The organism is Allobosea sp. GW821-FHT10B12 (assembly GCF_059415545.1).
Genome location: NZ_JBWKNL010000003.1, coordinates 630,751 through 684,804 on the forward strand (window position 1 = coordinate 630,751; position 54,054 = coordinate 684,804).

56 protein-coding genes and 1 tRNA gene (1 of these 57 only partly in view) are annotated in these 54,054 nt (G+C 65.4%); 26 read left to right on the forward strand and 31 right to left on the reverse strand.

What is annotated here, in order from left to right; all coding sequences use genetic code 11:
- The first annotated feature begins 33 nt into the window (after nt 1–33).
- Nucleotides 34–1,758, forward strand: a complete 1,725-nt coding sequence (locus AC07O0_RS13015) for a tape measure protein (RefSeq protein WP_494623587.1) — start codon at nt 34–36, stop codon at nt 1,756–1,758.
- Nucleotides 1,755–2,414: a hypothetical protein gene (locus tag AC07O0_RS13020; RefSeq protein ID WP_494623589.1), complete on the forward strand. Its 660-nt coding sequence runs from the start codon at nt 1,755–1,757 to the stop codon at nt 2,412–2,414. The genes AC07O0_RS13015 and AC07O0_RS13020 overlap by 4 nt, the downstream gene beginning before the upstream one ends.
- 6 nt (nt 2,415–2,420) lie before the next feature.
- Here AC07O0_RS13020 and AC07O0_RS13025 read toward each other — a convergent pair whose 3' ends face one another.
- Nucleotides 2,421–2,792 carry a hypothetical protein gene (locus AC07O0_RS13025; RefSeq protein WP_494623591.1) on the reverse strand — a complete coding sequence of 124 codons (372 nt, stop codon included), beginning with the start codon at nt 2,790–2,792 and terminating at the stop codon, nt 2,421–2,423.
- Between the two features lie 25 nt (nt 2,793–2,817).
- Nucleotides 2,818–3,084, reverse strand: a complete 267-nt coding sequence (locus tag AC07O0_RS13030; protein ID WP_494623593.1) for a DUF3892 domain-containing protein — start codon at nt 3,082–3,084, stop codon at nt 2,818–2,820.
- Nucleotides 3,085–3,395: 311 nt separating this feature from the next.
- Here AC07O0_RS13030 and AC07O0_RS13035 point away from each other — a divergent pair, with 311 nt between their 5' ends.
- Nucleotides 3,396–3,878 (forward strand): Panacea domain-containing protein, encoded by a 483-nt coding sequence (locus tag AC07O0_RS13035; RefSeq protein ID WP_494623595.1) that lies wholly within the window; start codon nt 3,396–3,398, stop codon nt 3,876–3,878.
- Nucleotides 3,879–4,561: 683 nt separating this feature from the next.
- On the opposite strand, the gene AC07O0_RS13040 is transcribed toward AC07O0_RS13035, so the two are convergent.
- The 5 genes from AC07O0_RS13040 to AC07O0_RS13060 form a co-directional block, all read right to left on the reverse strand.
- Nucleotides 4,562–5,185: a hypothetical protein gene (locus AC07O0_RS13040; protein ID WP_494623597.1), complete on the reverse strand. Its 624-nt coding sequence runs from the start codon at nt 5,183–5,185 to the stop codon at nt 4,562–4,564.
- Nucleotides 5,186–5,255: 70 nt separating this feature from the next.
- Entirely contained in the window at nt 5,256–5,642 is a 387-nt protein-coding gene (locus AC07O0_RS13045) for a hypothetical protein (RefSeq protein WP_494623599.1), read from the reverse strand.
- A complete protein-coding gene (locus AC07O0_RS13050; RefSeq protein WP_494623601.1) occupies nt 5,642–5,944 on the reverse strand; it encodes a helix-turn-helix domain-containing protein in 303 nt (100 codons plus the stop codon). The genes AC07O0_RS13045 and AC07O0_RS13050 overlap by 1 nt, the downstream gene beginning before the upstream one ends.
- A 253-nt stretch (nt 5,945–6,197) precedes the next feature.
- The gene (locus AC07O0_RS13055; protein ID WP_494623603.1) at nt 6,198–6,470 is read right to left on the reverse strand and encodes a helix-turn-helix transcriptional regulator; all 273 of its coding nucleotides are present in this window, start codon (nt 6,468–6,470) and stop codon (nt 6,198–6,200) included.
- Between the two features lie 143 nt (nt 6,471–6,613).
- On the reverse strand, nt 6,614–6,862 hold the full coding sequence (locus AC07O0_RS13060) for a helix-turn-helix domain-containing protein (RefSeq protein ID WP_494623605.1): 249 nt from the start codon (nt 6,860–6,862) through the stop codon (nt 6,614–6,616).
- 118 nt (nt 6,863–6,980) lie between these two features.
- Between AC07O0_RS13060 and AC07O0_RS13065 the strand changes: the two genes are divergently transcribed.
- Nucleotides 6,981–7,481, forward strand: coding sequence for a DUF669 domain-containing protein (locus AC07O0_RS13065; RefSeq protein ID WP_494623607.1), 501 nt, complete (start codon nt 6,981–6,983; stop codon nt 7,479–7,481).
- On the opposite strand, the gene AC07O0_RS13070 is transcribed toward AC07O0_RS13065, so the two are convergent.
- On the reverse strand, nt 7,471–7,869 hold the full coding sequence (locus AC07O0_RS13070) for a DUF1236 domain-containing protein (RefSeq protein WP_494623609.1): 399 nt from the start codon (nt 7,867–7,869) through the stop codon (nt 7,471–7,473). The genes AC07O0_RS13065 and AC07O0_RS13070 overlap by 11 nt on opposite strands.
- Nucleotides 7,870–8,082: 213 nt before the next feature.
- Complete coding sequence (locus AC07O0_RS13075) at nt 8,083–8,355, reverse strand: hypothetical protein (RefSeq protein WP_494623611.1); 273 nt, start codon at nt 8,353–8,355, stop codon at nt 8,083–8,085.
- Nucleotides 8,356–8,508: 153 nt separating this feature from the next.
- Here AC07O0_RS13075 and AC07O0_RS13080 point away from each other — a divergent pair, with 153 nt between their 5' ends.
- Nucleotides 8,509–8,760 carry an XRE family transcriptional regulator gene (locus AC07O0_RS13080; RefSeq protein ID WP_494623613.1) on the forward strand — a complete coding sequence of 84 codons (252 nt, stop codon included), beginning with the start codon at nt 8,509–8,511 and terminating at the stop codon, nt 8,758–8,760.
- On the opposite strand, the gene AC07O0_RS13085 is transcribed toward AC07O0_RS13080, so the two are convergent.
- The gene (locus AC07O0_RS13085; protein WP_494623615.1) at nt 8,757–9,260 is read right to left on the reverse strand and encodes a hypothetical protein; all 504 of its coding nucleotides are present in this window, start codon (nt 9,258–9,260) and stop codon (nt 8,757–8,759) included. The two genes, AC07O0_RS13080 and AC07O0_RS13085, sit on opposite strands and share 4 nt — an antisense overlap.
- A 72-nt stretch (nt 9,261–9,332) precedes the next feature.
- Here AC07O0_RS13085 and AC07O0_RS13090 point away from each other — a divergent pair, with 72 nt between their 5' ends.
- Complete coding sequence (locus AC07O0_RS13090; RefSeq protein WP_494624203.1) at nt 9,333–9,905, forward strand: tyrosine-type recombinase/integrase; 573 nt, start codon at nt 9,333–9,335, stop codon at nt 9,903–9,905.
- Here AC07O0_RS13090 and AC07O0_RS13095 read toward each other — a convergent pair.
- Both AC07O0_RS13095 and AC07O0_RS13100 read right to left on the reverse strand, forming a co-directional pair.
- Nucleotides 9,865–9,939 (reverse strand) — tRNA-Glu (locus AC07O0_RS13095). The genes AC07O0_RS13090 and AC07O0_RS13095 overlap by 41 nt on opposite strands.
- Nucleotides 9,940–10,057: 118 nt before the next feature.
- Nucleotides 10,058–11,182 (reverse strand): alkene reductase, encoded by a 1,125-nt coding sequence (locus tag AC07O0_RS13100; protein WP_494623617.1) that lies wholly within the window; start codon nt 11,180–11,182, stop codon nt 10,058–10,060.
- A 179-nt stretch (nt 11,183–11,361) separates the two neighbouring features.
- Between AC07O0_RS13100 and AC07O0_RS13105 the strand changes: the two genes are divergently transcribed.
- From AC07O0_RS13105 to AC07O0_RS13120, 4 genes are all read left to right on the forward strand, one after another.
- Nucleotides 11,362–12,162: a ComF family protein gene (locus tag AC07O0_RS13105; RefSeq protein WP_494623619.1), complete on the forward strand. Its 801-nt coding sequence runs from the start codon at nt 11,362–11,364 to the stop codon at nt 12,160–12,162.
- 45 nt (nt 12,163–12,207) lie between these two features.
- Nucleotides 12,208–12,468, forward strand: coding sequence for a glutaredoxin 3 (gene grxC, locus AC07O0_RS13110; protein WP_494623621.1), 261 nt, complete (start codon nt 12,208–12,210; stop codon nt 12,466–12,468).
- A gap of 12 nt (nt 12,469–12,480) precedes the next feature.
- Nucleotides 12,481–13,341 carry a carbon-nitrogen hydrolase family protein gene (locus tag AC07O0_RS13115; RefSeq protein ID WP_494623623.1) on the forward strand — a complete coding sequence of 287 codons (861 nt, stop codon included), beginning with the start codon at nt 12,481–12,483 and terminating at the stop codon, nt 13,339–13,341.
- A 68-nt stretch (nt 13,342–13,409) separates the two neighbouring features.
- The gene (locus tag AC07O0_RS13120; RefSeq protein ID WP_494623625.1) at nt 13,410–13,907 is read left to right on the forward strand and encodes a DUF1178 family protein; all 498 of its coding nucleotides are present in this window, start codon (nt 13,410–13,412) and stop codon (nt 13,905–13,907) included.
- Nucleotides 13,908–13,921: 14 nt separating this feature from the next.
- On the opposite strand, the gene AC07O0_RS13125 is transcribed toward AC07O0_RS13120, so the two are convergent.
- Together AC07O0_RS13125 and AC07O0_RS13130 are read right to left on the reverse strand one after the other, a co-directional pair.
- Nucleotides 13,922–14,410: a hypothetical protein gene (locus tag AC07O0_RS13125; RefSeq protein WP_494623628.1), complete on the reverse strand. Its 489-nt coding sequence runs from the start codon at nt 14,408–14,410 to the stop codon at nt 13,922–13,924.
- Nucleotides 14,411–14,501: 91 nt separating this feature from the next.
- The gene (locus tag AC07O0_RS13130; protein WP_494623630.1) at nt 14,502–15,080 is read right to left on the reverse strand and encodes a TetR/AcrR family transcriptional regulator; all 579 of its coding nucleotides are present in this window, start codon (nt 15,078–15,080) and stop codon (nt 14,502–14,504) included.
- A 131-nt stretch (nt 15,081–15,211) separates the two neighbouring features.
- Here AC07O0_RS13130 and AC07O0_RS13135 point away from each other — a divergent pair, with 131 nt between their 5' ends.
- From AC07O0_RS13135 to AC07O0_RS13145, 3 genes are all read left to right on the forward strand, one after another.
- The gene (locus tag AC07O0_RS13135; protein WP_494623632.1) at nt 15,212–15,610 is read left to right on the forward strand and encodes a MarR family winged helix-turn-helix transcriptional regulator; all 399 of its coding nucleotides are present in this window, start codon (nt 15,212–15,214) and stop codon (nt 15,608–15,610) included.
- Nucleotides 15,611–15,679: 69 nt separating this feature from the next.
- Complete coding sequence (locus AC07O0_RS13140) at nt 15,680–16,969, forward strand: MFS transporter (RefSeq protein ID WP_494624205.1); 1,290 nt, start codon at nt 15,680–15,682, stop codon at nt 16,967–16,969.
- Nucleotides 16,970–16,983: 14 nt separating this feature from the next.
- On the forward strand, nt 16,984–17,676 hold the full coding sequence (locus AC07O0_RS13145; RefSeq protein ID WP_494623635.1) for an SDR family NAD(P)-dependent oxidoreductase: 693 nt from the start codon (nt 16,984–16,986) through the stop codon (nt 17,674–17,676).
- Between the two features lie 6 nt (nt 17,677–17,682).
- Here AC07O0_RS13145 and AC07O0_RS13150 read toward each other — a convergent pair whose 3' ends face one another.
- From AC07O0_RS13150 to AC07O0_RS13160, 3 genes are read right to left on the reverse strand one after another with little or no spacing between them, the layout of a single operon-like run.
- Nucleotides 17,683–18,354 carry an RraA family protein gene (locus AC07O0_RS13150; RefSeq protein ID WP_494623638.1) on the reverse strand — a complete coding sequence of 224 codons (672 nt, stop codon included), beginning with the start codon at nt 18,352–18,354 and terminating at the stop codon, nt 17,683–17,685.
- 32 nt (nt 18,355–18,386) lie between these two features.
- Entirely contained in the window at nt 18,387–19,421 is a 1,035-nt protein-coding gene (locus AC07O0_RS13155; protein WP_494624208.1) for an aminotransferase-like domain-containing protein, read from the reverse strand.
- The gene (locus AC07O0_RS13160) at nt 19,313–19,630 is read right to left on the reverse strand and encodes a hypothetical protein (protein WP_494624230.1); all 318 of its coding nucleotides are present in this window, start codon (nt 19,628–19,630) and stop codon (nt 19,313–19,315) included. The genes AC07O0_RS13155 and AC07O0_RS13160 overlap by 109 nt, the downstream gene beginning before the upstream one ends.
- A gap of 152 nt (nt 19,631–19,782) precedes the next feature.
- Here AC07O0_RS13160 and AC07O0_RS13165 point away from each other — a divergent pair, with 152 nt between their 5' ends.
- Entirely contained in the window at nt 19,783–20,307 is a 525-nt protein-coding gene (locus AC07O0_RS13165) for an Lrp/AsnC family transcriptional regulator (protein WP_494623640.1), read from the forward strand.
- Between the two features lie 12 nt (nt 20,308–20,319).
- Here AC07O0_RS13165 and AC07O0_RS13170 read toward each other — a convergent pair whose 3' ends face one another.
- The gene (locus AC07O0_RS13170; protein WP_494623643.1) at nt 20,320–21,657 is read right to left on the reverse strand and encodes a metal-dependent hydrolase family protein; all 1,338 of its coding nucleotides are present in this window, start codon (nt 21,655–21,657) and stop codon (nt 20,320–20,322) included.
- A 333-nt stretch (nt 21,658–21,990) separates the two neighbouring features.
- On the opposite strand from AC07O0_RS13170, the gene AC07O0_RS13175 reads away from it, so the two are divergent.
- Nucleotides 21,991–23,976: a protein meaA gene (locus tag AC07O0_RS13175; RefSeq protein ID WP_494623645.1), complete on the forward strand. Its 1,986-nt coding sequence runs from the start codon at nt 21,991–21,993 to the stop codon at nt 23,974–23,976.
- A gap of 337 nt (nt 23,977–24,313) precedes the next feature.
- The gene (locus tag AC07O0_RS13180) at nt 24,314–25,318 is read left to right on the forward strand and encodes a trypsin-like serine peptidase (RefSeq protein ID WP_494623649.1); all 1,005 of its coding nucleotides are present in this window, start codon (nt 24,314–24,316) and stop codon (nt 25,316–25,318) included.
- Between the two features lie 183 nt (nt 25,319–25,501).
- On the opposite strand, the gene AC07O0_RS13185 is transcribed toward AC07O0_RS13180, so the two are convergent.
- The 3 genes from AC07O0_RS13185 to AC07O0_RS13195 form a co-directional block, all read right to left on the reverse strand.
- Entirely contained in the window at nt 25,502–26,371 is an 870-nt protein-coding gene (locus AC07O0_RS13185; protein ID WP_494623651.1) for an urea carboxylase-associated family protein, read from the reverse strand.
- 49 nt (nt 26,372–26,420) lie between these two features.
- Complete coding sequence (locus tag AC07O0_RS13190; protein ID WP_454024893.1) at nt 26,421–27,038, reverse strand: J domain-containing protein; 618 nt, start codon at nt 27,036–27,038, stop codon at nt 26,421–26,423.
- A gap of 176 nt (nt 27,039–27,214) precedes the next feature.
- Nucleotides 27,215–28,846 carry a M14 family metallopeptidase gene (locus AC07O0_RS13195; protein ID WP_494623654.1) on the reverse strand — a complete coding sequence of 544 codons (1,632 nt, stop codon included), beginning with the start codon at nt 28,844–28,846 and terminating at the stop codon, nt 27,215–27,217.
- Between the two features lie 106 nt (nt 28,847–28,952).
- Between AC07O0_RS13195 and AC07O0_RS13200 the strand changes: the two genes are divergently transcribed.
- Nucleotides 28,953–29,216 (forward strand): BolA family protein, encoded by a 264-nt coding sequence (locus AC07O0_RS13200; RefSeq protein WP_494624210.1) that lies wholly within the window; start codon nt 28,953–28,955, stop codon nt 29,214–29,216.
- 3 nt (nt 29,217–29,219) lie between these two features.
- Here AC07O0_RS13200 and AC07O0_RS13205 read toward each other — a convergent pair whose 3' ends face one another.
- The 3 genes from AC07O0_RS13205 to AC07O0_RS13215 form a co-directional block, all read right to left on the reverse strand.
- Complete coding sequence (locus AC07O0_RS13205; protein WP_494623656.1) at nt 29,220–30,413, reverse strand: MFS transporter; 1,194 nt, start codon at nt 30,411–30,413, stop codon at nt 29,220–29,222.
- 61 nt (nt 30,414–30,474) lie between these two features.
- Nucleotides 30,475–31,644, reverse strand: coding sequence for an acetyl-CoA acetyltransferase (locus tag AC07O0_RS13210; RefSeq protein ID WP_494623659.1), 1,170 nt, complete (start codon nt 31,642–31,644; stop codon nt 30,475–30,477).
- A 142-nt stretch (nt 31,645–31,786) separates the two neighbouring features.
- Nucleotides 31,787–32,692 carry an EamA family transporter gene (locus AC07O0_RS13215; RefSeq protein WP_494623661.1) on the reverse strand — a complete coding sequence of 302 codons (906 nt, stop codon included), beginning with the start codon at nt 32,690–32,692 and terminating at the stop codon, nt 31,787–31,789.
- A gap of 187 nt (nt 32,693–32,879) precedes the next feature.
- Between AC07O0_RS13215 and AC07O0_RS13220 the strand changes: the two genes are divergently transcribed.
- The 4 genes from AC07O0_RS13220 (at nt 32,880) to AC07O0_RS13235 (ending at nt 37,736) form a co-directional block, all read left to right on the forward strand.
- Nucleotides 32,880–34,436, forward strand: a complete 1,557-nt coding sequence (locus tag AC07O0_RS13220) for a D-alanyl-D-alanine carboxypeptidase family protein (protein WP_494623663.1) — start codon at nt 32,880–32,882, stop codon at nt 34,434–34,436.
- A gap of 28 nt (nt 34,437–34,464) precedes the next feature.
- Nucleotides 34,465–35,382 carry a DMT family transporter gene (locus tag AC07O0_RS13225; protein ID WP_494623666.1) on the forward strand — a complete coding sequence of 306 codons (918 nt, stop codon included), beginning with the start codon at nt 34,465–34,467 and terminating at the stop codon, nt 35,380–35,382.
- A gap of 6 nt (nt 35,383–35,388) precedes the next feature.
- Nucleotides 35,389–36,525 (forward strand): CobW family GTP-binding protein, encoded by a 1,137-nt coding sequence (locus tag AC07O0_RS13230; RefSeq protein WP_494623668.1) that lies wholly within the window; start codon nt 35,389–35,391, stop codon nt 36,523–36,525.
- A 119-nt stretch (nt 36,526–36,644) separates the two neighbouring features.
- Entirely contained in the window at nt 36,645–37,736 is a 1,092-nt protein-coding gene (locus AC07O0_RS13235) for a GNAT family N-acetyltransferase (protein WP_494623670.1), read from the forward strand.
- Here AC07O0_RS13235 and AC07O0_RS13240 read toward each other — a convergent pair.
- The 3 genes from AC07O0_RS13240 to AC07O0_RS13250 form a co-directional block, all read right to left on the reverse strand.
- A complete protein-coding gene (locus tag AC07O0_RS13240; RefSeq protein ID WP_494623672.1) occupies nt 37,708–39,324 on the reverse strand; it encodes an acyl-CoA synthetase in 1,617 nt (538 codons plus the stop codon). The genes AC07O0_RS13235 and AC07O0_RS13240 overlap by 29 nt on opposite strands.
- Nucleotides 39,325–39,445: 121 nt before the next feature.
- Nucleotides 39,446–40,504, reverse strand: coding sequence for an ABC transporter substrate-binding protein (locus AC07O0_RS13245; RefSeq protein WP_494623674.1), 1,059 nt, complete (start codon nt 40,502–40,504; stop codon nt 39,446–39,448).
- 182 nt (nt 40,505–40,686) lie between these two features.
- A complete protein-coding gene (locus tag AC07O0_RS13250; protein WP_494623676.1) occupies nt 40,687–41,160 on the reverse strand; it encodes an Lrp/AsnC ligand binding domain-containing protein in 474 nt (157 codons plus the stop codon).
- Between the two features lie 113 nt (nt 41,161–41,273).
- On the opposite strand from AC07O0_RS13250, the gene putA reads away from it, so the two are divergent.
- Nucleotides 41,274–44,390 carry a bifunctional proline dehydrogenase/L-glutamate gamma-semialdehyde dehydrogenase PutA gene (gene putA / locus AC07O0_RS13255; protein ID WP_494623678.1) on the forward strand — a complete coding sequence of 1,039 codons (3,117 nt, stop codon included), beginning with the start codon at nt 41,274–41,276 and terminating at the stop codon, nt 44,388–44,390.
- Between the two features lie 138 nt (nt 44,391–44,528).
- On the opposite strand, the gene AC07O0_RS13260 is transcribed toward putA, so the two are convergent.
- Together AC07O0_RS13260 and AC07O0_RS13265 are read right to left on the reverse strand one after the other, a co-directional pair.
- Complete coding sequence (locus AC07O0_RS13260) at nt 44,529–44,792, reverse strand: hypothetical protein (RefSeq protein ID WP_494623680.1); 264 nt, start codon at nt 44,790–44,792, stop codon at nt 44,529–44,531.
- A gap of 244 nt (nt 44,793–45,036) precedes the next feature.
- Nucleotides 45,037–45,384, reverse strand: a complete 348-nt coding sequence (locus tag AC07O0_RS13265; protein ID WP_494623682.1) for a hypothetical protein — start codon at nt 45,382–45,384, stop codon at nt 45,037–45,039.
- A 784-nt stretch (nt 45,385–46,168) separates the two neighbouring features.
- Between AC07O0_RS13265 and AC07O0_RS13270 the strand changes: the two genes are divergently transcribed.
- The 3 genes from AC07O0_RS13270 to serA all read left to right on the forward strand — a co-directional run bounded on the left by AC07O0_RS13270 (nt 46,169) and on the right by serA (nt 51,472).
- The gene (locus tag AC07O0_RS13270; protein WP_494623684.1) at nt 46,169–48,376 is read left to right on the forward strand and encodes a KAP family P-loop NTPase fold protein; all 2,208 of its coding nucleotides are present in this window, start codon (nt 46,169–46,171) and stop codon (nt 48,374–48,376) included.
- Nucleotides 48,377–48,537: 161 nt separating this feature from the next.
- Nucleotides 48,538–49,713: a phosphoserine transaminase gene (locus tag AC07O0_RS13275; protein WP_494623687.1), complete on the forward strand. Its 1,176-nt coding sequence runs from the start codon at nt 48,538–48,540 to the stop codon at nt 49,711–49,713.
- Between the two features lie 169 nt (nt 49,714–49,882).
- Entirely contained in the window at nt 49,883–51,472 is a 1,590-nt protein-coding gene (gene serA, locus AC07O0_RS13280) for a phosphoglycerate dehydrogenase (RefSeq protein WP_494623690.1), read from the forward strand.
- Between the two features lie 49 nt (nt 51,473–51,521).
- Here the strand turns inward: serA and AC07O0_RS13285 are convergent, their stop codons facing one another.
- Together AC07O0_RS13285 and AC07O0_RS13290 are read right to left on the reverse strand one after the other, a co-directional pair.
- Nucleotides 51,522–52,361: an N-acetylmuramoyl-L-alanine amidase gene (locus tag AC07O0_RS13285; RefSeq protein ID WP_494623692.1), complete on the reverse strand. Its 840-nt coding sequence runs from the start codon at nt 52,359–52,361 to the stop codon at nt 51,522–51,524.
- 63 nt (nt 52,362–52,424) lie between these two features.
- On the reverse strand, nt 52,425–52,826 hold the full coding sequence (locus AC07O0_RS13290; protein ID WP_494623694.1) for a hypothetical protein: 402 nt from the start codon (nt 52,824–52,826) through the stop codon (nt 52,425–52,427).
- Nucleotides 52,827–53,034: 208 nt separating this feature from the next.
- Between AC07O0_RS13290 and bla the strand changes: the two genes are divergently transcribed.
- On the forward strand, nt 53,035–54,054 hold the 5' portion of the coding sequence (bla, locus tag AC07O0_RS13295) for a class A beta-lactamase (RefSeq protein ID WP_494623696.1). It continues 3 nt past the right edge of the window; the window shows 1,020 of its 1,023 coding nt (coding positions 1–1,020); its start codon is at nt 53,035–53,037; its stop codon lies beyond the right edge, outside the window.

Below are 54,054 nucleotides of genomic sequence, written 5' to 3' on the forward strand. Positions count from 1 at the left end.
CGATGATTCTGCTCATCGCTGCAAGGTATTTTTATGGCAGTAGATATAGAAAAACTCAGCCTCTTGCTGGAAGTGCAGACCAACCGCTTCGAGCAGCAACTGAAGCGTCAGAATTCACAGGCGTACCGTCTGTTTAAACAGATGGAAGACCGCGCCAGTGCGATGGAAAAATCCATCGGCGCGTCTTTCTCCGCCCTCGGCAAGCGCGTGGCGGGTGCTTTCGCTGGCATTGCCGTCGGCTCCACCCTCAACGATATTCGCAAGACCGCCGACGAATACGCAAAGATCGTCAACACGTTGAAGGTCGCGGGCGTCCCTGATGCCCAGCGCGGCAATATTCTCGACGCACTGATGAAGTCGGCGCAAGACAACGCTGTACCGTTGGAAGCGCTGGCGTCGCTATACGGCCGCGTCAGCCAGGCTCAGACGACCCTCAACACCTCCAGCGGCGAGCTTCTAAAGTTCACCGACCTAGTCTCACAGGCCCTTCGAGTCGGCGGCACGTCGGCGACCGAAGCTCAGGGTGCCCTGCTGCAGCTTGGCCAGGCGCTCTCAGGCGGCAAGGTCCAGGCGGAAGAATACTCGAGTTTGCTCGATGGCGCGTATCCGCTGCTGCAGGCCGTTGCGGCGGGGCTCAGGGAAGCCGGAGGCGACGTCTCCAAGCTGACCGCCCTTGTCAAAGACGGAAAGGTCAGCTCGGAAGCTTTCTATCGGGCAGGCCTCGCTGGCGCGCAGGTGCTTCAGGATAAACTGGCCAGTGCCGTCACGACGACGGAACAGGCAACGCAGCGCCTGAAGAATGAATTCACCCTCGCTGTCGGCAAGTTCGACGAGGCGGTTGGACTGACACCCGCGCTTGTTTCGGGTTTGAACAATGTCGCCGGCAGCATGGCTGGAATTGGATCTGCGGCGACGTCGACCGTGCTGACGGTTGGAGCGCTCATCGACAAGCTTGGCGAGCTCGCGCGCGCGAATGCCGGCGTTCAGCGTCAGCAGGCCCTTTCCTATCAGGATGAGCGCGCCGCGCGCGTTGCAGCCGCCCGAGAGATGGGCACAGCGAACGCGGGCGGACGGGCGACAGTTGCCGCTGAGCAGGCTGCTGCGAACGAAGCCGCCGCCGCAGCAAACCGCAAGGCTCTGGCGGGCTTCCGCGCTAGTGAGGTCGAATTCGCGAACGCGCTGAAAACGACCACCCTGCCCGCGGCCCGCCCAAAGGGTCTTGGCAAGAAGGATGGCCCCACCGTCAGCCTGAACGACTTCAAAGTCCCTGGCGACAAGGACGGCAAAGGCGGCGGTGGGGGATCCAGCAAGGAGACGCTGGATGCATATGAGAAGGCCCTAGTCGCCAGCGAAAAGCGGCGCCAGGCGCTGCTGCTGGAGGCTGAGACCGAGGGCAAGGGCACTTTCGCGAAGGCCAAGGCTCGCGAAGCGCTAGAGCTAGAGACCGCCGCCAAACGCGCGAACATTCCGGTGACGGAAGCGATGCGCAAGAAGATCGACGAGGCCGCGACGGGTTATGCCAACGCCAAGGTCAAGGTCGAAGAGGTCCAGAAAGCCGTCGAAGGCTTCAACGACGCCAGCAAGTTCTTCGGCGAAGGCATCACCGACGCACTCGCCGACATGATTATCGACGGCGAGAAAGCTGCCGACACCATGAAAGCGCTGATCAAGCAGTTGGCAAAGGCGGCCCTTCAGGCGGCGATCGTCGGCTCGGGACCGGTCGGATCAATCTATGGAATCGAAAGGAGCGCCGCATGAGCGCCGTAAACATTATCAAGACTGACGAAGCAATTTATCTCTTCACCGACGGCGCGTCTTATTACGGCGACGGCACGCTCGGCGCTGTTGGGCAGAAGGTATCGTTACTTGCTCACCTGAATTGCGCCATCTCCTGCCGCGGCCCAAAGGGCTTTGCCGAGGAACTGGCGCAGGCGATCAACGACGCATATGGCTCATTCGACGAGCTCGTTGAGAGCTTCGCTCTTGCCGTTTCGAACTTCTACTTCGTCGGGCGCGATCGATATGCGCTGTGCGCCACCGGGCCAGAAATCGAGGTCTACCTGGCGGGCTGGTCGGAAGCGCGTGGGCCCGAGAGCTACGTCGTGACCTCGCACTCGCTGTACGGGCCGGCTTGGGAACTCCAGCCACTCGGGCCCCTGGCCATCGCGCCGTTCGATGCGGATCTTGAAGCGCGGTGCGCGGCGCTGGAGCCCGGCGAGGACGTCATCAGCACGGGCGTTACTCTCATGGAAGAGCAGCGGAATGTACGCGGCGCGCATGCTGGCGTCGGGGCTTCTGTGGCCGGCGTTGGCGGGTTCTGCCAGGTCACCATCATCCGGCCACAGTCGGTCCAGACCGCCGTCGTCAGGCGATGGGAGGATCAGCTGGGCGAGGTGCTGGGGGAAGCGGCTTAGTGATGGCTATCCATCCTTCACAGATGCGCGCGAATCGAACTCCGCAACTAGAGCCTCAATGCGATCGGCAGCGGTTCGAAGAGCTGGAGCAATTTGTCGAGCGGCTTCAGCTTCAACTGTTCGATATGGAGCGTCGTCTTTCCCGAGCACAATCTCGGTCCACGGAAGATAAAACGAGGTTTTAATCCCGGTTGTTGAGCGAGCTATGCTAATGTTGAATTCGACTTCGAAGTGGCTGGGAGCGCCCGGCTGAGCATGATTGTGTGTAGTTACGTTGCCTTCACGAACAGTTGACGCAGGCACCGGCTCAACCTCGCGCCTAAACGCGATCCTGCCATTACCGAGTGCTGCAGCGAATTCATCCTTATCGTCACTCATTCCCTCTGCACCCCTTCTAATTGGCTTACGGGCATTCAGGCAACGACAGCAGATTGTCGTTCCATTTTCCGTCAGCATAGGTCCGCAGATACTTCCCATTCGGCCCGTCTACGACGCCGATGTTCCCTCGGTTCCCCTTCACCAACGTGTAGAAGGTGTGTTCCTTCCGTTCGATCCAGTCGATTACAGACTGTCTCGTCCACTTGCCGGTGGAGTTTCCAAGGTGCGTGATGCCCTCGTAGGGATTATTTCTCGGTGTCTTGTTGATGCATGTGACATGGACGTCAGCCATTTGATTTGCCCCGATTGCCGCTGCGTAAACGGATCACGCGACGGTTGCGCTGTCCAGCCCAGCAGCGCGCATAGGATGAGTTGCTGACACCTTTTGTTCACGTCGAGGTGTAACTATATGTGTGTGATCTCGGCCATTCGGCGCGCGGTGCGCCGGGTGGCTATTGGCGTTGTCCACAGGTACAGTCCGAATCGGATTGATCCTTGGATGCGTCTAAACCGTTCTTTTGTGCCCGTCGGTGGCCGCGAAAAACTCGCAAACCGGTACGATGGGAGAGGTGTGTCTGGTGACTGAAACGAACGGAGGAGGTTATGGCTAACCACTCTGCGACAGCCATCGCAAATGCGTTCCTGCGGCGCAGGGGAAACTCGTTTCCACCTGCGCAAATGCAGTTGCAGAAACTTGTCTATATCGCGCACGGCTGGAATCTGGCCGTGAACGAGGAGCCCTTAGTCCGGGAGCGGCCCGAGGCTTGGGATAATGGCCCGGTGTATCGATCGCTATGGGACCATATCCGGGACTACGGTTTCGCCAAGTCAGACCAATTGCTTCATAGGCCGCGGACAGATGACCCGATTGAGGAGGAACTGACTCCCGCCGAAGAGGCCATCATAGATCACGTTTGGAGTAAGTACGGTACATATTCAGGCATTGATCTTTCCAAGATGACTCATCAGCCTGGAACACCTTGGTCTTTGGCCTATGAACGCGGCCGGAATACGTCGCTTCGCAACGACGAGATTCAGGAGCACTACGTCCAGTTGGCTTTGGCTGGCCGTGAGCACCAAACCTGACATAACACTTCAGGATATAGACAATGCCCCGTCGTCTCTACCGGAGGCGACGGGAGCCGTCGCGCGAGTGGAATATGACGCTCTCTTAGACAGATTCACGAAAGTCTCTGAAGATAAAGTCAATCTACAAGCCGAAATGGAATCATTGAAAAAGAAAGTAAATACAACGATTATATTAGATGACTTGATAAAGCCGTACGCTGACAAAACGTTTATGTTTATGTGTATTTATTGTGCTTTTGTGGGATTATTAATTCTAATGCACGCAGGCGGAGCCTTTCAGGCACCGCTTGGGGAATCTGTCCTTCAGATCCTCGTAGGAAGCACCGCAGTCACTGTCATTGGCTTAGTGGGTATGGTTCTCACAGGAATCTTTATCGGGGCACGCAAAAACGGGTCGTAGGGATACACTCACCGCCTAGTGACCACCATCGTCCGTCAGCCACCGCGCAACCACCTTCGCGAGATCTTCGGCCTCCTCCGGCGACCACAAGCGAGCCACGTCGCGGCGGAGCGGATTCGGATCGCTCGGAATCTGCAGCGATCAGCGGCGTCGCGAAAGCGATAGACGCGCAGTGGGAACCGGAGCTGCATCGCTCCATGCTCCTGATATGTTCTAATTTGTCGAGTCGGGATGCGGCTGGCCCGGCCGCGTCAGCTCGGTAGATTGCAGAACCGCTGCGCTACCTTGCGCCACTCAATAGCTGACGCGAGTGAACCGGAGGCTTGGGTGCGGCCTTCGACGGCCTGGACCATTCCGCGCGCGGCTCTACGGGGAGCCCACCGCCAGACATTATGCCGGGAGCACATAAGCCTGGGGCCATATTGGCGTTCGAAATTTTGAACTCTTTTTCAGCCTCGGCGCATGTCACCCACTTGTCACCCTTGCCCAAGGCGTAATCGAGCCAATTAAAGAACAGACGATAGGACGCCAGGATTGAGACCGAGCCCTCGGCGCGGTTGCCGTCGCTGTTCTGCGCCTTCTGCTCGATTCGAATTGTCGCCTTGGTCCCTTCGGGCGTGGGGACGGCCTTGAATTCATAAATGTCGGTTCCGACAGCTGAAGCTATCACTATGTAGACAAGCCACTGTCTGCGGGCTGTGAAGCCGTCAGATGTGTGGGCGAAGGTCACGTCGCCTGGATCGGCCGACGTAAGCACTGCCTCCGCGGCTCGGATAACCTGCTCAGGATCTCGGTCCCTGTATACGCGCTGCGTCTCTGCAAGCCACTGGTCGCGCGTTTCAAGCTGCTGCGAAGCGCAGCCAGCCAATGCAACGGCCATCGCCGCCGCCATCAACTTATTCATTATGGTTGCCCCATTCCCCAGGTAATGGTGCACGCTCTGGTTGGTTCAGTCCAGCCCGCCGCTCGACGAATCAGCCCCCTACGTTGCATTTCCTCAAGAGGACTACGACCTCCTCCATCGGCCGCCCTTCTGCCACCGCTTGGAGGTAATCGGATACGGCCAGAGCGTTCCTGACGATCCCTGTGAGCTCAGGCGCCGGTGGCGCGTCTCTCAGTGGTAATGTCCAATGTATGCGATGATCGGGATGGGTTACGCGATAACGCCGCTGGACCACTTTCGCGTCGTAATCATCCTCAGAACGGATCCACAGGAAGGTGTCACCAACGTTTGGCAGGACGCCGCCGAAGTGTTCTAGGCTGAACACATCGGCACCCGTGACGACCCCGCCATGATGAGCGGTGACCAGCCGGACGCGGACAGAGTGATCCACGACAGGCTCCTCAATCGGCTTGTTCATTATCGCTTCTTCCCTCTTGCCAGCAGCTTGGCAGCGCGCTCCTGCAGCGCTCTCTTACGCAAGCTCTCGAATGCTTTTTCTGCCCCTCGCAGCGGAATGGAATTCTGCAGGCTGACCTCGGGATGAGCGCGCATCGCCTCCCACATTTGCCGGACGTCAGCGTCGTTGAAGCGAATGTCCCGGCCGAACCTTGCGCCGATGCCGTGGCGCTTGGCGGCACGGGCGACAGCGCTCTTGCTAACGCGAAGGTACGCGGCGGCTTCGTCGAGGTCGAAAATCCTTCCAAGTGGGCCGTCGGTCATGGCTTGGGCCTCCGGCGCGGTGACTCGTACCTGCCCGTGACGATGCTGGGATCATGCGCCTGCTGCTCGGCGGGGCTCGCCAGGCGCGCTTCAACCGTTGGCCAGTGCCATCTGATGATCTGGCCTCGGTTGACCTGAGCTCGCGGGACGAAGCCAGTGCGAACCCACTGGTCAAACGTGTCGACGCTGATCTCCAACAGCTTCGCTGCCGTGTGGCGGCTTACGAAGACGGGGCGGAGATCGGTTTCACCCTTCACGAGCGCACCAACGCCGCGGCATCCCGTTCAGCCCGTTCGCGGACCCACTTGTCGAAGGCATCTTCTTTCGGCGCTACGGCAGGCCGGATACCCGCCGCGTTGTCGAGAACCAAGTCTATCGCTCGCCGGTCAAACTTGCGGGTTGCGCGGTAAGGCGCCGGCATATCGCCTGACGCCACCCACTTGGTGAATGTGGGCGCGCTGACGCCGCAATAATCTGCCGCCTGCTGCTTTGTAAGCAGCCGCGGCCCGTTGTCATCTTCGGACATGGACTCGCCTCAAGTTCAGGCAGAGTCATGGCGCGAATCTTACTGCGAGTCCATAGGGTGATTCATAAAACTATTGGTTGACAACCAGTGGCGCGCAACCATTTGTCAAACCGTAGGAGTCTGACAATTCAAATTAGGAATCGCTATACTTTTGACGTCTGACGCTGCGCCCGCAATTTCACGACTCCTTCGCCACGCTCGTCGTCGATGAATTCGACGCCAGCGGCTTGGAGGGCTTGGGCGAGTATGCGGAGCGTCGCGCTTTGGGGCGCCGACTTGCCGCTCTCGAAATTCCGGATCGTCGCGTTTCCGATCTCTGCAGCTTCGGCAAGCTGTTGCTGCGTCCACTCTAGGAGGGCGCGCGCGGCGCGGCATTGGGCTGGGCTTATCATTTTTCCAGCGGTAGCCGACTTCGGCGCTCTACGCTAGGGCTAGCGAATATCGCTTGACATGCTGTTCGTATATATTTATCGCTATGGTTAGCGAAAAACGCTAATTCGGAGCAACGCCATGGCCAGCATCACCGGCACCCACAAGCCCAACGCCAAACCGTCTTCCGGCTACACCCCGCTTCCTATCGGCGACTACGCGCTGGAAATCGTCGAGACGGATTACGACGTCAACGCCAAGGGCAACGGCATGGTGCTTAAGTGCAAGGCACAGATCGTTGGCGGTGCGTACGAAAGCCGCCCGTTCTATATCAACTACAACCTAGAACATGCTGATCCGCAGACCATGGAAATCGGCCAGCGCGACTTCGCAGGACTGCGCCGGGCTACGGGTGTGCTCAATCCTGACGACACCGAGCAGCTGCACTTCATCCCGTTCCGCGTGAAGATCGGCGTGCAAGAGCGCACCGGCGCGAACATCATCAAGGAGTACTTGTTCGACGAAGCGGCGCCAGCGGCGAAACCCCGCAACCGCCGGCCTGCCGGGGCACCCGCCAAGGGCGGGCCCGGGCCCGCCCATTCGCTAGCGCCATCGCATGCCCAGCTCGAAGTCAGTCGATGACTTGAACGATGCGCCGGGTTCGCGGCTCGACGAGAACGGTGCGACCATTCACGACGGTGTAGTTGTAACCCTGAGCGCCGTATTCCCTTGGCACCTCGCGATAGACGATGCCTCCCTCGTCCGGCAGGACTGTGCCGACCGCCATTGGCTCGGCATAGGTGTAGGACGGGACGCGCTGCTCCACCACATAGGTGCGGAAGCGCGGCGTATCGTCGATCATTACGCCGCCGGCAGGATCCCGTTTCAGGGGAGCCTCCACCGTTCCGACGCCGAGCGCCGGATCGCGCGTTGAGCCGCCAGTTGGATCGCGGACGACCACCCCGGAATTCTGAGCGAACGCCACGCTGGGCAAAATCACTAACGCCAATGCGAATGCGAGTTTCTTCATGACCGAACTCCCGATTGCGTGCTTGATGCAGCAACCAAGATGCGGCGATGAGGTTCCGGCAAAAGAGAAACGGGGGTGCGGAAACGCCCGGAGCGGAAGGCACCCGGGGCGGCCCGAAGCAAAAGCCTTGGTCCATAGCCGCGTGACGCCGGGCCTTTGAAGGGGCTGGGGGGCTAGTCATTGGCCCGGCGCCGCCGCCGCATCGACAGCGTCCTAAATGTTTGAAGGGCTCGTGGCGGGATTGTGGCGATCGGCCGAAGCCCCTTGCGCTGCGATATCACGCTCTGGCGCGATCGAAGCCCAACTGTCGTCGTGCGCGAGATATCGAGCAACCGCGATCTCCAAGGCTGCGCGCTCCCGTGCGGCAGCGGAGTTGCGGGCGGCTGGATCCAGCATACGGATCCGCTTTAGCGCTGCTCGAAACTCGCCTGCTGTGGTGATGTGAACTTGAGGGGTTTCAGGACGAATGACCACTTTATCTTGCATGGTGAGCCTCCTCCGCTCAGCAAGACGTTTCCCCAGCCAATCGCCGATTCAAAAAATTCAAATCGCGGCAAAATTCGGGCAGAGCCCGCTCATTTCTTGATGATCGGCTCCGTTGAGCCGTATTTATATAGCCAACATTGAGGGGAGCCTCGAATGCAAGCAGCCAACGACAACAGACGCAGCCACGGCTTCATGCCGCGCGGGCTCTCGCGCGTACAGGCCGCGTTCTACTTCGGCATTTCGCCTTCGCTGTTCGACGATCTTGTACAAGAGGGCCGCGCGCCCTCCCCTCGGACGATCAACACCCGCACGATTTGGGACGTTCGGGATCTGGACGCGGCGTTTGACAGCTTGCCGTATCGGAACACTGTGTCTGACGCGAACCCGTGGGATGATGCCGCTTAATGCCACGCCCGAACCCGCCCCGGCTCAGCAAAGACGTCGACCGGCACGGCAATGCGCGGTGGTACGTTCGCGTGCCTGGCCAGCCAAAGGTCCGCCTGACGCAGGAATACGGCTCGGATGCGTTCTGGAGTGCGTATCGCGACGCGCTCGCCGGCAAGCCGCTCGACAAGAAGGCCGCACCGGAGAAGGCCGAAAAAGGCAGCTTCCGAGAACTCTGCCAGAAATACTACGCCAGCCCTGAATTCAAACTGCTGGACCTTAGTACGAGGGCGTGGCGAACCCGCGCCCTCGATCTCGTGTGCAAGACGAAAGGCAGCCTGCCTGTCGATCGAATGGAGACCAAGCACGTCCGCCGGCTGCGGGATGAGCTTGAGAAGGCTGCCGCCAATCAACGCTTGAAGGCACTCAAAGCGCTCTTCGGTTGGGCAGTTGAAGCCGAAGAGGTATCGGCCAATCCGGCTCGAGACGTGAAACTCATCAGGTACAAGACCGACGGACATCACTCATGGACTGTCGAAGAAGTCCTGCGTTTTGAAAAGCGCTGGCCGGTGGGCACTAAACCACGGCTTGCAATGGTGCTGATTTACTATTCGGCTGGGCGTCGCGAGGATGCTGTACGCCTCGGCCCGGCACATATCCAGAATGGCCGACTTCGTTTTCAGCAGGCAAAGAACGAGCATCGCTCGCCGGTCGACATCGACATTCCTGCCGATCCTCACCTTTTGGAAGCTATCGCGGCGGGCCCCTGCGGCAAAGAGACATTTCTTGAGACGCAGTACGGCGAGTCGTTCACACCAAATGGTTTCGGCAACTGGTTCCGTGAGCAATGCGTCGCCGCGGGTGTGCCTGGACGTGCTCACGGCTTGCGCAAGGCCATTGCTGCACGGCTCGCTGAGAGCCAGGCGACTCCGCACGAGGTGATGTCCGTCACAGGGCACAAGACGCTGGAGGAGGTTGAGCGCTACGCCCGCGCCGCCCGTAAGCCGCGGATGGCAGACTCAGCGATGATGAAGCTTCAAGCTGGATCGATAATTGTCCCACCGGATTCCGAGGTGGGACAAGAAGAGGAAAAAAGCCTTATAAAACAGGCTCATTTGGCGCGAATGGCGCTCCCATGGGGAATCGAACCCCAGTTTTCGCCGTGAGAGGGCGACGTCCTGACCGCTAGACGATGGGAGCAGCGCGGCAAGGCCGTCCGTATAATCGGCACCGCCTCGCGCCGCAAGCCCTTCCGTGCAGTCGACGAAGAAAAACCTGCGGACGGGTGAAACCTGTCCGCAGGGCGGCCATTCGCGCCCTACTCCGCCGCTTGCACGCCCTCGCCCGGCGCCAGCACCGGATAGTCGGTATAGCCCCTGGCATCGCCGCCATAGAAGGTCGCGACATCCGGCGTGTTGAGCGGGGCGTCGAGCTTGAGCCGCTCCGGCAGGTCGGGATTGGCGATGAAGAGCCGGCCGAAGGCGATGAGGTCGGCCTCGTCCTTCTCGATCGTCTCGACCGCGAGCTCGCGATTGAAGCCGTTATTGGCGATGTAGGCGCCGCGGAAGGCCTTGCGCAGAGCCTGGTAGTCGAAGGGCAGATAGTCGCGCGCATCGCGCGTCGCACCCTCGACGACATGGATGAAGGCGATGCCACGCTTGTCGAGCTCGCCGACGAGATGGCCGAACAGCGCCTGCGGATCGGTATCGCGGGAGTCATTGGCCGGGCTCACCGGCGAGATGCGGATGCCGACGCGCTCCTTCGGGAACACCTTGGTCACCGCATCCACCACCTCCAGCGTCAGGCGCACCCGGTTCGCGATCGAGCCGCCATAGACGTCCTGGCGCTGGTTGGAGCCGTCGCGCAGGAACTGGTCGAGCAGGTAGCCATGGGCGCCGTGCAGTTCGATGCCATCGAAGCCCGCGGCCTTGGCGTTCTCCGTAGCCCGGACGAAGTCTGCGATGATGCCAGGAATCTCGTCGAGCGCCAGCGCGCGCGGCTCCGAGACCTCGGCGAAACCGCTCTCGATATAGGTCTTGGTCTTGGCGAGCACGGCCGAGGGCGCGACCGGCGCCTGCTTGCCCGGCTGCAGCGAGACATGGCTCACCCGCCCGACATGCCAGAGCTGCGCGACGATCCGCCCGCCCGCGTCATGCACGGCGTCCGTCACCGCCTTCCAGCCGGCGACCTGGGCGTCGCGATAGATGCCGGGCGTCCAGATATAGCCCTGGCCCTGCTGCGAAATCTGCGTCGCCTCGGTGATGATCAACCCGGCGCCGGCGCGCTGGCGGTAGTACTCGACATTGAGCGCGTTCGGCGCATCATCATGCTTGTTGGCGCGGTTGCGGGTCAAAGGCGCCATCACGACGCGATTCTTCAGTTCGAGATCACCAAGGCGGAACGACGTGAACAGCTTGGGTGAGGCGGCAGAGGCATGACTCATCGTGGCGATCCTTGTCGCGAAGCGGCCGCAAGGCCGCAGGAGGCATCCATGGCGCCAGTCACCGTCATGCGGGCCGGAGCCGTCGCAAGGAACATAGGCGACATGGCAGGAATTGGCAGGGGCAGTCCTGCCAGGTCCGCAAGAAAGCAAAGACGCTCTCTTTGCGGATGGCACCGAGCATGAGCCTTTCCGAAAACCTGGCGGAGACGAAAAAAACGCCCTCCGCACGCGGTTTCCTCTGGGGAAATGGCTGGCTGCGCCGAAGCATCTCGGGCGCCGTCGGGCTCGTCTACCCGCCTTCATGCGTCGGCTGCCGGGCTGCCACGAGCGAGGCGCAGGGCCTGTGCGCGCAGTGCTGGAGCGGGCTTGGCTTGATCGACCGGCCCTATTGCGAGCGGCTCGGCACGCCGTTCGAGGTCGATCTCGGCCCTGGGCTGATCTCCCCGGCCGCGATCGCCGACCCGCCGGTCTTCGCAAGGGCTCGCGCCGCCTGCCGCTTCGACGGCACGGCGCGCGAGCTGGTGCACCGGCTGAAATATGGCGACCGGACCGAGCTGTCGCTGATGCTCGGGCGGATGATGGCGCAGGCCGGCCGGGAATTGATTGCCGATGCCGATCTCGTCGTGCCCGTGCCCTTGCATCGCTTCCGCCTGTGGACTCGGCGTTTCAACCAGGCGGCGGCGCTGGCTGCGGCGATAGCCCGGCAATCGGGTCGGCCTTTCGCACCGCAGGCGCTCGCCCGCGTCAAACGCACGAAGCAGCAGGTCGGGCTGACCAAGGCGCAGCGCGCCGGCAATCTCCAGGGCGCCTTCAAGGTCTTGCCGGCGATGCGCCCGCTCGTCGAGGGCCGGCGCGTCCTGCTCGTCGACGACGTGCTGACCACCGGCTCGACCGTCAATGCCGCCTCGCGTGCGCTGCTGCGCGGCGGGGCGAGCGCGGTCGACGTGCTGACCTTCGCCCGGGTCGTGACGGAAGCGTGACGGCTCCCTATATTGCCAGGCGAACTCGTCTTTCAGGATAAGCCGATGCCGCAGGTTACGATCTACACCACGGGCTGGTGTCCGTATTGCCAGGCCGCCAAGGGACTGCTGACCAGGAAGGGCGTCGCCTTCGAGGAGATCGACGTCGATGGCAAGCGGGAGCTGCGCCAGGAGATGACGGCGAAGGCCGGCGGGCGCACCAGCGTGCCGCAGATCTTCATCGGCGAGCGCCATGTCGGCGGCTCGGACGATCTGCACGCGCTCGATGCGCGCGGCGAGCTCGACCCGTTGCTGAAGGCAGCCTGAGGAGACATCGCGATGACCGCGCCACGCTTCACCGCCGCCTGCGTCCAGATGCGTTCGACGCGCGATCCGCAGCGCAATCGCGACGATGCGGTCCGCCTGATCCGCCAAGCGGCAGCGGCCGGCGCGAACTTCGTCCAGACGCCGGAGGTCACCAATCTCTGCGAACGCGACACCAAGCGCCTGCGCGAGATCAGCCAGAGCGAGGGTGAGCACGAGGTGCTGGCCGGGCTGCGGCAGGCGGCGCGCGAGGCGAAAATCTGGCTGCAGATCGGCTCGCTCTCGGTCAGGGCCGGCGAGAAGATCGCAAACCGCGCCTATATGATCGATCCCGCCGGCGAGATCGCCGCGCGCTACGACAAGGTCCACCTCTTCGACGTCGATCTCCCCAATGGCGAGACCTGGCGCGAATCCAACACGTTTTCCGGTGGCGACCGGGCGACGCTGGTCGAGACGCCCTGGGGGCTGATCGGCCTATCGATCTGCTACGATGTCCGCTTCCCCTATCTCTACCGCGCCGAGGCCGAGGCCGGCGCCTTCATGCTGACCGCGCCGGCCTGCTTCACCCGCCAGACCGGCGAGGCGCATTGGCAGGTGCTGCAGCGGGCCCGCGCCATCGAGAACGGCGCCTTCATGGTCTCGGCTGCGCAGGGCGGCCTGCACGAGGACGGCCGCGAGAGCTATGGCCACTCGATCATCGTCGATCCCTGGGGCCGCGTGCTCGCGGAGGCCGGCAACGAGCCCGGGCTGATCATGGCCGAGATCGATCTTGCTTTGGTCGCGGACGCCCGCCAACGCATCCCGACCTTGCGCCACACCCGCTCCTTCGCAGTCGACATCCGCAAGGGCGAACCGCAGCTCGACGCAGCCGAGTGAGCGCGAAACTTGTCGCGGACCGGCCGCGCCCCTATCTGCAGCCGTTCCGGCAGGCCCTTTGAGTTGACATGATCCGTTACACCCTGATCTGCGACAACGCCCATGAGTTCGAGAGCTGGTTCGCGAGTTCCGGCAGCTTCGACGATCAGGCCAAGCGCGGTTTCGTCACCTGCCCGATCTGCGACAGCGCCAAGGTCGAGCGCGCCGTGATGGCCCCGGCCGTGGCCCGGACCGATCGCGGCCCGCGGCCGGCCGAACCTGCGCCTGAGGCTCCGGCACCATCGCCCGTCCCCGCTCCCTCCCCTGCTCCCGCCATCCAGCCGGCCGCACTGATGGGCGAGAAGGAGATGGCGTTCCGCGCCATGCTGACCGCGCTCCACGAGCATGTCGCCGCAAATGCCGAGCCCGTCGGCAAGCGCTTCGCCGAGGAGGCCTTGAAGATCCATCACGGCGAGAGCGAGAACCGCGCCATCTATGGCGAGGCCTCCGCTGAGGACGCCCAGATGCTGCATGAGGAAGGCGTCGAGTTCCTGCCGCTGCCGCGCCTCCCGGAAGGGCGGAACTAGCGCCCGCGCCTGCGCTAACTGGCAGCGGTCCCGTTCTGCCTACGCAGGTAGACGATCTGGATCGTCAGGCCGACGATCAAAAGGGCGAGGAGGCTCGCCTGCGCGCCCAGGAGGAGCGGCGAGTTCAACTCGGTGACGAAGGGATGGCCGTCCGGCACGCGGCGCAGGATTTCGGTGACAGTCGGCAACATCAGCAGAAACGCGCTGAGGCTCAGGCAGACCGTTTCAATGTAAGTGCCAGCACGCCCCAGACTGCGAACCTGGCCGGCGCCATAGCCCGCAAGCAACAGCACGATCGTGATCGCGCCGATGACGTAGCCGGCCGGCTGATGCGTGACGACGAAAACCGTCGCGCTACCGATCAGCATCGAGGCAAAGTAGACCACGCCCGCCTTCGACCAGGGTATGATGCGGCCGTGCCGGGCGAACATATACGCAGCTGCCGGAATGGCAGGCAAAGCACCGAGCGTGTGCACCCAGCCTAGTGGCGAAATTCCGAACATTGGACAGTCCTTCCTGCTCAGGCAAAGCTCATCTACCTACTAGTCGGTAGACGAATGCGCGTTATCGCTCCGCTCTCGTCGGAGCTTAATCTCAGATCGTAAGTCGGTGCAGCAGCGGGTGGAGCACGGTGCCGAACACCTTGGCATCACCATGCGCGCGCGCCGACAGCATGGCCCCATGGATGGCGGCCATGAACATCTCAGCCTCGGCATCAGCCGTTGCGGCCAGTCGCAAGCTGCCCTCCTCGGCGCCATGCGTCATGACCCGGCTCAGCCAGGCCGACAGCATTCGAAAATGAGCGCGCACCTCTGTCCCGACCTCTTCGGGCAGGACCGGAATCTGGCTCGCGAGCAGGGCGCAGATGCAGAACGGGGCGGTCGAGTCGGCGATGCAGCTTTCCCAGAAGCCGGCATAAGCACGCAACTGCCCAGCGGGATCGGGAATATCCCGTTCCAGCGCCGCGAGCCCCGCTTCGGCCTCGTCCCGATACCGCGCGACGAGAGTGCGGACCAGCTCGGCCTTGCTGGGAAAATGATAGTGGATGCTGGCGTTGCGGATACCGATCACCTTGGCGATATCGGCATAGCTGAAGCCATGGTACCCGCCCGCGACGATCAGCGTACGTGCACAAATCAGGATATCATCGGACCTGTTGGCAATATTGGACATAAAGCATCTACCTTCTAGTAGGTAGAATATCGAAAGCTGCGGCGATTGCAAGCTCGGCAGAAGCCCCGAGTTTCACTTGGAGATGGCTATGGGCTTGCAATCAGCGTCACACGGGCATATACCCGCAACCCATGTCGGTTCCCTGCATCTGCACGACCCTGCGCTCGGCCTCGCGCCGGATGATCGCCTTCTATGACGAGACGATCGCTCCGGTCGGGGTCAACATCGCGCAGTTCAGCCTGATGCGCTCGATCGCCCGGGTCGAACCGGTGACCCTGACCGCGCTCGGCCGCCGCGTCGAGCTCGACCGCTCGACCATCGGCCGCAATGTCCGCGTGCTCGAGAAGATGGGCCTCGTCGCGCTCGGCCGTGGCGAAGACCAACGTGAAGCCACGGTCGCGTTGACCGATGCCGGCCACAAGGTTCTGGAAGACGGCGCTCCCCTCTGGGACGGCGCACAGAAGTCGCTCGACGACCGCCTCGGTGTCGAATTCATGCGCCAGTTGCACACCGCACTCGATTCACTCTGATTTTCTCATGCATATGCGGGCATATACCCGCAAAAGGAGCCAATGATGCCGACGGATCTCGCAGAACCAATTCAACCGGTCGGCCTCGCCGCCACCTTCGCCCGCCGCGGCATCCATTATGGCTGGGCCGTCGCGGCTGTGACCTTCCTGACCATGCTGGTCACCGCCGGCTCCGTCGGTGCGCCCGGCGTCTTGATCCTGCCGCTGCAGAAGGAATTCGGCTGGGCGACCTCCGAGATCTCCTCGGCGCTGGCGATCCGGTTGCTGCTGTTCGGCCTCATGGCGCCCTTCGCCGCCGCCTTCATGAACCGCTTCGGCGTCCGCCCCGTCGCGATGGTCGCACTCAGCCTGATCGCTGCGAGCATCATCGGCTCCTTCTTCATGACGCAGCTCTGGCAGCTGGTGCTGCTCTGGGGGATCGTGCTCGGCTTCGGCACCGGGCTCACCGCCATGGTGCTCGGCGCCACCATCGCGACGCGCTGGTTCGTGCAGCGCCGCGGCCTCGTCGTCGGCCTGCTCACCGCCAGCACCGCAACTGGCCAGCTCGTCTTCCTGCCCTTGCTCGCGGCCCTGACCGAGCAGGTCGGCTGGCGCGCCGCCATGACCTTCGTGCTCGGCATGATCGCTCTCGCGGCAATCGGCATCCTCGCTTTGATGCGCGACCGGCCGGCCGATGTCGGCCTTGCGCCCTATGGTGGCACGCAGATCGTGCCGGCCCCGGCGCAGCCAGCCAGCCTCGGGGCGATGCTCGCCTCCCCGATCGTCGCGCTGCGCGACGCCGCGAAGACCAGCACCTTCTGGATCCTGTTCGGCACCTTCTTCGTCTGCGGCGCCAGCACCAACGGGCTGGTCCAGACCCATTTCGTCGCGCTCTGCGGCGATTACGGCATGGCGGCGGTGACGGCGGCGAGCGTGCTCGCGGTGATCGGCATCTTCGACTTCCTCGGCACGGTCGGCTCCGGCTGGCTTTCGGACCGCTATGACAGCCGCTGGCTGCTGTTTTGGTATTACGGCCTGCGCGGGCTCTCGCTGCTCTTCCTGCCCTTCACCGACTTCTCCTTCTACGGCCTCTCGATCTTCGCGATCTTTTACGGGCTCGACTGGGTCGCGACCGTGCCGCCGACGATCAAGATCGCTGCCGACCGCTTCGGTGAGAAGGCCACGCTGGTCTTCGGCTGGGTCTTCACCGGCCACCAGCTCGGCGCCGCCTTCGCCGCTTATGGCGCCGGCTTCAGCCGCACCGTCTATGACAGCTACCTGCCGGCCTTCTTCATCGCCGGCGCGCTCTGCCTCTTCGCCGCCGGCTTCTGCATCATGATGCGCGGCGGCGAGGCCAAGCCCGTGCCCGCCGCCGCCTGAACGGAGACCTCATTATGACCTCCCTGCCCTATCGCAGCGCCCTGATCGTCGGCGCCGGCTCCGGCATCAGCGCCTCGCTCGCCCGCGCCCTGGCGGCGCAAGGCGTCAAGGTCGGGCTCGCCGCCCGCAACACCGAGAAGCTCGCCACACTCGCAGCCGAGACGGGCGCCGCGACCTTCCAGGTCGATGCCTCCGATCCGGCCGCCGTCGCAAGCCTGTTCGAGGCGGCGGGCGACGGGATCGGCGAGCCCGATGTCGTCATCTACAACGCCAGCGGCCGGTTGCGCGGGCCGATTGCCGAGCTCGATCCGGCTGGGGTCGCGCAGGCGCTCGCGGTCACCGCCTATGGCGCCTTCCTGGTGACGCAGCAGGCTGCGCGGCGGATGCTGCCACATGGCCGCGGCGCGATCCTGCTGACGGGCGCGACCGCCGGCATCAAGGGCTTCGCGCTGTCGCCGCCCTTCGCCATGGGCAAGTTCGCCTTGCGCGGCCTCGCCCAGAGCGCCGCGCGCGAGCTCGGGCCGAAGGGCATCCATGTCGCGCATTTCGTCATCGACGGCGCCGTGCGCAGCACCCGTCATCCGGATACGGACGACAACACGCTCGACCCGGACGCCATCGCCCAGAGCTATCTCGACGTACTCCGGCAGCCGCGCAGCGCCTGGTCGCTCGAGGTCGAGCTCCGGCCCTGGGTCGAGCGCTTCTGACCTCGGTCAGAGCTTCTCCATCGGCGGCACCTTGAAGGTCTCGACCGTAGAGGCGCCGCCGGCGAGCAGCACCTCCCATTCGGCCTCGGCTTTCACCCGCGCCAGGCACGGCGCGAGCTTGGCCTCGACTAGCCCATGCGGCACGAAGACGAGCCCGTCATCGTCGCCGACGACGAGATCGTGCGGGGATACCGCGACGCCGCCGAAGACGATCGACCCGTTGACGACGCCGCGCTCCATCGAGGACGGGCCGCGCGGCATGACCCAGCGCGAGAAGAAGACGAAGTCCGGCCATTGCGAAACCGGCCCGACATCGCGCACCGCGCCGTCGACGACGACGCCGGCAATGCCCTTGCGCCGCGCCGCCCCGCCGAGCAGGTCGCCGATCATCGCCGCATCCTTGCGCCCGCCGGCCGCGACCACGATGACGTCGCCGCGCTCGGCGACGCTGATCGCATGATGCACCGGCCCGTAATCGGCCGGCTCGCACCAGGCGGTGATCGCCTGGCCAACCAGACGCTTGCCCGGCGCGAAGGGACGGATCGGCCGGATCGCCGGATCGGCATGGCCGATGCCGCCGAGCTGGTCGGCGATCACCGAGCTCGGCACCGCCTGCCAGGCATCGATCAGGGCTTGCGACAGGCGCGGATGGGCGGGCGCGGCGAGACGGGTCGGCATAGGCGTTTCCTCGGTTCTTATGGCTTGTTGGTTCAGGCCGCCCGACCGGGCTGCTCGGCGAGAAGACGGCGCACCGCCCGCTCCAGCCGGCGCACGCCCTCGACCAGCACCTCCGGACGCGAGCGGGTGAAATTGACCCGCATCGCGCTCTTCAGCGTCCCCGAGGGATCGAACACGCTCGACGGCACGAAGGCGACGTTCTCGGCCAGCGCATGGGTGTAGAGCGCATCGGTGTCGATCGCCTCGTCCTTCGCCCGCATCCAGACGAACATGCCGCCCGGCGGCACCTCCCACTCGAACCAGTCGGAGAGGTGCTCGGCCGCAGCCGCGCAGAGTGCATCGCGCCGCTCGCGATAGGTCGCGACGATCTTCGGGATATGCTGCGCCTCGAAATCGCTCTCGATCATCTCCAGCGCGATCGCCTGCGTCAGCAGGCTGGAGGCGATATCGGTCGACTGCTTGGCCAGCGCCAGCGTCGCGATCAGTGAGGCCTCGGCGACGACCCAGCCGACGCGCAGGCCGGGCGCCAGGCTCTTCGACAGCGTGCCCAGATAGATCACCGGCCCGGCATAGGCGCCGTTCGGATGGCGCTGCGCGTGATGGGCGAGGAGGCTCGGCCCGGTCGGCCCGTCGAACTGCAGCGGCAGATAGGGATCGTCCTCGAGCAGCCAGGTCCCGGCCGCCTCGACCTTGTCGAGCAGGGCGGCGCGCTGATCCTGCGGCACCAGCACGCCGGTCGGGTTGGAATAGTTCGGCACGGCGTAGACGAACTTGGCCTGGCGCAACGCCGCATCATGCCCCGGCGCCTGCAGGCTCCAGTCGAGCTTCTCATAGCGCGGCATGCGCGGGCGCCAGGCGTCGAGCGCGCCGAGATAGGTCGGGAATTGCGAGAGGATCATCTCGCCGGGATCGACCAGCGCCTTGCCGACGAGATCGAGCCCCTGCATCGCGCCCGTCGTCAGCAGCACGTTCTCGGGCCCGAAGCGGCGTCCGGTCGCCGCGCTGAAACGCTCGGCGATCGCAGCCCGTAGTGCCGGCAGGCCTTCGATCGCGCCGTATTCGAGGATCTGCGTGCCCAGCGCGTCAGCGCCCGCTCCTGCGCCGCGGCGATCGCCTCGACCGGGTAGATCTCGCTCGCGGGCAGGCCGCCGGCGAGGCTGACGACATCGAGCCGCCCGCCGATCGCCATGAACTGCTGGGTGATGCTGTTGCCGGTCGAGAGCCAATGGGCCAGAGCCGGCCGCTCTCCCGGCTGCCGCATATCAGAAGTCACCATGACGCCTGCACCATCTTCCTTCGAGCGAAACCATCGCCCTCACGCGAAGATGTAACACGTCAAGCACGAGACATCCGTGCAATGATCGATCGCTTTACATGATCGGCGCGTTTTATCACCTTTAGACGAAATTTACGGAGTGAAATTCGCTCATGATCGAACTGGATCGCATCGACCAGAAGATCCTGGCCGAGCTGCAGCAGAATGGCCGCGTCTCCAATCTCGAACTGGCCGAGGCGGTCGGCCTTTCGCCGACGCCCTGTGCCCGCCGCATCAAGCGGCTGGAGGAAGCCGGCGTCATCGAGGGCTATGCGGCGAAGATCAGCCCGACGGCGCTCGGCTTCAGCATCTGCGTGATGGTCAGCGTCAAGCTCGCCAAGCAGAGCCCGGACGCCGCCGAGCAGTTCATGACCGCGATCCGCGCCCAGCCCGAGATCACCGAATGCCTGCTGGTCACCGGCAATGTCGACTATCTCCTGCGCGTCTGGGTCAAGGACATCGAGGCGCTGCGCAGCTTCATCAGGGAAGCCCTGCAGGCCATCCCCTGCGTCGCCGAGACCTCGACCATGGTCATCCTGGAGACGCAGAGCTCGAACCGGCTGCTGAGCGTCCCCGGCCAGACTCCGAGCCGGAAGGCGCAGCCTGCCCGGCCCGCACGCGAGGCGGACCGGGGTTGATGCTGCTCGCGCCTACTTCGCCGCGACCTTGGCCGGCGCCGCCTTGTGGACGCGGCCATTGCTCATCACAAACAGCACGCGCTGCAATTCAGTGATGTCCTTGGTCGGATCGGAGGCGACCGCGATCACATCGGCGGCCTTGCCGGGCTCGAGCGTGCCGATCTGCTTGGAGAGGTCGAGCAGGTCGGCGGCATCGACGGTGCCCATCCGGATCGCGATATCAGCGGGTATGCCGGCCTTGACCATCAGCGCGAACTCCTCGGCATTGTTGCCGTGCTCGCTGACGCCGGTATCGGTGCCGAAGGCGATCTTGACGCCGCCGCGATAGGCGCGCCCGAGCATGTCGAGCATCAGCGGGCCGACCTGCCGCGCCTTGTCGCGCACCGCCGGCGGCAGGAAGCCCTCCTCGTCCGCCATCTTCACCACAGTCGCGCCGGCGAGCACGGTCGGGACGAGATAGGCGCCGCTCTTCTTGAACAGGGCGATCGACTCGTCATTGAGATAGGTGCCGTGCTCGATCGAGTCGACGCCGGCCCGCAGCGCCGCATTGACGCCATCGGCGCCATGGGCGTGCACCGCCACCTTGCGCCCCATGGCATGGGCGGCCTCGACGATGCCCTCGAGCTCGTCGTCGAACATCTGCTTGCCGGTACCGGCCGCCGTATTGCTTAGCACGCCCCCGGTCGCCGTGATCTTGATCACGTCGGCGCCGCGCTTGATCTGGTTGCGCGCCGCATGGCGGCATTGCTCGCGGCCATTGCAGATGTTCTCGCCGAGCTCCGGGAAGACGTCGGGCGCGAAGCCGTTGATGTCGGAATGGCCGCCGGTCGCCGAGATCGACTGTCCGGCCGCGACGATCCGCGGCCCGGGCACCTGCCCCCGGCGGATCGCATCGCGCAAGGCGAGCGCCGGCGCCCCACGCGAACCGAGATCGCGCACCGTGGTGAAGCCGGCATCGAGCGTGCGCCTGGCGTAGACGACGCCGTCGAGCGCGACGTTCTCGCCGGTCTTCTTGACGCGCTGGAGTTCGGTGTCGCGCGCCCGCTCCGAGGTGATGTGGACGTGGGAGTCGATCAGGCCCGGCAGCACATAGCGGTCGCTGAGATCGACCACCGTCACCGACTGCGCCGGGGCGCCGATGCTGTCCGCCGCGACGAAGCCGTCCTTCAGCTCCTGGATCAGGCTGTTCTTGACGATGATACTGGTCTTGGCCCGGGCCGGTGTGCCGGGGACGGCGAGCACCGAGCCTGCATGAATGATCGTCCAGCGGTCGCCCGCCGGCGCTTGCGCCAGGGCCGCCGGCGCCAGGACCGCGGTGAACGCGGCGGCGAGCATGATCGCTTTCGACATCGGTTTCCTCCATTGCAGCGACGTCATCGCCACGCGCCACCCTGCCTGTCGGCAGGGCGTATTGCGTCGAATGCGTCGCTTGATCGTTGCGCAAGGTTATCCCTGCGGCTGGCGACAATCTGCGAATGGCCGACGGAGACAGTCAATCGACAGGATGGCCGAGCGAGCATGCCCCTGTCGCAACCCTGACGTGCTTCGGCCTCGGCCCAACCGGGCTCAGCGGGCCTTCTCCCAATGTCGTAGGCGACGCCGCAGCCCACTGGCGTTATCTTCGCTGCAGTGCAACAATCGAGATTGCACGAGCACATCAAGACGGCACGGCAGGGAGCGACCATGAACGCGATCGATCCGCTTCGGAATCAGGTCCAGCGCGACAAGCCCTGGATTTTCCGGACCTATGCCGGCCATTCCGACGCGTCCGAATCGAACAAGCTCTACCGGACCAACCTCGCCAAGGGCCAGACCGGCCTCTCCGTCGCCTTCGACCTGCCGACCCAGACCGGCTACGATCCCGACCATGTCCTGTCGCGCGGCGAGGTCGGCAAGGTCGGCGTGCCCATCACCCATCTCGGCGACATGCGGGCGCTGTTCGCCGAGATCCCGCTGGCGCAGATGAACACGTCGATGACGATCAATGCGACGGCGGCCTGGCTGCTCTCGCTCTACATCGCCACCGCCGACGAACAGGGCGCCGATCGCGCCGCCCTCCAGGGCACGACCCAGAACGACCTCGTCAAGGAATACCTGTCGCGCGGAACTTACGTCTTCCCGCCGCGTCCCTCGATGCGGCTCACCACCGACATCGTCGTGTTCACGGCGCGCGAACTGCCGAAATGGAACCCGACCAATGTCTGCTCCTACCATTTGCAGGAGGCCGGCGCCTCGCCGGTTCAGGAGCTCTCCTTCGCGCTGGCGACCGCGATCGCCCTGCTGGAATCGATCAAGGCCCGGCCGGAAGTAGCGCCCGAGGAGTTCGGCGGCGTCGTCGGCCGCATCTCCTTCTTCGTCAATGCCGGCATGCGTTTCGTCACCGAGCTCTGCAAGATGCGGGCTTTCGTCGATCTCTGGGACGAGATCACGCTGAAGCGCTTCAGCGTGCTGGAGGAGCAGCACCGCCGCTTCCGCTATGGCGTCCAGGTCAATTCGCTCGGGTTGACCGAGCCGCAGGCCGAGAACAATGTCTACCGCATCCTGATCGAGATGCTGGCGGTGACGCTGTCGAAGAAGGCCCGCGCCCGCGCCGTGCAATTGCCGGCCTGGAACGAGGCGCTCGGCCTGCCCCGCCCCTTCGACCAGCAATGGTCGCTGCGCATGCAGCAGGTGCTGGCCTATGAGACCGACCTGCTTGAATTCGGCGACATCTTCGACGGCTCGAAGGAGGTCGACGCCAAGGTCGAGGCGTTGAAGACGGCCGCACTGGAGGAATTGGCGAAGATCGACGCCATGGGCGGCGCGCTCGCCGCCGTCGAGAGCGGCTACATGAAGATGGCGCTGGTCGAGAACGGCGCCAAGCGCATCGAGGCGATCGAGCGCGGCGAGCAGATCGTCGTCGGCGTCAACAAATTCACCACCAGCGAGCCCTCGCCGCTCTCGGCCGGCGACGGCGCCGTCGTCACCGTGCCGGATTCGGTCGAGATCGAGGCCATTGGTCGGCTGAAAGCCTGGCGCGCCGCGCGTGACGGCAAGGCGGTCGAAGCTGCCCTATCCGAGCTCGCCAGCGCCGCCAAGGAGGACCGCAACGTCATGCCGGCCTCGATCGCCTGCGCCAAGGCCGGCGTCACCACCGGCGAATGGGCGCAGACCCTGCGCGAGATCTTCGGCGAATACCGCGCTCCCACCGGAGTCGATACGAGCAAACTCGGCGACGATACCGGCCTTGCCACCGTCAAGGCAGCCGTCGCCTTGGCGACCGAGAAGCTCGGCCGCACGCCGCGCTTCCTCGTCGGCAAGCCGGGATTGGACGGCCATTCGAATGGCGCCGAGCAGATCGCGGTGCGGGCACGCGATGCCGGCATGCAGGTCTCCTATGGCGGCATCCGCCAGACGCCGGAGGAAATCGTGACGCAGGCCAAAGAGACCGAGGCCGACATCATCGGGCTCTCCATCCTCTCCGGCTCGCATCTGCCGCTGGTGCGCGACGTCACCGCGCGACTGCGCGTCGCCGGCATGGACGTCCCCGTGGTGGTCGGCGGCATCATCCCGCCCGATGACGAGAACGCGCTGAAGAACATGGGCGTCGCCCGGGTCTATACGCCCAAGGACTTCGCCCTCGACGGCATCATCGCCGACGTCGCCGGGCTGGCGGCGAAGAAGGGCTGAACTACTAGGCCTCCCAACCACCGCGTCGTCCCGGACGGAGCTTAGCGAAGATCCGGGATCCATTCCGGAGCCTTTCCGATTAAGGTTCAGGCATGGGTCCCGGGTCTCCCTGCGGTCGCCCGGGACGACTCGCGTTTTGGTGTCTCTCAACGCGTATTTTGCTACCTGGCTTCCCGGGTTCTCCGCATACGCGAAACCGGCTCAGGCTTCCCCAAGCGCGTGCGGATGACTATCGTCCCGAAACCGCTCGATTGCCGCCATAGTGCTGGCGCCGATCAGGCTGAATGGCGGCAGCCGGCAGGGCCGCAAGGGATTCGCTGAGGAGAGGATGAAGCGCATGCCCGCATGGCTGCAGACCAATTTGACCGGAAGCACCATTCGCGCCGCCTGGATCGGCGCCGCCTGCTTTGTCCTCGCAGCGCCCGCCGCTGCCCAGACGATGGGCTTCGATCCCAGCGACTTCGGCAAGGTCAGCATGCCGCGCCGGCAGAGCACCGGCGACGCCGCGACCCATATCGAGAACAACAAGGGCGCCTTCGAGCCGATCGCGGAGCTCGACCAGCGCGATCCGCTCGCCAGGATGGCCAAGCCGGTCGGACGCATCGACATCCTGTTGAAGGACAACAAGACCGGCAAGCAGTCGGGCGCCCATTGCACCGGCGAATTGCTGCCGGGCGATTACGTCCTCACCAACCACCACTGCCTGCCGCAGAGCGGCGAGATGACGCCGATGCGCGCCATCATCGTCATGGATTTCCTGACGCAGGACGGCAAGGGCGCGAAGGTCTTCGAGCTCGAACCCAAGCCGGTCGAATTCAACGCCAACCTCGACTACGCCATCGTCAAGGCCAAGGGCAATCCGACCGCGACCTATGGCTCGGTCAAGCTCGCGGCGACGCCGACCGGCGGCGCCCCCTCGCTGATGGTGATCCACCACCCGGCCGGGCGGCCCAAGGTAATGAGCCGCTTCCGCTGCATGGCGACACGCCAGCAGGGCGACGCGGCCGAGATGCGCCATCGCTGCGATACGCTCGGTGGCTCGTCCGGCTCGCTGCTCTACAACGCCGGCAATGCCGGCATCGCGCTGCACAAGCAGGGCGGCCTCGCCCCCAATGATCCCAACAGCTACAACACCGCGACCAGCATGACCGCGCTGCTCCAGGCCAGCCCCCTGCTGCGCAAGATGGCCGGCGCCGGCGGGCAAGCCCCGGCCGCGGATGGCGGCGGCGGCGTCGCCTCGGGCGGTGGCCAGGACGATCAGCCGAACTCGACCGAGCGCAGCAATCTGCGCGGCTCGGACAATCTCGATACCGACGGGATGAACTCGCTGCTGAAGAACTGAAGCGGATTGTCATTCCGGGGCTTCGCGTAGCGAAGAGCCCGGAACCCAGAACCGATGCCAGTTTGTATTGATGCTGCGAGGGCCGATGCCTCCTTCACCAATGGTATCGGCTCTGGATTCCGGGCTCAGGCCTGCGGCCTGCCCCGGAAAGACGGGAGCGAGTTCCCCGAAGCCTTCCTACCTTTAGCCCTGCTCGCCGTGGCTGCGCCCATAGGGGTTGCGCGGCGGTGAGCGCCAGCCTTCGAGCGTCGCCGGGTCGGCCTCGTAGATCTCGACCTTGAGCGGATGGCAGATTGCGGCGTCGCTTGAATGGGTCTGGCCGCAATCGCCGCCCGGGCAGGCCGAGATCGCCCCGAGCAGGTCGATCTCAGCGAAGAGCTCGAGGAAATCACCGGGCCGGACCGGGCTCGCCTTCATGAAGTATTGCTGGGTGTCGCGGGTGAAACCCGTGCACATGAAGACGTTGAGCACGTCGTGGACGTGATACTCGACCTCGCGTGCCGGCAGCCCCCTCGCCTGCCCGAGCGCGCGGGCGAGGTTCGAATGGCAGCAATGGTGGTAGTCGCCGCCATCGCCCAGCAAGCGGTGGGTATAGGGATCGCAGCGCGTGCCGATCACGTCGTGCACGCCGGCACCGTCCTGGTCGAAGCCGTACCAGCCGAGCGTGTCATAGCTGATCGTCGCCATCGGCCGCAGGTACGGCAGGTTGCTCCAGAGCCGGTCGCCCAGCCCGACATGGGTCGCGTTCAGGGCGCGCGTCTTGCCGCTGAAGAAGCGCTCGTCGAGATCGTCGGCGTTCCATAAATTGAGGTCGCCAACCTGCGGCCCCTCGATGCTGACGACCCGGAAGAAATGGCCCTTCGGCACGCGGAAGCTGCCGGCCTCGCGCGGCGGCACGATGATCTCGTCACGCTTGATCAGCGTCTGGCGAGCCTTTGCCAGCATCGCCATGTCGGCGCCGGGCAGGCTGCCATTGGGGTAGACCACGACCGGCGGCTTACGCCGGCGCTCATCGGCATCGGCGGGGGCAATCACCTGCGAATCCGTCGTCATGGCCTCTCCGGCGGCTCTTGAGTTTGCGAATGTCCTGTCTGGGATCGCGCTAGGCCAGCCCGCTGCTCTTGAGCGTCTGGTAGGCCTTGAGAATTTCCTGCAGCCGCCCCTCGCGCGAGCGGTCGCCGCCATTGGCGTCGGGGTGGAAGCGCTTCACCAGTTCCTTGTAGCGCGCCTTGATCGCGGCGCGATCGGCGCTCTCGTCGAGATCGAGCGTCTCCAACGCCTTGCGCGCCACCACGCCGACGCGCGACTCAGCCCGCTCCTGCTCGCGGCGGACGCGGCCGCGGAACAGGCCGAAGGCGTCCTCGACTTCCGCGCTCTCCTGTCCGCCGGTCACGCGCCCACGCTGCGCCATCCGGGCCGCACTGGCGTTGACGCCGAGCTTCCAGGTCGGCCGGTGGCCGATCTCTTCCTGTTTGGCGTAAGCCGCGAGCGCCTCGTCGTTCATCCCCGCGAAGTAGTTATAGGTGGCGTTGTAGGCCTTCACATGCTCGAGGCAGAACTGGAAGAACTTGCCTTCCTTGCCGCGCCCCATCGGCGCGCGGAACTCGCCCGCCTTCGTACAACCCGGGTGGTCGCAATGGCGCGCATCTGCCTCGACCACCTCTTCCGCCTCGGAAGGGCCGATCCTGATCCGGTCGAAAAGGCGCGAATTGAAGTTCATCGTCTCATGGTTATGCGGGCGGAACGCAGCGTCGACAAGACGGCCGCCGCGCGGATCGCTCTCGCGTCCGCAGCAAGCGAATCGTCCGGCCTGAAGCATGGCCTCGATTGCTTAAGGAACCCGGCCCACCCGGAACGGCCGGCAACCTCGGTATGTAGTGATCCGGCGGACCGAACTCAACGGCCGCAGGCGACATCGCCCCCGGCCGCGAGCGTGAGCTTCGTCCCGCGAGGCACGCGATAGATCGGCGCCTCGCCGGAGGCCGGCGCAGTTTCCACCACCCCGACGCCGACATGAGAGCCCGGAGAATCCGGCTCCAATGAGGCGGCGATCACATTGGCTCCCGCTTGTGTCATCGGCACGAAGACGGCATTGGCCGGTACCTCCATCCGGCGCGGCCTGAGCTCGACCTTGACCGCTTGGTCCGGATTGATGTTCTCGCGGTCGATCTTCTTCACCGGCCCCTGCTGCTCGACCATGAAGGCCTCGACCTCGAGCGTCGCACGCACGCCGAGCGCGCAGGTCGTAATGCCCTTGAGCCTGAGCGCATCGAGCGCCGCCTGCCCCGCCGGCAGGACGAGATAGCCCTCCGGCCGCGCCCGGCGGCTCGTCACCGTGACCTTGCGTGAGTCGCGAAACTCGACCGGGGTCGGCATGTCCGTTCCGGTCGCCGGATCGACCAGCGGGATCGCGACAGTCTCCGTCTCGATGCGGTGGCCGACGATCAGCTCGCCGTGGTTGCGCGCCAGTTCCGCCCGAGCCGCCTTCACCGCCTCCAGCACGGCCTTGTCATTGGCCGCGACCGTATCGAGCACGGAGCGCGAGATCACGTAATGCGTGGCGATGCGGCGCTCCAGGTTCTCCAATTGCAAGCCGACACCGCGCGTCTCGATCAGGAAGGAGACCGCACCGGAGAGCCCGAACAGGTTGCGCGCGATGCCCGGCGCATTGCCGCCCATCGAGACCAGCTTGTCGTCCTTGCGGTAGCTCGTGGTGAAGTACCAGAACGAGGTCAGGCCTTTCTCCGCCATCGCCTTGTCCATGGCGGGCTTGACCAGATCGGCCGCGATCCTGGTCGTCGGGGCCGGCACCGCCGGGTTGGTGGCATAGAGGATCATCGCATCGGCGGCGTTGAGTCCGCCGAACTTCTCCAGCCAGCGATTGGCGACCGAGAATTCGTGCACGTCGACGATCACGTCGGCCGGCAATTCGGCCAGTTTGGCATGCAGCGCCCGCGTTTCCGGCAGCGTCAGCAGCAGATGGTCCCGGTTGAGGTCGAAGCCGCTGGCGCCGGGCCGCTTGTCGGCTGTCGCCCCGTCGGGATTGCTGCGCGGCACGATCACCACCACGAGCTTGTCGAGCACGGTACCAAGATCGCCGATCGCCAGGTCATGCGCCAGCGCCAGCATCGCCTCTGCCCCGGCCGGCTCGTTGCCATGCTGCTGGCCGACGAACCAGACGACCGGCCTGCCCAAAGCCTTCAGCGCCGAAGGATCCTTCAGCCCCTCCTTCGAGAAGATCAGATAAGGCAGGTCGCGCCCCTGCTGCGATGTGCCGAGCGAACCGAGCGCCACCCGAGCGGACGCCTTGGCGGCGAGATCGGCGAGGAAGGCTTCGAGCTCGGCCTGCGTCGTCAGCCCGGGCGTGCCACGCGTCAGCGCCGGTGTCGCGAGTGGTATCGGCACCGGCTTGTAGCGGGCCAGCACCGCCTCGCTCTGCTTGTAGTCGGCGACGCGCCCTTCATCCTGCGCCAGCGCGGGCATTGCGGCGACGCAAAGCGCCAGAGCGAACCTGCGCCAGATCGCCATCATCACCGCCTCCGACCGAAAGACGCGTTTCCACCCCGCCCGACAGGGATTATGAGACTGCCCTGGAAGCCGAGCAAGCAACACGAGAGAAACCCGCATGCCGACCATGGCCGACCGGATCGCCGGCAAGCTCACCGCGCAGCTCACCCCTGAGCATCTCAGGGTGATCGACGAATCGCACCAGCATCACGGCCATGCCGGCTGGCGCGAGGGCGGCGAGACGCATTTCCGCGTCGAGATCATCGCGCTGGCCTTCGCTGGCAAGAGCCGGCTCGAACGCCATCGCCTGGTCAATGCGGCGCTGTCCGAGGAGCTCGCCAGCGGTGTGCACGCACTGGCGATTGCGGCGCGGGCACCCGGCGAGGCCTGAGCCTCAGGCGGCCTTCCGCTCCGGCGTCGCCAGATAGATCGCGGTCGAGGCCAGCAGCAGCGCAGCGAAGCCCCAATGCATGTTGGCGTAGGCGAGCGCCGCGCCCTGCCCCGCGGCCCGCTGCGCCGCGACGAACCAGCCGGAGCCCCACTGGATCAGCCCGGCTCCGGCAATGAACAGGAAATTGATGAAGGTCATGCCGCGCCCGACCAGATGCGCCGGGAAGAACTCGCGCGCATGCGCCATCAGGATCGCATAGGTGAAACCCGTCGCCCCGACGAGCGCGAACAGGGCTGCCGCCCCTATCATGGAGCGTTCGCCTAAGAGTGCGAGCAGGCCAAAGCCGATCCCGGTCGCGACCGTTCCCCAGGCGACCAGCGCCTTGCTGCGGCCGGCCCGCTTCTGCAGTGCGCCATAGGCGAAGGCACCGACGATCATCGTCGTCGCCATGCCCAGCGTCGCATGGCCGGCGGCGATGCCATCGAGCCCATGAACCTGCGTCATGTAAGGCGCGATCCACAGGCCCCGCGCCGTCGCGATGATCGCGTAGCCGACGAGGGTGATCGGCGCGAGCAGCCAGAGCGGCCCGATCGCGGCGATGCTCTTGAGTCCCTGCAGCAGCCCTTCATGCTTGCCCGAAGCGTCGGTGACCGGCGGTGGGTCGCGCACCAGCACTCCGGCGAGCACGGTCGCGAGCAGGAACGCCACGGCGAAGGCGAGCATGGTCGGGCGCCAGCCATAGGCCTGCGCCGCCAGGGCGAGCGGCGCCGCCCCGACCAGATTGCCGAGCGAGCCGAGGCCGATGAAGATCGAGGTCAACAGGCCGAAGCGCGCCGGCGCTTCAGTCCGGGCGAACAGATAGAGCGACGACATGAAGATCGGCGAGCAGCCGATGCCGACCAGCGCCATCGCCAGCGTGGCGATGTTGGCGTTGCCGGCCTGTGCGAACAGGAAGGCGCCGACGCTGCCGATCGCCATGGTCACCGCCACCGTCCGGCGCGGCCCGATCCGGTCGAGCGCCCAGCCGACCGGGAACTGCGCCAGCGCGAAGGCGATGAACCAGGCGGCCCCGAGCAGGCCGAACTCGGCCGGCCCGATGCTGAGGTCGCCCATCACCGGCCCGGCGATCACGCTCAGGAAGGAGCGGTAGAAGATCGACAGCACATAGGCGGGCAGCAGCGCGAGGAAGATGATCACGCCGCCCCTCCGGCCAGTACGAAGATGGCCGCCGACGCAGGTTCGACGGCGGCCTCTTGTTTCACTTCACCCGCTCGAGCACCGAGACGTAGTTCGCGACCGCAGCGCCGCCCATGTTGAAGATGCCGCCGAGGCGCGCATCCTTCACCTGCATGCCCTCCGGCGCCTCGCCAACGAGCTGCATGGCGCTGAGTACATGCATGGAGACGCCGGTCGCGCCGATCGGATGGCCCTTGGCCTTGAGGCCACCGGAGACATTGACCGGCAGCTTGCCGTCCTTCTGGACCCAGCCTTCCTTGATCGCGCGGGCGCCGTCGCCCTCCTTGGTCAGGCCCATCGCCTCGTATTCGATCAGCTCGGCGATGGTGAAGCAGTCATGCGTCTCGACGAAGGAGAGATCCTCGAGCGCGACGCCTGCAGCGGCCAGCGCCTGCTGCCAGGCGCGCGCGCCACCCTCGAACTTCAGGATGTCGCGGCGCGACAGCGGCAGGAAGTCCTGGACATGGGCCATGCCGCGGAAGCCGACGGCGCGGCGCAGGGTCTTGGCGGTCTCTTCGTCTGCCAGCACGAGCGCAGCCGCGCCGTCCGAGACCAGCGAGCAGTCGGTCCGCTTCAGCGGGCCGGCGACGTAGGGGTTCTTCTCGCTCTCCTCGCGGCAGAAGGCGTAGCCGAGATCCTTGCGCATCTGGGCGTAGGGGTTCTCGACACCGTTCTTGTGATTCTTCGCCGCGATCATGGCGAGCGCGTCGGACTGGTCGCCATGGCGCTGGAAATAGGACGAGGCGATCTTGCCGAAGACGCCGGCGAAGCCGCCCTGCACGTCGCTCTCCTGCGCGAGATAGGAAGCCTTCAGCAGGTTCTTGCCGATCTCCGGCCCGGGTGTCGTGGTCATCTGCTCGACGCCGACGACCAGCACCACCTTGGCGGCGCCGGCCTTGATGGCGCGCACGCCTTGGTGCACCGCGGCCGAGCCGGTGGCGCAGGCGTTCTCGACGCGCGTCGCCGGCTTGAAGCGCAGCGCCGGGTCGGCCTGCAGCACGAGCGAGGCGGTGAAGTCCTGGGCCGAGAAGCCGGCGTTGAAATGGCCGAGCACGATCTCGTCGACCTGGTCGGCGGTGATGCCGGCATCGACCAGCGCGTCGGTGGCGACGCGCACGATCAGGCTCTCGACCGTCTCGGTATCCTGCTTGCCGAAGGGCGTGTGGGCCCAGCCGACGATTGCAGCGCTCATGGCCTTCTCCTCGCTAATGTGCAGATACACAGTATCTGCTCCCGCGAAGGCGCGATCGCAAGCCGGCAAGCGCGCACTCCTCCCGTGCGAGGAAAGGCCAATGAACGCGCCGGGTGTCAAGCGCGCAGCTCGCGGCCCTGCCCTACCCGACGGACAGGACGAGCAGGAACCCGACGCCGGCGACGATCAGCGCCATGCCGGCAAGCTCGCGCCAGCTCGTGCCTTCCGAGAAGATCCGGCGCGAGGCGATCTGGGCCAGCGGCACCTCGACCAGCGCCAGCGTGCGCACATTGGCGGCCGTCGTCAGCGAGAAGCCGAGGAACCAGCATTGCGAGGCGGCGGCGCCGAGGAAGCCGGCCGTCAGCGAGCGGCGCCAGTTGCGCAGGCTCAGTACCAGAGCCTTGCGATTGGCGGCGAGCATGTAGAGCGTCAGGATCAGCGTCTGCAAAGCAAGGCCAAGCGCGAGGATCGTGGTCGCCCGCATCAGGAAATGGCCTTCCGGCAGCGCCTGGATCGAGCCGCGAAAACCGATCGCCGAGAGCGCGAAGGCCGCGCCGGCGCCGATCCCGAGCGCCGCCGGACGCATGCCCGCCGCGCTGAGCTTGTCGCCCGGCCGCCACGACATCAGCACGACGCCGGCAGTCGCCACGACGATCGCCGCGAACTTCGCCCAGCCCAGCGCATCGCCGAGCAGCACCGAGCCGAAGAGCGCGACCTGCACCGGCTCCGTCTTGGTATAGGCGGTCGTCACCGCGAAGGAGCGCTCGCGCATCGCCGCCAGCATCAGCGCCGTGGCGAGGATCTGGGTCAACGCGCCGAACACGGCAAAGCCGAAGGAGCGCAGATCCGGCGCCGGCGGCAGCCTGTCGCTGGCAACACAGACGAGGACGAGGAAAAGCAGCGCGAAGGGCAAGCCGAACAGGAAGCGCACCTGCGTCGCGCCGACGACGCCGATCACCTCGGTCAGCGAGCGCTGGGTCAGATTGCGCGCGGTCTGCAGCAGCGAGGCGGCCAGCGTCACCGGTATCCACAGAAGGGTGAAGCTCACGCGCCGAGATCCCGGAGAAAAACCGCCGCCGATGCTTTGAACCACCACGCAGCGCTAGGCAAATCGCCCGATGAGGGGTAGGTATGCGTCATGAGCGAGGCAGGATTGTCGCCCGCCGTCTCGAAAATGCCTCAAGCGTCGCGTTGAAGCCCTCGACCCCCGCCAAGACAGGTTCAGACCTCAGACGATGATCTCGTTTCGCCTCGCCGCCGGCGCCACGCTCGCCTCGCTCCTCGCTGTCGCCGTTCCGGCTGAGGCCGGCACAAGCGTGGTCGTCGACGCCTCTAGCGGCGCCGTGCTGTCGAGCGAGAACCCGACGCAAGCCTGGCATCCGGCCTCCACTACCAAGATGATGACGCTCTACCTCGCACTCAAGGCCATGCGTGAGGGCAAGATCGGACTGGAGACTGCGATCCCGGCCTCGAAGCGGGCCGCCAGCCAGCCGCGGGTCAAGGTCTACATCAAGGCCGGCCAGGAGATCACACTCGACAACGCCATGCGCATCATGATGGTGAAGTCGGCCAACGACATCGCCTATGTCATCGCCGAGGGTGTCGGCGGCGACGTCGAGACCTTCGTCTCGATGATGAATGCCGAGGCCCGGCGGCTCGGCATGAACGATACCCATTTCGTCAATCCGAATGGCTGGCATCATCCCGACCAGCAGAGCAGTGCCCGCGACCTCGCCGTGCTCGCCATGGCGCTGATGAGCGAGTTCGGCCGCTACTCCGACTACTGGAACACCGGCGCGGTCCAGCTCGGCAAGCAGGTGCTCAACAACACCAACGGCCTCGTCGGCCGTTATTACGGCATCAGCGGCATGAAGACCGGCTTCGTCTGTGCTTCCGGCTTCAACGTCGTCACCACTGCGACGCGCAATGGGCGCACCCTGATCGCCGTCGTCCTTGGCGCCAATTCCGGGGCGGAACGTACCGTCAAGGCGGCGCAATTGCTCGATGACGGCTTCGGCAAGTGGGGCGGCTTTGGCGGCAACATCGCCAGCATGCCATCCGGCAATGGCGGGCGCGCCTACAGCATCTGCGACAGCGTCCGCCGCGGCGGCCATGCGCTCGGCGACGATGTCGACTCGGCGGGGCCGATCAGCTTCATCTCGACGAACAGCGGCGTCGGCGGCAATGCCGAGGGCACCTCGGATCGCTTCGCCGTGGCCGTGCCGCAAGGCGGCGCCTCCGGCTCGGTGCTGACGCGCTCGCCTTCAGGCCGCATCACGCTCGGCCCGCGCGCCAAATTCGAGCCGTTCCCGGTTTCCTTCGGCCGCTCGCCCGGCTCGGCTTCAGCACCGCTCGCCGCCAACGCCGTGGCCAGGCCTGATACCCAGATCGCGCGCGAGACGATCCAGCCCGGTGCGCCGGTCGCGGCCGGGCTCGTCGCCGGCAGCCGCACCTTCTCCGGCAACGGCGCGATCCCGCCCTCTTCCTCCGCCTTCGCGCCGGTTGCGCCGACACCTGAGGAGCGCCCCGCCGCGGCCGCGCTCGGCTCCGGCCCGATGCGCTTGCAGGGCGCGATCCAGCCTGGCGCCGCGACGCCCGCGAGCCTGCGCCCCGGCGCTGCTGCCGGCATCAAGGCGGCGAACAAGCCCGCCGCCAAGCCGCTGCTGACCAAGCCGAAGCAGGAAAAGGCTGACCCGGCCAAGGCCAAGCCCAGCCAGGCGCAGGCCAAGCCGCTCGCCAAGCCGCCGGCCCGGCCGGGCGCGAAGCCGACTGCGGCCAAGCCCGACGCCTGATTTCAAGACACCGGCCGAGGGCTGCAACGTGCAGGAGCGCAGTGCCTCCTCGGTCCAGCAAGGCCTCGTGCTAGCGCTCGCCTCCGCCGCCGCCTTCGGTACCAACATCGTCAGCGCCCAGCTCGCCAGCCAGGCCGGGCTGAGCGGCCCGCTGATCGTCTTCTACCGTGTCTTCCTGATGCTGGCGCTCGTCGCCGGCGCCGCCCTTATCTGGCGCGCCAGCCTCGCCGTGCCGCGCCATCGCTGGCCGGCGCTCGCCCTCTTCGGCGTCAGCACCGCGCTCACCGCCTGCGCCTATCTCTCCTCGGTCGCCTTCCTGCCGATCACGGTGGCAGCCGTGGTCTTCTATACCTTCCCCATTCTGATCGTGCTCGCCGAGCCGCTCTTCACCCCGGCCCGCTTCAGCCTCGACCGGGTCGTGATCGCGCTCCTCGCCTTTCTCGGCGTCGCCATGGTCGTCGGGCCCGACTGGCATGGGCTCGACCCGCGTGGGCTCGCGCTCGCGCTCGCCGCGAGTGTCCTGGCCGCGGTGCAGTTCTTCTCGGCGGCGCGTTGCGGCGACACCGGGACCTTGCCGAAGCTGTTCTGGTCGCATCTCGTCATCCTTCCGGTGACGCTCGCAATCCTCGCCCTCACTGGCCTGTTCCAGCCGCCGTCGGCCCTGGTGCTCGCGCCAATCGCGGTCGCGATCACGATCGGCGGCTATCTGATCGGCTTCCTGCTGCAAGTGCTGGCGCTCGCCCGTGTCGCGCCTGGCCCGGCTGCCCTCGCCTTCTGCGCCGAGCCGGTCTTCGCCGTCGCGATCGCCGCGGTCTTCCTCGGCGAACGGGTCGGCTCGCTGCAATATGCCGGCGGAGCCCTTGTCATCGCCGCGATCATCGCCAATGTAATATTGGAACAAAAGCGAGCCCGCCGATTGCCGGCGGTGGCCGTGCCAGGAACCTGACCGCCGATGTCCGAGCAGCCCGTCCGTCCCGAGCCGATCCCGCTGACGCTGCTGACCGGTTTCCTTGGCGCCGGCAAGACCACGCTGCTCAACCGCCTGCTCAAGGACCCGGCCCTCGCCAACACCGTCGTGCTGGTCAACGAGTTCGGTGAGATCGGCCTCGACCACCTCTTCGTCGAGGGCATCGAGGACGGCATGATCCTGCTCGCCTCGGGCTGCCTGTGCTGCACCATCCGCGACGACCTGATCGTCACGCTCGAGGACCTGCTGCGCCGGCTCGACAATGGCCGCGTCGCACCGTTCCGGCGGCTGGTGATCGAGACCACCGGTCTCGCCGATCCCGCGCCGGTCCTCAACGTCCTTATCAACCACCCCTATCTCGCCATGCGCTTCAAGCTCGACGGCGTCGTCACGCTGGTCGACGCGGTCAATGGCATGGCGACGCTCGACGCCCATCCCGAGGCGCTCCGGCAGGCTGTCGCCGCCGACCGGCTGGTGCTAGCCAAGACCGACATCGCCACCGACGCGGATGCCGTTGCCGCGCTGCGCAAGCGGCTCGGCGAGCTCAATCCCGGCATCGCCATCCTGCCCCCTGACGCTCCCGCCCAGGCCATCGTCGGCGCCGGCCTCTACGACATCGCCGAGCGCCCGGACGAGTTGCGGCGCTGGCTCGCGGCCGAAGCCCTGGACGATCATCACCATGATCACGACCATCACCGCGATCATGGCGTGGCGCACAGCCATCATCATCATCACGGCAGCCACAACCATCATCACCACGACGTCAACCGTCACGACGCCAGCATCCGCGCCTTCACGCTGACGGCAGAGGCGCCGATCCGCGAGGCGACCTTCGATCTGTTCTGGACCCTGCTGCGCTCGACCCATGGTGCCAGGCTGTTGCGCTTGAAGGGGCTGGTCGCACTCGCCGAGCATCCCGACGGGCCGCTGCTCGTCCATGCCGTCCAGCAGATCCTGCATCCGCCGGTGCTGCTGCCGGCCTGGCCCGACGCCGACCGGCGCTCTCGCCTCGTCCTGATCGTCAAGGACCTGGAGGAGGAGACCGTCGCCCGGCTCTGGTCGGCCTTCCTCGGCCGGCCCGCTCCCGCTCAGGCCGAGGCTCATCACCACCATCACGCCTGAGAGGCGCGCCGGCCCGCTTCTTGGTTCGTCATGCGCAGACCCCTGCCCCGCTCCGCGCCCACGTGCCGATCCGGCACGGAAGCGCACCGAAGCGGGGCGAACCGCGGAAGGGCTGCGCCATGCCGAACCTCGCGTCCCAGGCTGCGCCAAGCCAGATGGCGCCAAAGCAGCGTGCCGTGCTCACCGGCCCAGCCGGACTGTCGATCGAGCGTCGCGCGCTCGCCGCCTGCGCGGCCATCGAGGCAGAATGGCGCGATCTCGCCGCCCGCGCGCTCGAACCGAACCCGTTTTTCGAGCCCGACTTCGCCCTCCCTGCCGCCCAGCATCTCGTCGACTTCCGCAACACGCCCGTACTGCTGGTCTGGAGCGGCACAGCCCCGTCCCGGCGTCTGCTCGGCCTCGTCCCGGCGCGGCTCCAGCGCCGTCTGCTCGGTCATGACGAGCTGATCGGCTGGAACAACCCTCGCCTCGGCATCGCGACACCACTGGTCGACCGGGATCAGGCGGAGCGCGTCATCGCCGCCCTGCTCCACGCCCCCGGTCGCTGGGGTCTCGCCAATACGCAGAACCTGCAGCTGCATCGCCTCGATCTGGACGGACCATTCCTGCGCCATGCCTTGCAGGTAGCCGAATATACGGGCCACGGCGTCTCGGTCGAGCCGATAGCGGCGCCCGCAATCACCCCGGGCCTTCCAGCTCTGCCCGCCCTCCGCCACGGCCTGTCACGCCATGGCAAGCTCACCTTCGCCGAGTCGAGCTCGCGCCAGGAGCTGCGCGACATGATCGAACTCCATCTGGCGCTCGAAGCTTCGGGCTCGCTGGCACGTGCCGGCGCCGCCGCGCTTCAGGACATCCGTGAAAGTGCCTTCCTGCGCGCCATGACCCGCAATCTCGCCCGTAGCCATCGCTGCCGGGTCGGCCTGCTGAGCATCGACGACAAGCCGGTCGCCGGCGCAATTTTCATCGGCAAGGGCTCGCGCCTCTGGCTCTATTCCGGCGTCGAGGACGACCGCTTCGCCAGCTTCGCCCCGCTGGCCCAACTCGTCACCTGGTTCGGCCGGCGCAGCCGCCAGCGTGAGATCGTCGGTGAAGTGCCCGGCCCGCATGTCGTCACGGCAGCGCAGCGTCTCGGCAGCGCCCGGCTCACCGTCACGGCGGCGGCCGCGCGCCGCGCGCCACTCGTCATCCGGCGTCGCGCAGCAGCCGCCTGATGATCTTGCCGGTGGTGGTCATCGGCAATTCCTGGCGGAATTCGATCTCACGCGGGTATTCATGCGCCGCCAGCCGCTCGCGCACGAAGCCCTGGATCTCCGCGACCAGCTCGTTCGACGGCGTGTAGCCCGCCTTCGGCACGATGAAGGCCTTGACGATCTCCGTCCTCAGCGCGTCGGGTTTGCCGACCACCGCCGCGAGCGCCACCGCCGGATGGCGCAGCAGGCAATCCTCGATCTCGCTCGGGCCGATGCGATAGCCCGACGAGGTGATGACATCGTCGTCGCGGCCGACGAAGCGGATATAACCCTGCGCATCCTGCGAGCCCTGGTCGCCCGTCGTCATCCAGTCGCCGATGAACTTGGCCTCGGTGGCCTCCGGCTTGCGCCAGTAATGCAGGAACATCACCGGGTCGGGCCGGCGCACCGCGATCTGCCCCTCCTCCTCCGGCTCGCAGATGCTGCCATCGGGCCGGATCACCGCAACGTCATGGCCCGGCACCGCCTTGCCGATGAAGCCCGGCTTGACCACGCCGATCGCGGCGCAGGAGGCGAGCACGAGGTTGCATTCGGTCTGGCCATAGAACTCGTTGATGGTGAGGCCGAGCGCCTCGCGCCCCCAGGCCAGAGTCTCGGCGCCGAGCGACTCGCCGCCCGAGGCGACCGTGCGCAGCTTGAGGTCATAGCGCCCGCGCGGGTTCTCCACCGCCCGCAGCATGCGTAGCGCCGTCGGCGGGATGAAGCAGTTGCGCACCCCGAGATCCGCCATCAGCCGGAACGCCTCGTCGGGATCGAATTTCGCCGTCGGCCGCGCCACGATCGGCACGCCGTGATGCAGCGCCGGCAGGAGGTTGTTGAGGAGCCCGCCGGCCCAGGCCCAGTCCGCCGGCGTCCAGATCAGATCGCCCGGCTGCGGCAGGAATTCATGCGGCATCTCCACGCCGGGCAGATGCCCGAGCATCACCCGGTGCCCGTGCAGCGCGCCCTTGGCGTTGCCGGTGGTGCCGGAGGTGTAGATCATCAGCGCCGGGTCGTCCGGGCCGCTGTCGACCGGCGTGAAATCGTCGCTCTCGGCTTCGAGCAGACGATCCAGCCCCTCGGCCCGCCCTTCCGACCCATCGGCCGAAATCACCACGTCCAGCTCCGGCAGCGGCTCCTCGATCTGGCCGAGCTTGGCGAGACCGGCAGAATTGGTCACCAGAGCCTTCGCCCCGCAATCGCGCAGGCGATAGGACAACGCATCCGCGCCGAACAGAGCCGCCAGCGGCACGGCAATGGCGCCGAGCTTGTAGGCTGCCATATGCGCGATCGGCACCAGGCGTCCCTGTGGAAGCAGGATCGCGACCCTGTCGCCTTCCCCGACGCCACGCCGGCGCAGCGCATTCGCAAGACGGTTCGACTGCGCGCGCAGCTCGCCATAGCTGACCGGCACCACCGACCAGTCCGGCTGGATTTCCAGGATCGCGACCTTTCCCGGATCGACCGCTGCCCAACGGTCGCAGCAATCGACGCCGATGTTGTAGCGCTCGGGAACCTGCCAGCGAAAGGCTGCGCGCAGGCGCTCATAGTCACGGATGTCGGGGAGCATGCGGCAGGCCCAAATGACAGATTGAGCACGCGCCGATCGGCTCATGCTCTCACGAAGCGGCGCACGATAGGCGAAGCCCAAAGCCGCTGTCACCTTGGCCTAAAGTAAACCGGCGAGCCGTTCAGAATGCCCGCTCGGCCTCCGCCGGCAGGAAGCCCTCGGCGAAGGCATTGCCGGCCTTCGCCTTGTCCTTGAACGGGAAAGTCAGCGCGATCTGGTCAAGCGCCTTCTGCCAGCGCGTCCTGTCGATGCCGCCGAACCCGTTTGCCTTGACATTGGGCGTCATCACATAGTGGTCGAGCGCCATCGTCAGGCGCTCCAGCTCGATCTCGGGCCGGGCGCCCTCATTGCGCTGGAGCACGGCGGCGATCGCCGCCCGCGGATCGGCGACCACATCCCGAACGCTGCGGGTGATCGCCCGCAACAGGCCGCGCACGGCCTGCGGCTTCTCGGCCAGCAGCTTCGGCGAGACGATGACGGCATTGCCGTATAATTCGACACCGTGGTCGGCCATCAGCAGCGTGACGATGTCGTCGGCCGGTACGCCCCGCGCCTTCATGTTGACGACCGAGGTGTGGGCGAAGCCGAAGATCGCGTCGAGCTCACCGGAAGCCAGCATCGGCTCGCGAACCGTGAAACCGATATTCTCCAGCTTGATCTTGGCATCGTCGATGCCGTTGACCTTCTTGAACACCGGCCATTGCGCGAAGGCCCCGTCCGCGGCGGGCGCGCCGAGCTTCTTGCCTTCGAGACTCCGGGGATCAGTACTGATCCCGCGGCTCTTGCGCCCGACGATCGCGAAGGGCGGCCGGTCATAGACCGTCATCACCGCCTTGAGATCGACGTTCGGATTCTCGTCGCGGAAGCGGATCAGCGAGTTAACGTCGCCAAAGCCGGCATCGAAGCCGCCGGTCGCGATCCGCGGCACGGCCTCGCGCGAGCCCGTGCCGGGCTCGATCGTGACGTCCAGTCCTTCGTCGCGGAAATACCCCTTCTCCAGGGCGGTCAGGAATAGCGCCGCTGGCCCCTCGAAGCGCCAGTCGAGCGTGAACTTGAGCGGCGTCGCGGCTGCAGCGGCTCGAACAAATCCCGCCGACGCGACCAGCGCGCCTCCGGCGAGAATGCGCCCGAACCCGCGCCGGGACAGCGGCGCGTCAAGCGGGGGCATGGCAGCGGACATGGCAAGCTCCGGAACGACCACAGCCGATACGGGCGAAAGCGCCTCCAGGCGGTGCTCGACGAACAGCGCAGAGACGCAACGCAACCAAGAACCTCCCTAACCGGCAGGTCAAGCGCCAAGAGGGCGAGATCGCGGCGAATTCGCGGAAATGGTTACGTTTTTCTGCGGCAGAGCCGCGGGTGTCACAACGGCAGGGCCCCGTCCGTCTTGACCTCTTCCATCACCGCATAGGTCCGAGTCTCGCGCACCGCCGGCAGCGCCAGCAGCACCTCGCCGAGGAAACGGCGATAGGCGTTCATGTCGGCGACGCGGGTCTTGACCAGATAGTCGAAGCCGCCGGCGACCATATGGCATTCCAGCACCTCGGGAGCCCGCTTCACCGCCGCGGCGAAGCGCTCGAAAGCGTCGGGCGTCGTCTTGTCGAGATAAACTTCGACGAAGACCAGGAGATGCAGGCCGAGCTTCACCGGATCGAGCGTGGCGCGATAGCCGGTGATGTAGCCCTCGCGCGCCAGCCGCTTCAGCCGCTCGCCCGTCGCGGTCGGCGACAGCCCGACCTTCTCCGCCAGCTCGACACCGGCCGCGCGGCCATCGTTCTGGAGCAAGGCGAGCAGGCGCCGGTCGGTTCGATCTAGAGCCGCAGCATTCTCTACCATATCAAAATCCCACAGGATTATTCGCTACATAATCGCTGAAATCTCCATTGATATCCAGCTCGCTTGCGATGATTCTGCAGATCATCCCGCCGCCGAGATCCGGAGCCCTTTCCATGGCCGCCCCCGCCCCGCGACCTGCCGTCGACACCGCGCCCGTCTTCCACGCGCCCTATGCCGAGGACGATGCCGCGATCGCCGGTCGCCTGCTCTCCGGCGGGCGCCGCGACCCAGTCGCCAAGGCCCGGGTCGACGCCCGCGCGACATCGCTGGTCGACGCGATCCGCACCCGCAAGGTCGGCCTCGGCGGCATCGAGGAATTGCTGCGCGAGTATTCGCTCTCGACCAAGGAAGGCCTGGCGCTGATGGTGCTGGCCGAGGCATTGCTGCGCGTGCCCGACGCCGCTACCGCCGACCGGCTGATCGAGGACAAGCTCGGCCAGGGCGACTTCGCCCATCACGAATCCAAGTCCGACGCCTTCCTGATCTCGGCCTCGTCCTGGGCCCTCGGCATCACCGCCCGCATCATCCAGCCGGGCGAGACCCCGACCAGCATCATCGGCAACCTCTCCAAGCGCCTCGGCCTCCCGGCCGTGCGCACCGCGACGCGCCAGGCCATGCGTGTCATGGGCAACCATTTCGTCCTCGGCCAGACGATCGAGGAGGCGCTGAAGCGCGCCCGCTCCGGCTCGGGCAAGCTCTACCGCTATTCCTTCGACATGCTCGGCGAGGGCGCCCGCACGCAAGGAGACGCCGACCGCTACTACGCGTCATACGCCGATGCGATCGACGCCATCGGCCGCTCCGCCGGCAACGATCGCCTGCCGAACCGTCCGGGCATCTCGGTCAAGCTCTCGGCCCTGCATCCGCGCTATGAGGCGACCAATCGCGAGCGCGTGCTCGCCGAACTGACGCCAAAGGTGATCGAGCTCGCTCGCCAGGCCAAGACATACGACCTCAACTTCACCGTCGACGCCGAGGAGGCCGACCGGCTCGAGCTCTCGCTCGACGTCATCGCCGCGGTGATGGCCGACGCCTCGCTCGCCGGCTGGGACGGTTTCGGCCTCGCCATCCAGGCCTATCAGAAGCGCGCCAGCGCGGTGATCGACCACATCGCCGCCCTCGCGCAGACCTATGACCGCCGGCTGATGGTCCGCCTGGTCAAGGGCGCCTATTGGGACACCGAGCTGAAGCGCGCCCAGGAGCGCGGCCTGCCCGACTATCCGGTCTTCACCCGCAAGGCGATGACCGACCTCAACTACGAGGCCTGCGCCAAGCAGCTGCTCGCCTTGCGCCCGCGCATCATCCCCCAGTTCGCCACCCATAATGCGCTGACCGTCGCGACCGTCGCCGAGATGGCCGGCAACGCCGAGAATTTCGAGTTCCAGCGCCTGCATGGCATGGGCGAGGCGCTCTATGAGCGCCTGCTGCAGTCGGATTCCGGTTTCGCCTGCCGCACCTACGCGCCGGTCGGCGGCCATCAGGACCTGCTCGCCTATCTCGTCCGCCGGCTGCTCGAGAACGGCGCCAACTCCTCCTTCGTCGCGGTCTCCGGCGATCCCGACGTACCCGTAGCGCAGCTTCTGGTGCCGCCGGCCGACCTGATCGGCTCAACCAGCGCCGCGCGCCACCGCCGCATCCCGCTGCCGGCCGAGCTCTTCGGCCCATCCCGCCGCAACTCCGCCGGCGTCGAGCTCGGCGACGCGCAGAGCCTGGAGACCCTGCTCACCGAGATCCACGCCGCCGCCGCCAAGCCCGTGCCCGGGGCCGTGCCGCTGATCGACGGCAAGCCCGGCACCGGCACCGCCCGCGACGTGCTCTCGCCGATCGACGGCAAGCCGGTCGGCCGCGTCACCGAGGGTGATGCCGCCAGCGCCGAGAAGGCGATGGCCGCGGCCAAGGCCGGCTTCCACGCCTGGAACGCGACGCCGGCCCGCAACCGCGCCGCCTCTTTGCGCCAGGCCGCCGACCTGATGGAAGCGCGCCGCGGCCCGATCCTGGCGCTGCTCCAGTCCGAGGCCGGCAAGACGCTGGACGACGCCATCGCGGAACTCCGCGAGGCCGTCGACTTCCTGCGCTATTACGCCGCCGCGGCCGAAGCCAAATTCGCCGTGCCGACCGCCCTTCCCGGCCCGACCGGCGAGGACAACCGCCTGATCCTGCGTGGCCGCGGCCCGTTCGTCTGCATCGCGCCCTGGAACTTCCCGCTCGCGATCTTCATCGGCCAGGTCGCCGCGGCGCTCGTCGCCGGCAACAGCGTCGTCGCCAAGCCGGCGCCGCAGACCCCGCTGATCGCCGCGCTCGCCGTGCGCCTCCTCCACGAGGCCGGTATTCCCAAGACCGCGCTGCACTTCGCTCCCGGCGACGGCAAGCTCGGCGCGGCGCTGGTCGCACACAAGGACGTCGCCGGCGTCGCCTTCACCGGCTCGACCGCGACCGCCCGCGCCATCAACCGGGCGCTCGCCGCCAAGGACGGCCCGATCGTCCCGCTGATCGCCGAGACCGGCGGCCTCAACGCCATGATCGTCGACGCCACCGCTCTGGCCGAGCAGGTCGCCGACGACGTCGTGCTCTCCGCCTTCCGCTCGGCCGGCCAGCGCTGCTCGGCTTTGCGCCTGCTCGTCGTGCAGGAGGACGTCGCCGACAAGATGGTCGAGATGATCGAGGGCGCCGCCAGCGAGCTCACCCTCGGCGACCCGCGCGCGATCGAGACCCATGTCGGCCCGGTGATCGACGCCGCCGCCAAGGAGCGGCTCGACGCCCATATCGCCGCGATGCGCTCCGCCGGCCGCGTGACTTATGCGGGCAAGACGCCGGCTCTGCCCGGCACTTTCGTCGCCCCGCACATCATCAAACTCGACAAGGTCGCGGATCTGACCGCCGAGCATTTCGGCCCGGTGCTGCATGTCGTGCGCTGGAAGGCTGGCCAGCTCGACAAGGTGCTCGCCGAGATCGAGGCGACCGGCTACGGCCTGACCTTCGGCCTGCATTCACGCATCGAGACGACGGTCGAGCTGGTCGTCGACCGGCTCTCGACCGGCAACATCTATGTCAACCGCAACATGATCGGCGCGGTCGTCGGCGTGCAGCCCTTCGGCGGCCACGGCCTGTCGGGCACCGGCCCCAAGGCCGGCGGCCCAAACTACCTGCCCCGCTTCGCCACCGAGCAGACGGTGACGATCAACACCGCGGCGGCCGGCGGAAACGCGAGCCTGATCGCGATGGGGGAGTGAGAGACAGCACCCTTCTCCCCTCGGGGGAGAAGGTCCCGGCAGGGGGATGAGGGCGCCTCGACCGGGTGAACCATCCTTCCCTCATCCGTCAGCGCTTCGCGCTGCCACCTTCTCCCCCGAGGGGAGAAGGAAGAACCCCTACTCCGCCGCCCTTGCCGCCGCCTGCTTCAGCCGCGCCAGCGCTTCCTCGGCCCCGGCCTTGACCGCCGGGTCCGTCACCTGCCCATCCTGCGCGATGCGCTCGGCCAGCGCCTCAACGCTGGGCTCGGTCCCTGCGGCCACGAGCTTCAGCACGGCATTGGCGAGCACGTTCGGCCAATAGGCCGCGCCGCCCTTGGCCAGCCCCTTGGCCTTGCGGCCCTCGAATTCCTTGGTGAGCTGTTCGGGGGTTTTTCTGGCCATGGCATCGGGCTTTCGGTGAATCGTGTCTGAGCCGAGCTTATAGCAGCAAGGCCAGACAAGGCGCGGGGTCTCCCTCTTCCGTCATGGTCGGGCTCGTCCCGACCATCCACGTCTTGCGGCACCAACAGCAGGCGCGCGGGTCAGGAATGGCCTCCGGGCACCCGGTCGGAGCCGGGTGAAGACGTGGATAGTCGCCACAAGGGCGACCATGACGGAAAAGGGGCTCTACCGCCCTCTCCTTCACCTACCTCCCACCCCGCAGCGGAATCGCCTCGATCTGCGCCTTGTGGACGGCGATCTTCCGTTCCGCCTCCTTCCAGGCCGTCCCGGCGTCGACGCCCTGGACGCGCAGGCGAACCGCCTCGCGAAAGGTCGCGCGCTGCTCCTCGGAGAGCGCGGTCGAGATGAAGTCGCCGCCGCATTGGTCGCCATTCGGCCCGACGCAGGCTTTTGCCCGCCGGCAGTCCTTGCGGCCGCACATCCGCCAAAGCTCCCAGATCGTCGCGATCTGGCGCAGCATGATCGGCCGCTCGCGCTGGAAGCGCTCGAACTCTTCTTTCGTCGCGCCGCTATGGTCGGGATTGCGGGGCATGGGGTGTCCTCCAAGTAGCCTCCTTCTCCCCTCGGGGGAGAAGGTCCGGCAGGGGATGAGGGCGGGACGACCGGGTGAGGCGTCGAGCGTCGTGCTGGACTTCCCTCATCCGTCAGCGCTTCGCGCTGCCACCTTCTCCCCCGAGGGGAGAAGGAAGACACGCCCAAGCGTCGTCCCCGCCCGCAGGCTCACCCTGCGGGCGTCGTGCATGTGAGGGGCAGCGGAGCGCCGCGAGGCGCGTTTGGTGATCCGCTTCCATTGAGCCAGGAAGCGGCGCGGATGGATCCCCATCCGCACGCCCCGTGGCGCTCCGCCAGGCGGCGATTTGAAAGCTCCGGGCCGCGCTTCTGTCACGCCGGCCTGAGCCGGCGCGGTCTAGCGAGCTCCTCGCGCAGAGGTCGTATTGCCTCCAGGTCGGTTCCCGAAGCCTCCCGGGAGCGAGGCGCAACCCTCGCCCGCAGGCGCCGCACCCACCCCGCCGATCAGCGTGCCTCCGGTCGGCCGCCCCTCGGGGATGGGATGCGGGTGATTATACGGTGAGTGCGGAGGGCGGGGATAAGTTGCCTTCTTTTCCCCTCGGAGAAGAAATTTACCCACATCCTACTCCCTTGTGCGCACCACCGCCTGGTGCGATCGGCCAAGGTGATCAGCTGTCTTTCGGATCACAACAGGATTCCGTGAATTCCATCCTGAATTCTCTTCTTTCCCCAAGCCGAGTACTGCAGGTTGCATGAATGGCGCTAAGCGGAGTTCGCTGAACCGCGGGGAGAGGGAGCCCGTCAAGATGGCCACCAATACGAGCGGCCCACAGTCCAGCTATCACCCCATCTCGGGCGATCGGCCGCTTCAAGATGTTGAGGGTGATCGGCTCGGATTTGGGGAGTTGGCAAAGCGCTTAGCCTTTGCACTAATCCATCAAGCGTCAGCTGATGGATTAGTTGTTGGAGTCGAAGGTCGATGGGGCTCTGGTAAATCAAGTTTACTGAATCTGACAGCTCGAGCTTTTGAAGCCCTAACACCGGAGAAAAAGCCGGTCGTAGTTGAGTTTAAGCCATGGCTGATCGGCGACCGCGATTCACTTTTGGCCTCGTTGTTTGCACAACTTGCTAATGAGATAGAGAAGATCGAGCTTGAATCTGGAACATCCGGCCGGAAAGATAAACGAGAGCGGGAAGAGATACTCTCCAGGATAAGGGATTATGCGGCCAAGGCGGAAACGCTTGGCTCCATAATCGAAACCATCCCCGGAGCGTCATCCACTGGGAAAATTTTTAAGACCATCGCTGCTGCATTTAAAAATAAGGCCACAGGACCCTCATTAGTCCAACTAAAGCGTGAAATTGACGAGGGCTTAGCAACATTGCCGCGTCGTATCGTAGTCACTATCGACGACGTTGACCGACTTGAGCCGAAAGAAGTTATTGAATTACTTCGATTAGTACGCTCCGTCGCCGATTTTCGAAATGTGATTTATCTCCTTTGCTATGATAGCGATGTTCTCGCGCAAAGCATCCAAGCTGGCATTCAGATCGAAAATGGCCACGCCTTTCTAGAAAAAATTGTTCAAGTTACCGTCGCTGTCCCAATACCAGAACCGTTTCAACTCCGGCGCTGGTTCGAGCAGGAATTGGGGAGATTTGCGACTACTGATGATCAGGAAGAAAATCAGCGCCTCATTAGCGTAATTGCTAGCGAAGGCGGACGCCGATTGACCACACCGAGGGCAGTAACGCTCGCACTAAACTCTCTTGGACTCATGATACCAGCGCTTTCTGATGAAATTGAACTATCAGATCTCGTTTGGCTTCAGTTAATCAGAATTGGAAATCACAGGCTTTATCGTTGGATAGAATCATATACCGGAAACTCCGCCGCCACCTCAACATGGCGCGCGTCTGTCAGCATCGAGGATAGGAAACAATCTTTTGAAGAACTTAAAATAATACTTGCAGCTGATAAAATGAATTTTGAGCAATATGAATTTGAATTAGCAGAGCACCTGCCTGGAATTAGAGGACTCTCGCTGAATGATGATGAGAAAGAGCCCCCGATATACCACCGGCAAGAACCTTCTGATCGTGAACAAGCAATACGTGGGAAACGACTGGCAAGCCCGGACCACTATCGACTCTACTTCGCGTTGGCTCAACCGCAGCATGCACCAAAAGCAGATGAATATGAACTCCTGTTAAGATCAGCAAGTCAATCGAAAGAAAATGTCTCAAATCTACTGGTCGAATGGGCGAATATTAAAGACCCATCCGTCGGAAGTAAAGCCGATGTGATGCTCGATAGGCTACGGCAACGCGCAGAAACTCTTTCGCCTGAACAAGCGGAACGTATTTTCCTCTCATTAGCCGATATAATGGATGAAGCTGGCCGGATTACCGGCGACGACGACTTCGGCACCCCGGCTATTTGGAGAGAAGGGCAACGCTGCGTTAAGGTATTAATTTCGACAGTGGGTTCAGATAAATCGGCAAAGCTGCTCCAAGAAGCATTTAGCAGCGGAAAAGCGTTAGGATGGCTTACGAATATACTTCGCCACGAAATTTTCGCTCATGGAAGATACGGTGATCGCCGCGCTTCTCCAAGTGAGTGGATTCTCTCTGATGCCGACTTAGATGTTGTTGCTCAGGCAATGTTAGCTCGCTACAGCAATATGACATTTAATGACTTCGCAGCTCTACCCAATCCGTTGAGCTCCTTATTCGCTTGGCACCAGAGCGGAGGCGAAGAATCTGTTAGTGCACTTGTTCAGGCCGCCTCCGCCGATGATGAGGGGCTGGTGCACGTGCTTGAGAATATGACGGGCACGGTCAGCTCGTCCGAGGGCAAATATCGGACACTTAGCAGAAGAAACATAGAACCGTTCCTTGATTACGACAATGCGCGCTCGCGCATCGAAAAATTGGCCGCTTCTCCCCAATCTCTCCTCCAAGAACGAGCCGCAAGACTTTTGGATAATTTCAAAGTTGCTCATGATTATTGATACTCCAAACCTCTCCTAAATGGGGATGTTCGGGTTCAAAAGCGGTCGGCGAGCTTCGAGCATACCCGCCACCTTGACTCCCCTACCCCGCCATCCTACGCCCATCGACGGGACACGCCTCCCCACCGAGGCGCGCCCATCTGCAAGGATGGAGAACATCGATGGCGAATACGATTCCGGCCGCGCGTCCGCGCGTGCCGCATTTCTCGTCCGGCCCCTGCGCCAAGCGCCCCGGCTGGACCCTCAAAGCCCTCAGTGACGCGGCGCTCGGCCGCTCGCACCGCGCCAAGATCGGCAAGGACAAGCTGAAAGCTGCGATCGACCTGACGCGCGAGGTGCTGCAGGTCCCGGCCGATTACCGCATCGGCATCGTGCCGGCCTCCGACACCGGCGCTGTCGAGATGGCGATGTGGTCGCTGTTGGGCGCCCGTGGCGTCGACATGGTCGCCTGGGAGAGCTTTGGCGAGGGCTGGGTCACCGATGTCGCCAAGCAGCTCAAGCTGGCGGATGTGCGCACCTTCACCGCCCCCTATGGCGAACTGCCGAACCTGAAGAAGGTCGACAGCAAGAACCGCGACGTCGTCTTCACCTGGAACGGCACCACCTCGGGCGTGCGCGTCGTCGACGCCAGCTGGATCGCCGAGGACCGCGAGGGGCTGACGATCTGCGACGCGACCTCGGCCGCCTTCGCCCAGAAGCTCGATTGGCCCAAGCTCGATGTCGTCACCTTCTCCTGGCAGAAGGTGCTCGGCGGCGAGGCCGCGCATGGCATGATCGTGCTCTCGCCCCGCGCGGTCGAGCGCCTCTTGACCTACAAGCCGGCCTGGCCGCTGCCGAAAATCTTCCGCATGACCTCGGGCGGCAAGCTCTCCGAGGGCATTTTTGCCGGCGAGACGATCAACACCCCGTCCATGCTCGCGGTCGAGGATTATCTCGATGCGCTTCACTGGGCCAAGAAGGTCGGCGGGCTCGACGGGCTGGTGAAGCGCGCCGACGGCAATGCCCGCGTCATCGCCAAGTTCGTGCGCGAGAACGACTGGATCGACTTCCTCGCGGTCAAGCCGAAGACGCGCTCGAACACCTCGGTCTGCCTCAAGTTCACCGACCCGGCCGTGACGGCGCTCTCGGCCGAGGCCCAGGCGGCGTTCGCCAAGCAGGTCGTCTCGATCATCGAGAAGGCCGGCGCCGGCTACGATCTCGGCCATTACCGCGACGCCCCTCCCGGCCTGCGCATCTGGTGCGGCGCGACCGTGCAGTCGCGCGACCTCAAGGCGCTGATGCCGTGGATTGCGTATGCGTTTGCCGAGGCGAAGGCGGGGTTGAAGAAGGCGGCGTAAGCGCCGCCGTCATTCCGGGGCGCGGGCGAGAGCCCGCGAGCCCGGAACCCAGAACCGATGCGTGGCCTCGCTGGCCGCGCCCGTTCCGCCATTTCCTGATTCACCTGCGTTTCTGGGTTCCGGGCTCCTCGCTGCGCTCGGCCCCGGAATGACAGCGGAGTTCCATCCCATGTCCGCACCCAAAGTCCTGATTTCCGACGCCCTTTCCCCCGCCGCCGTGCAGATCTTTCGGGATCGCGGCATCGACGTGACCTTCGATCCCAATCTCGGCAAGGACAAGGACAAGCTCGCCGCCGTGATCGGCGACTATGACGGCCTCGCCATCCGCTCGGCGACCAAGGCCACCGCCAAGCTGCTGGAAGCCGCGACCAAGCTGAAGGTGATCGGCCGCGCCGGCATCGGCGTCGACAATGTCGAGATCCCGGCCGCGACCGCGCGCGGCGTGATCGTGATGAACACGCCCTTCGGCAACTCGATCACCACCGCCGAGCATGCGATTGCGATGATGTTCGCGCTCGCCCGGCAGATCCCGTCTGCTGATCTCTCCACCCAGGCCGGAAAGTGGGAAAAGAACCGCTTCATGGGCGTCGAGATCACGGCCAAGACGCTCGGCCTGATCGGCTGCGGCAATATCGGCTCGATCGTCGCCGAGCGCGCCATCGGCCTCAGGATGCGCGTCATCGCCTTCGACCCCTATCTCTCGCCGGAGCGGGCGGTGCAGCTGGGTGTTGAAAAAGTGGAGCTGGACGAGCTTCTGAAGCGCGCCGACTTCATCACCCTGCACGTGCCGATGACCGAGAAGACCAAGAACATCCTCTCGGCCGAGAACCTTAGCCGTACCAAGAAGGGCGTGCGCATCGTCAACTGCGCCCGCGGCGGCCTGGTGGATGAGGCCGCTCTGGCGGAGCTCATCAAGTCCGGGCATGTCGCTGGCGCCGCCTTCGACGTGTTCTCAGCTGAGCCGGCGGAGCAGAACCCGCTGTTCGGCCTCGACAACGTCGTCTGCACGCCGCATCTCGGCGCGAGCACCAATGAGGCGCAGGAGAACGTCGCCCTGCAGGTCGCCGAGCAGATGAGCGACTATCTCCTGAAGGGCGCGATCACCAATGCGGTGAACTTCCCGTCGATCTCGGCGGAAGAGGCGCCGCGGATCAAGCCGTTCGTCGACCTCGCCGAGAAGCTCGGCTCCTTCCTCGGCCAGCTCACCGAAGCGCCGGTCAAGGGCATCCGCATCGAGTACGAAGGCGCGGTCGCGAGCCTCAATCTCAAGGCGATCTCGGCAGCGGCGATCACCGGCGTGCTGCGGCCCTTCCTGCCCGAGATCAACATGGTCAACTCGGCCATGGTCGCCAAGGAGAAGGGTATCGTCGTCGAGGAATTGACCCGCGAGGTCGCCGGCAACCTGGAAAGCGTCATCCGCATCGTCGTCGAGGCCGAGGACATGCCGCGCCATGCCTCGGGCACGGTCTTCCATGACGGCAAGCCGCGCATCATCGAGATCCGCGACATCCAGGTCGATGCCGAGTTCGCGCCGCACATGCTCTATGTCCGCAATGCCGACAAGCCGGGCTTCATCGGCGCCTTCGGCTCGCTGCTCGGCGATGCCGGCGTCAATGTCGCGACCTTCAATCTCGGCCGCGACAAGCCGGGCGGCGACGCGATCTGCTATGTCGCCGTCGACGAGCCGGTCTCGGACGAACTGCTGGCGAAGATCCACGAGATCCCGATGGTCAAGCGGGCGCGCCGGCTGAAGTTCTGAAGGTGCAGGGCCCGCCGCCGGTGAGGGCGGCGGGCTGCTTCAGCCGCCTTCAGCTTTCGTAGAGGAAGCCGGCATGGACCCAGCCCGAGAAATCGGGCTGGCCGGCAGCATTGAGCACCGAGACGAAACGCCATTGCCCATCGGCCTCGTGGGCGATCACCACCGTCCCGTCGGGTAACGGCTTGGGCCGCAGCGCCGGATGCTCCATGCCGGGGCCCGAGCGGATGTTGAGGCCTGAGGGCGAGCGCACGATCAATGTCGCGACTCCGCCTGCCGCTCTCCCGAACACCTTGGCGCGGAAGGAGTTCATGTTCCACGCCGGGCCTGGATCCGATTTGCGGCCGGGCGAGATGTCGTCGTGGCCAATGATCTCCTCGATGCCATAGGCAGCGCAGATCGCGCGCGCAGCCTCGAGCGTCGTCTCGATCTGCGCTTCGGTGAAGGTCTCCCAGCCGCCATCGGGGGTGCCGTATTTGTGACGTGCCTCGATGACCTTTCCGGCATCGACCCCAGCATTGGTCCACGAGATCCAGCCGGCGCCGGTACGCCGTAGCGGGCCCCAGTTCTCGACCTCGATGCCAATCGAATGCTGGTTGAGGCCGTTAAAGCTCTGGCCGGCCTTGTCGATCCAGCTGCTCTTGCCGGCATGCCAGCCGACGACGTCGAATGGCACGCATTGGACGATCGAGCCGTCCCGGCGCACCACCAGATGGGCCGAGACCTCCGCCGCGGGCTTGGCGAAGTAAGCCGCCGTATCGAAGGACGGGCCGCTTGCGGTGTAGTGGATGACGAGGAACTTCGCCGCGAGCGCGCCACCGGTATTGGGCGACTTGACGAATTCGACATTGCTGGCACCGACCGCCAGCTTGTGATTTCTGACCTTGTACACGGCTTCTCCCTCCATATGCGCCGCGTAGCCCGCGGTCGGCTGGTTCAGATTTTTCGAACAGCTTCAATGTCTGGGGAGCGGAGGCGTCCCGGGCCCGGGCCAGATCGGGCCCCGCCTCCTGCTTCTGCGCGGGCTGAGCTTGCGCCAACCGCCCTGGGCAGCCAGCAGCCAGTTGTAGCGGGCATTCTCGTCCTCGGCGGTTGATGCGAGGCCGACCGCCTGCCGCGAGACCTGCGGATCGCCGAGGTCGTACAGGAATTCGCTGGCATGGATGCGCAGCGTCCGGTCGCGATCGCCGGCCGCCTTGAGCTGCAGCGCGCGATCCTCGTCACCATTCAGGACCTTTGCGGTCCGGCCGGGATCGGCCTTGTTCCGGCGCAGCGTCTCGGTCAGCGCCACGCCGGCAGCCACACGCAGGCGCGGATCATTCCTTATCGTCTGTCGAATAAAGGCAAGCGTCTCCACCTCGCGCCCCCCAGGATGCGGTGTCGACGGCCGCCGGGTCGAAGCGAAGGCCGAATGCAGGATCGATTTTTTAGTTGTTGACGCCAGAAATGCGTATCATGGGTTGCATTTAACTACAACTTTGCATTCGCAAGATCATGCCGGGATCACGCCCAAACGGCGCCGCAATCTCGCTCCCCTGTGGCCGCCCGCCACAGGGGATTTTTTGATGTCGACCCGCCGCGCCTTCGCCCAAACCTTCGCCTATGCCTGCTCCGCCGCTCTTGCTGTCCTCGCCGCCTCTCCTGCCTTCGCCGACTGGGACAAGGGCAAGCTCGATGCCGGCATCAAGACGATCGAGCAGAGCACGAAAGGCCGCCTCGGCGTCGGTTTGATCGACTTCAAGGATCGCAGGAGCTGGTCGCATCGCGGCAGCGAGCCCTTCCCGCTACAGAGCGTCTTCAAGCTGCCGCTCGCCATCGGCGTGCTGCAAGCGGTCGAGGCCGGCAAGTTCAAGCTCGACCAGAAGATCACCGTCACCCGCAACGATCTCTCGCTCTATCACAGCCCGCTCGCCAAAGCCTTCAAGGGCGAGCGCAACGAGTATCCACTGCGCGAACTGCTGACGCGCTCCACTGCCGAGAGCGACAACACCGCCGCCGACCTTCTGTTGCGCCTGATCGGCGGGCCGCAGGCGCTGACCGCGCTGCTGAAGGACGGCGGCGTCACCGGCATCTCGGTCGACCGCTATGAGCGCGTCTTCCAGCCGGAGATCCTGGGCCTGCCCGGCTATGGCTGGGACCGGCAGATCGACACCGCCAAGTTCTACGCCGCGATCAGCGCGATCCCCGCGGCCGAGCGCAAGAAGCGTCTTCAGGCGACGCTGACCGACAAGCGCGACGCCGCCTCGCCCGACGCCTCGATCGCCTTCCTCGAAGGCCTCGCCAAGGGCACGTGGCTGCGCGATCCCGCCCATGCCGCGCTGCTCGACAAGATCATGCTGGAGGCCAAAACGGGCCCGAACCGGATCAAGGCCGGCCTGCCGGCCGGGGCGCGCTTCGCCCACAAGACGGGCCTCGGACCGAGCGCTGACGGGCTCAACCACGCCACCAATGATATCGGCATCGTCACCCTGCCTGACGGCCGCCGCTTTGCCATCGCGGTCTATCTCGCCGGCGCGCAGGTGGGAGAAAAGGAGCGCGAGGCAGCCCATCAAGCGGTGGCGCGGCTGGCGGTGGAGAGCCTGCGG

Coding starts and splice junctions, on each gene's coding strand:
- AC07O0_RS13080 (WP_494623613.1), top strand. CDS start 8,509: ATGCAAGCAGCCAACGACAACAGACGCAGCCACGGCTTCATGCCGCGC.
- AC07O0_RS13250 (WP_494623676.1), bottom strand. CDS start 41,160: ATGGTAGAGAATGCTGCGGCTCTAGATCGAACCGACCGGCGCCTGCTC.
- AC07O0_RS13260 (WP_494623680.1), bottom strand. CDS start 44,792: ATGGCCAGAAAAACCCCCGAACAGCTCACCAAGGAATTCGAGGGCCGC.
- AC07O0_RS13220 (WP_494623663.1), top strand. CDS start 32,880: ATGATCTCGTTTCGCCTCGCCGCCGGCGCCACGCTCGCCTCGCTCCTC.
- AC07O0_RS13085 (WP_494623615.1), bottom strand. CDS start 9,260: ATGTCCGTCGGTCTTGTACCTGATGAGTTTCACGTCTCGAGCCGGATT.
- grxC (WP_494623621.1), top strand. CDS start 12,208: ATGCCGCAGGTTACGATCTACACCACGGGCTGGTGTCCGTATTGCCAG.
- AC07O0_RS13230 (WP_494623668.1), top strand. CDS start 35,389: ATGTCCGAGCAGCCCGTCCGTCCCGAGCCGATCCCGCTGACGCTGCTG.
- AC07O0_RS13160 (WP_494624230.1), bottom strand. CDS start 19,630: ATGGTGACTTCTGATATGCGGCAGCCGGGAGAGCGGCCGGCTCTGGCC.
- AC07O0_RS13175 (WP_494623645.1), top strand. CDS start 21,991: ATGAACGCGATCGATCCGCTTCGGAATCAGGTCCAGCGCGACAAGCCC.
- AC07O0_RS13185 (WP_494623651.1), bottom strand. CDS start 26,371: ATGACGACGGATTCGCAGGTGATTGCCCCCGCCGATGCCGATGAGCGC.
- AC07O0_RS13075 (WP_494623611.1), bottom strand. CDS start 8,355: ATGCAAGATAAAGTGGTCATTCGTCCTGAAACCCCTCAAGTTCACATC.
- AC07O0_RS13245 (WP_494623674.1), bottom strand. CDS start 40,504: ATGTCCGCTGCCATGCCCCCGCTTGACGCGCCGCTGTCCCGGCGCGGG.
- AC07O0_RS13195 (WP_494623654.1), bottom strand. CDS start 28,846: ATGGCGATCTGGCGCAGGTTCGCTCTGGCGCTTTGCGTCGCCGCAATG.
- AC07O0_RS13210 (WP_494623659.1), bottom strand. CDS start 31,644: ATGAGCGCTGCAATCGTCGGCTGGGCCCACACGCCCTTCGGCAAGCAG.
- serA (WP_494623690.1), top strand. CDS start 49,883: ATGTCCGCACCCAAAGTCCTGATTTCCGACGCCCTTTCCCCCGCCGCC.
- AC07O0_RS13030 (WP_494623593.1), bottom strand. CDS start 3,084: ATGGCTGACGTCCATGTCACATGCATCAACAAGACACCGAGAAATAAT.
- AC07O0_RS13020 (WP_494623589.1), top strand. CDS start 1,755: ATGAGCGCCGTAAACATTATCAAGACTGACGAAGCAATTTATCTCTTC.
- AC07O0_RS13275 (WP_494623687.1), top strand. CDS start 48,538: ATGGCGAATACGATTCCGGCCGCGCGTCCGCGCGTGCCGCATTTCTCG.
- AC07O0_RS13120 (WP_494623625.1), top strand. CDS start 13,410: ATGATCCGTTACACCCTGATCTGCGACAACGCCCATGAGTTCGAGAGC.
- AC07O0_RS13265 (WP_494623682.1), bottom strand. CDS start 45,384: ATGCCCCGCAATCCCGACCATAGCGGCGCGACGAAAGAAGAGTTCGAG.
- putA (WP_494623678.1), top strand. CDS start 41,274: ATGGCCGCCCCCGCCCCGCGACCTGCCGTCGACACCGCGCCCGTCTTC.
- AC07O0_RS13025 (WP_494623591.1), bottom strand. CDS start 2,792: ATGAGTGACGATAAGGATGAATTCGCTGCAGCACTCGGTAATGGCAGG.
- AC07O0_RS13165 (WP_494623640.1), top strand. CDS start 19,783: ATGATCGAACTGGATCGCATCGACCAGAAGATCCTGGCCGAGCTGCAG.
- AC07O0_RS13130 (WP_494623630.1), bottom strand. CDS start 15,080: ATGTCCAATATTGCCAACAGGTCCGATGATATCCTGATTTGTGCACGT.
- AC07O0_RS13170 (WP_494623643.1), bottom strand. CDS start 21,657: ATGTCGAAAGCGATCATGCTCGCCGCCGCGTTCACCGCGGTCCTGGCG.
- AC07O0_RS13135 (WP_494623632.1), top strand. CDS start 15,212: ATGTCGGTTCCCTGCATCTGCACGACCCTGCGCTCGGCCTCGCGCCGG.
- AC07O0_RS13035 (WP_494623595.1), top strand. CDS start 3,396: ATGGCTAACCACTCTGCGACAGCCATCGCAAATGCGTTCCTGCGGCGC.
- AC07O0_RS13105 (WP_494623619.1), top strand. CDS start 11,362: ATGAGCCTTTCCGAAAACCTGGCGGAGACGAAAAAAACGCCCTCCGCA.
- AC07O0_RS13270 (WP_494623684.1), top strand. CDS start 46,169: ATGGCCACCAATACGAGCGGCCCACAGTCCAGCTATCACCCCATCTCG.
- AC07O0_RS13145 (WP_494623635.1), top strand. CDS start 16,984: ATGACCTCCCTGCCCTATCGCAGCGCCCTGATCGTCGGCGCCGGCTCC.
- AC07O0_RS13235 (WP_494623670.1), top strand. CDS start 36,645: ATGCCGAACCTCGCGTCCCAGGCTGCGCCAAGCCAGATGGCGCCAAAG.
- AC07O0_RS13070 (WP_494623609.1), bottom strand. CDS start 7,869: ATGAAGAAACTCGCATTCGCATTGGCGTTAGTGATTTTGCCCAGCGTG.
- AC07O0_RS13190 (WP_454024893.1), bottom strand. CDS start 27,038: ATGAACTTCAATTCGCGCCTTTTCGACCGGATCAGGATCGGCCCTTCC.
- AC07O0_RS13045 (WP_494623599.1), bottom strand. CDS start 5,642: ATGAACAAGCCGATTGAGGAGCCTGTCGTGGATCACTCTGTCCGCGTC.
- AC07O0_RS13090 (WP_494624203.1), top strand. CDS start 9,333: ATGGTGCTGATTTACTATTCGGCTGGGCGTCGCGAGGATGCTGTACGC.
- AC07O0_RS13150 (WP_494623638.1), bottom strand. CDS start 18,354: ATGCCGACCCGTCTCGCCGCGCCCGCCCATCCGCGCCTGTCGCAAGCC.
- AC07O0_RS13065 (WP_494623607.1), top strand. CDS start 6,981: ATGGCCAGCATCACCGGCACCCACAAGCCCAACGCCAAACCGTCTTCC.
- AC07O0_RS13100 (WP_494623617.1), bottom strand. CDS start 11,182: ATGAGTCATGCCTCTGCCGCCTCACCCAAGCTGTTCACGTCGTTCCGC.
- AC07O0_RS13040 (WP_494623597.1), bottom strand. CDS start 5,185: ATGAATAAGTTGATGGCGGCGGCGATGGCCGTTGCATTGGCTGGCTGC.
- AC07O0_RS13200 (WP_494624210.1), top strand. CDS start 28,953: ATGGCCGACCGGATCGCCGGCAAGCTCACCGCGCAGCTCACCCCTGAG.
- AC07O0_RS13180 (WP_494623649.1), top strand. CDS start 24,314: ATGCCCGCATGGCTGCAGACCAATTTGACCGGAAGCACCATTCGCGCC.
- AC07O0_RS13240 (WP_494623672.1), bottom strand. CDS start 39,324: ATGCTCCCCGACATCCGTGACTATGAGCGCCTGCGCGCAGCCTTTCGC.
- AC07O0_RS13055 (WP_494623603.1), bottom strand. CDS start 6,470: ATGTCCGAAGATGACAACGGGCCGCGGCTGCTTACAAAGCAGCAGGCG.
- AC07O0_RS13015 (WP_494623587.1), top strand. CDS start 34: ATGGCAGTAGATATAGAAAAACTCAGCCTCTTGCTGGAAGTGCAGACC.
- AC07O0_RS13115 (WP_494623623.1), top strand. CDS start 12,481: ATGACCGCGCCACGCTTCACCGCCGCCTGCGTCCAGATGCGTTCGACG.
- AC07O0_RS13060 (WP_494623605.1), bottom strand. CDS start 6,862: ATGATAAGCCCAGCCCAATGCCGCGCCGCGCGCGCCCTCCTAGAGTGG.
- AC07O0_RS13050 (WP_494623601.1), bottom strand. CDS start 5,944: ATGACCGACGGCCCACTTGGAAGGATTTTCGACCTCGACGAAGCCGCC.
- AC07O0_RS13125 (WP_494623628.1), bottom strand. CDS start 14,410: ATGTTCGGAATTTCGCCACTAGGCTGGGTGCACACGCTCGGTGCTTTG.